We start from the raw sequence: 56466 nt of genomic DNA on the forward strand, positions 1-56466 counted from the left end.
CAGGTGCCCCCGGCATCGGGCAGCAAGCCGATACGTGCAAAAGCCTGCAGGAAATACGCACTCTCCGTTGCAATAACCACGTCCGCACACAGCGCAAGGTTGGCCCCTGCCCCCGCAGCAGGTCCGTTTACAGCCGCGATCGTCGGAACAGGACAGCTGTGGATGGCTTCCAGCATCGGCTCGTACTCGTCGCGCAATGATCGTTCCAGATCGATCTTGCCGGTCGATGATGCATCCCCCAGATCCTGCCCGGAACAAAACGCCGGCCCCGCGCCGGTGATAACGATACAGCGCGCTTTAACCGCGGCGTCTTTCATCGCGTGGGTAATCTCTGCCCGCATCCGAGTGGTCAGCGCGTTCATCTTGTCCGGTCTGTTCAGGGTCAGAACCGCCAGACCATCCGATATGTCCAATAGAACCGTTTCGTAATTCATGAAAACTTTTCCCTCGCGCCACGTGTTTCAGCACACTTACTTGTCTGGGCAGGATGGGAAAAGCAGAACCAAACGTCAGTCTTCAAGAATTTGGCGAAGGCGTTCCTGTTCTTCCGCACTTAGAGCTTCGGTTTCACCCGAAACCTGCGCCCTGGCGCGTGTGCGAAGAAAGTTCAGCCCGACTGCGGCAGCGATCAGCAGCATGATCGGCCCGGCAAGCCACAACAGCAGGTTCGAACCACTGGTGGTGGGCTTGAGCAGGACATATTCGCCGTAGCGGTCAACGATAAACGAGATGGCCTCTTCGTCGCTGTCACCCGCAACCAAACGTTCGCGCAAAAGCAACCGCAGATCGCGCGCCAGATCGGCGTTGCTTTCGTCAATGCTTTCATTGCGACACACCAGGCACCGCAATCCAACACTCAGGTCGCGCGCCCGCTGCTCCAGAACCGGGTCGTCCAGAACTTCATCAGGTTGTACCGCAAACACGGGTGCTGCAAGCAGCAGCAGGATCAGAACAAGGCGCTTCATTCTGCGGGTACTCCGCCAGCGGGGGATTTACGCGCGCCTGCGGCGACGCGAAAACGCCTGTCGCTCAGGCTGAGGACACCGCCGAGCGCCATCAGGATACATCCACCCCAGATCCAGTTCGCCAGAGGCTTGATATAGGTTCTCATGACCCAGCCACCGTCTGCCTGCTGATCCCCGATGACGATGTAAAGGTCACCAAGAAAACGATAGTCAATCGCGGCCTCGGTCGTCGGCATACGTGCGACGGGATAATCCCGTTTCTCGGGATGCAGCGTTCCGATGGCGCGACCGCCCTTTTCCACCAAAACATCAGCCGTGGTTGAAAAATAGTTCGGCCCCTGTACCCGTCGCACGTCCTGCAACGTCAGTGTAAACTGACCCACTTCGAACGGCTGGTTCAGCTGCGCCACACGGATATCTTCTGCCTCCCACGCGGTCAGACCGGCAATCGCAAAGATCGTCACGCCAAGGCCGGTATGGGCAACTGCCTTACCCCAATCGGCGCCCGGAAGTCGGATCAGACGTTTGAAGCTGCCATTGCGGCCTGTCCGGCTCCACAAATCAATGGCGGCACCGAAAGTGATCCATGCCCCCAAAAACAGGCCTACGGGCCCTAACGCGCTGCGACCGGTCTGCATTGCCCAAACCAACAACGCAATCGCCAGCGCCAGACCAAAGGCATAGCGCAGGGACCAGGCCGTTTTGCCCAACCGACCGCGTTTCCACGGCAGCATGGCCCCGACCGGCAGAATCATACCCAGCAAAACCATGAATGGTGAAAAGGCCGCGTTGAAAAACGGCGCCCCGACCGAGAGTTTGCGGTCGAACATCATCTCGGCCACCATCGGCCACATCGTCCCGACAAAGACAACGAAACAACTGACCGCAAGAAGGACATTGTTCACGATCAGCGCGCTTTCGCGGCTGACCATGCCAAAAACGCCCTTGGCCTCCATCGCCTGCGCCCGCGCGGCAAACAAGGTAAGCGCGCCACCGATGAAGAAGACCAGAATGATCAGGATGAACACACCGCGTTCAGGATCATTGGCAAAAGCATGTACCGAGGTCAGCAGACCTGAACGCACGATAAACGTGCCGATCAGGGAAAATCCAAACGCAATAATTGCCAGCAGAATTGTCCAGCTTTTCAATGCTTCGCGCTTTTCCACGACAATTGCCGAGTGCAACAGCGCCGCCGCTAGCAGCCAGGGCATGAAGGATGCGTTTTCCACCGGGTCCCAGAACCAGAAACCGCCCCAGCCCAATTCGTAATAAGCCCACCAGGATCCCAACGCGATTCCGATAGTCAGGAAAACCCATGCCGCCAGCGTCCAGGGGCGCACCCACCGGCCCCATGCTGCATCGATACGCCCTTCGATCAGGGCAGCAATCGCAAAGCTGAATGCCATGCTCAGCCCGACATAGCCGAGGTACAAAAACGGCGGGTGGAAGGCCAGCCCAGGATCTTGCAGCAGTGGGTTCAGGTCACGCCCGTCAAACGGAGCGATGGCAAGCCTGTCAAACGGGTTCGACGTGAACAGGATGAAACCGAAAAACGCCACGGCAATGGCCGACTGAACGGCCAGAACACGGGCCTTGAGTGTCGGTGGCAAGCCGCCACCAAAGAAAGCCGCCATCGCTCCAAACAGGGTGACGATCAGCACCCACAGCAGCATGGATCCTTCGTGGTTGCCCCATGTTCCGCTGATCTTGTACAGCATCGGCTTTGCCGTGTGGCTGTTCTCGACCACAATCCTGAGGGAAAAGTCAGACGTTACAAACGCCCAGATCAAAGCACCAAATGCAAACGCCGTCAGCAGGAACTGGACGATCGCGGCGGGCTCTGCAAAGGCCATCCAGCCGGTCCAGCGTTTTGAGGCGCCGATAAGTGGAACAACGCTTTGCACTATGGCGACAAAGAACGCGAGGATCAGGGTGAAGTGGCCAAGTTCTGTAATCATGCCCCGGAATATACGCAGGTGCGGAACCGGGGGCCATGACCTTTAGCTAGTTCTGCACGCACAAAGTGTCGCGGGTCAGATACCGCGAAGCTTTCGCCAATCGTTCAGAGCCTGGTTTTCTTCGGGAAGTACGACATCGCGGGTCAGTACAGCATCCGGACCGGGATCGGCAGCACCGGGGCTGTCGCTCTGCATGGTGCGCAAGGCCTCGATATTGCTCAAGACCGTTGGCAGTTGCGTCATGGTTGAGCGGATATCCCGCTGAAAATCCTGCATTTTACTTTGGTGACGCGCGCCAAAGTAAAACGACACGATCACGCCCAGCAACCACCAGAGCGGCTCTGGTACCAAGGCTATGCCCTGCATCCGTGCGGCAAACCATATTGGGTCGACCATGGCGGCAACGAACAAGCCAAGCGTTCCCAATGCCAGCGCCGGGCGCGGCAACCTGTTCACGCCGTCCATGACACGGTCAAACAGCCCCTTCTGAGGCGCCTGAAATTCGGAGCCAAACTGTAACATGGCCTGAGTTTGAACCTCATTAGCCCGTACTGCGCTTGCTTCGGTGTTTTCACGATAGAGTTCTGCGGTTTCCTGCAAGACGTTGCGGCCGTTTCCAAACAGCAGCGCCAGCACACCTGAAATTAGCCCCATGCCGCGATCCTTTTGTTAAAGTCGCTGTCCGAAAGGTGATAACGCGGCGAAAGAAACTCTTCGGCCCGCATTATCCAGCCACCTTTGCCGCCTGATCGGCTACGCGCGTATTTTCTGGATGCAGGCCGCCGATCAGCAAGGCGAAAATAGTAATTTCGCCGCGCAATCCCGTAAGCGTCGCGCAAGACGCCGGGCTCTGGCTGCGCCGCGCTTTCGCAGGCCGCCACGGTTTGCGGGCCGATTATGCCATCGGCAGTGACGTTAAACCCCATTTCCTTTAGCAGCCGCTGAAGAATCTTCACCGCCTGCGCACCGGCATTCACATACATGTCGAAAACAGAGGCATACAGGGTTTCGGGCAGCTCACCAATGCGCGGCTTGTCGAAATAATGCTGCACAAAGATGTCGACCGCTTGCCGAGGGGACAAAGCGCGCACATCCGCCTCGTCAATCCGGCCGTCGCCGGTCAGATCCAAGCCCAGCCTGCGCAGGGTGTGAATCGTGACCCCGAACTTGGTTGCTCCGCCCGGATCGTCGGGGTCATAAACAAAGCCCCCTTCACGGGCCACAATCTCTTTGGCAATTTGGCGTACCGTCTGCATACCACCCTCGTAACGTTAGGTGGCCACACCGTTTCCGACAGACATTAACGATTCAAAACGAAACGGAGCGCTGCATGCACCATGCACGCAACGCTCCGAAGCAGGTTCAGAGAGTTTATCAGCTTTCTTCCGCGCCTTTATAGACACCTTGCTCTTTCAGAGCGTCCATGACCTCTTTCGGCATGTAGGTTTCATCATGTTTGGCAAGAATTTCAGTCGCTTCAAAGACCCCGTTCACGTAACTGCCCGTGCCGATCATTCCCTGATTTTCCGAGAATAGATCAGGCAGAACACCTGTGAACGAGACCGGAACGCTTTCGCCACCATCCGTTACAACAAAACGAATGGTTTCGCCCTGTCCGCGAATGATCGAGCCTTCTTCGACCAAGCCGCCAATCCGGAACACTTCGGTTGGTTTCGGCGGCTCAGCAATCACCTCACTGGGTGAGCGGAAAAAGTTGATCCCGTCCTGCAATGCCCAGCCAATCAACGCTGTTGCCGCCACCAAGGCAACAACTGCCACCAGAATGACTTGTACGCGCCGACGTTTCTTGAGCGTTTTCATACCATCCTCACGGGAAAAGCGGGGCCATCATCAGGCCCAGAGTTTCATCTTCACCTAACATCAGGTTCGCGTTCTGCAAGGCTTGCCCACTGCTACCTTTTGTCAGGTTATCCAGCGCCGCAATCACAATTGAGCGCCGCTCAATCCTATCCGCCACAACACCGATATGACAGAAATTCGACCCCCGCACATGGTGGGTTGAAGGAGTCTCACCCATCGGCAGCATCTGGATGAACGGCTCGTCCGCGTAGGCTTTGGCAAGCCTTTCGTAGATGCTGTGCGGGTCGCCCTTCACATAGGTTGTGGCCAGAATACCCCTGTTTGCAGGGATAAGGTGGGGCGTGAACTGCACATGCACAGCCCGACCGGCAAGTTTCGAAAACTCCTGATCAAACTCGCCAAGATGTCTGTGCGTCCCTCCAACGGAATAGGCGTTGCTGCCTTCGCTCAGTTCAGCGTGCAGCAGGTTTTCCTTCAATGACCGCCCTGCCCCTGACACGGCGCATTTCAGGTCCAGAACGATATCGTCCAGATCAATGACCCCTGCAGATATCAGCGGCCGCAGAACATATTGCCCGGTCGCCGCATTGCACCCGGTGCCCGCAACAAGCCGCGCCCCCTTGATGTCTTCGCGGTAGAACTCGGTCAGACCATAGATCGCCTCTTCCTGCTGTTTTAGCGCGGTATGCGGATTGCCGTACCATTTTTCGTACTCGTCAGGGTCGGCCAGCCGGAAGTCGGCAGACAGGTCAATGATTTTCAGATCTTTCGGCAAGTCCCGGATCACTTCCTGACTGGTTTTGTGCGGCAAAGCGCAAAAACACAGGTCAACCTGCGAAAAGTCGATCTCGGAGATTTTGCACAGATCAGGTAGATCCATGTGGCGCAGATGCGGGAAAACCTGCGCCATGGTCATGCCAGCCTTACGTTCGGCGGCCAGCGCGACGATATCCATGTTCGGGTGCTCGGCGATCAGCCGCACCAGTTCAGCGCCGGTATAGCCCGAAGCGCCCAAAATTGCGATTTTATGGGTCATGTCAGACCTCTTTCACTTGAGTGTCACATGTTTCGACCGCCGATGTGACGGCCTTGAAATAAGGGAAGCAGAGCGGCTGCGTCCTTGACCTAAGTCAGGCAGCCTGGAACGTGATTTGTCGTCGGAGGAACTGCGTCGCCCGGTCGCTGACTACATTGGGTTTGCCAGTTGTCAGAAAACCACTCGGGCCCTCGCCCAACATGTTGGGGTGACGTTGCAGGTAATCTGCCAGACTGTCAGCAACAAGCGCACCCTGGCTGTAAACCTGCACATCATCACCCAACGCCGCCTGGAATGCTTCGGCCATCAACGGGTAATGCGTGCAGCCCAGAATAGCAGCCTGAGGTTCTGGCATTTTGCGTTTCAGCGCATCCACATGGCTGCGCACCAAGGCTTCGGCCAGGATCATGTCACCGTCTTCTATGGCATCCACAACGCCGCCACAGGCCTGTGCCTCGACATCTACTCCGATGGCCCGAAATGCCAGTTCCCGCTGAAAGGCCCTGCTGGACACGGTGGCAGGCGTTGCAAACAACGCCACATGTTTGACGGCCACTTCGCGCGGCGGGGAATTGTCGCCCCATTGCCGTTCGGTCAGTGCTTCGATCAACGGGACAAAAACGCCAAGAACGCGTTTGCCGCTGGGCACGCCTTCTTCCTGCATCCGCCGCAACGCTGCGGCGCTGGCGGTGTTGCAGGCCAGAATCACCAGATTGCAGCCACGCGACCACAGATCCTGAACCGCCTTGCGGGTCAGCTGATAGATATCCTCGGCATCACGCACACCGTATGGCGCGTGTGCACTGTCTGCAAAATACAGGAAATCAACGTCCGGCAGACGTTGCTGTGCGGCACTCAGGACGGTCAGACCGCCCAAACCGGAATCAAAGATACCTACTGCCATTAGATCATTCAGGCGCGATGCCGTTCCTCAAACTCATAGCCGTAATCATAGGACTTCAACGGCGTTGGAGACAGCTCATACGTGGCTTTGCGCAGGAAATCCATCATCTTGCGCGTATCCTTGCTGAGCGGGTCCAGAATGTCGCGCCTGATCGGCTCTCCGACTACGACCTTCACCGGTGTATCAACGCGTTTCTTGAACTCTTTGATCAGCAGGCCCATGCGCAAAGTACTGTGCAGATGGCTGGCGATCTGAAACAGACGAGACGTGTGGCCATCAAAGAAAACCGGAACAACCGTGGCATTCGATTTGGCCACCATCCGCGCGGTAAACCCGCGCCAACCCGGATCCATGGGGTGGGAAAACGGCTTAACCCCGGTGCTGACCGTCCCGCCGGGAAAAATACCGATCGCCCCGCCCTCGCCCAGATAGCTGAGCGCGGTTTTGCGGGTCTCAAGGTTCAGTTGCATCGCCTCTTTCGTTTCATCAAACGAAATTGGCAAAATGATGCGATTCAGGTCTTCGGCCTTGCGAAACACCCGATGAGCGAGAATGCGGAAATCTCCCCGCGTCTCGGACAGGATATGTCCCATCATCAGGCCATCCAGAATTCCGTAGGGATGATTGGCAATCAGGATCAGAGGACCGTCTTTCGGGATATTCGAAAGCGATCCCCCCGCCACGTCCAGTGTCAGCCCATAGCGTTCGACCATCACAGCCCAAAAGTCGCGCCCATTGGCAACGTCTTTCTCGTACCCGTCCGCGCGTTTGATCAGGCGCATACGGCCCGTCGTGTTCTCCATCAGCTTGATGACCATCCGCCCACCTTTGGTTTCGGCGGAATGCGCATAGGAAATGTCGCGAACGGCATGACGACGGGAAGGCATATGGGTCTCCGGTTTGCTGCCTGCAAAATAAGTGCAAGTAACAATTTTGCCTAGCTATCGTGACACGCTTGTGACGTTTTATTCCGCCGCAGCCTGCAACCCTGTCCCTCCGCCGCGAATGACGGCCAGCAACTCCTCGCGCCGTTTGGCTGCTTTGGCCTCGTTCTCGCGCAATACGGGGCCAAACCCACGGATATCCAGCGGCAAACGAGCCAGGGCGGCAATCGCATCGCGTGTTGTCTGCGATAAAAGCGGCAGAACCTCGCGCATGTCCTTTTCATATTGACGGATTAACGCACGTTCCATCCTGCGTTCCGACGAATAGCCGAAAATATCCAGCGGAGTACCGCGCATTGCCTTCAACCGGGTCAAAAGTTTCAGTGGGCCAAGGATGGCTTCGCCAAACGCACGTTTGCGGGGTCTGCCGTTGCTGCCCGATCCCCCCAAAAAGGGCGGGGCCAGATGGAACGTCATCTTGAAATCGCCATCGAACTCGGCAGCCGCTTTGTCACGGCTTGACAGAAGAAGGCGCGCGACTTCGTATTCATCCTTGTAGGACAAAATCTTGTGATAGCCTTTTGCCACCGCCTCGCGGATATCCGCATCCTCAACACTGTCGACCAGCTTGCGATACCGTTTGGCCAGCCGCGCACTTTGGTAATCGGTCAGATGGCTTGCGCGGAATTCGATCTTCTGATCCAGCGATCTGGGCATCTCGGTCACGGTCGGGGACAGAATGGACTGCACTTCAGCGGGATGCAGAACCGCCCAACGCCCGATATCGAACGCACGCTTGTTCCGTTCAATCGTAGTTCCGTTCAATTCGATGGCATCAAAGATCGCCTGATGGCGGACGGGCAACAACCCCCGCTGCCACGCCGCGCCAAAGATCATCATGTTGGAATAGATCGAGTCGCCCATCACGGCGCGTGCCAACTCGGTCGCGTCAAACAGCGAGACACCTTCTTTTAACCGTGCCTGGAGGGCCAGTTCCAGCTGATCGGCAGGAATGCGGAACTCGGTATTGCGCGTAAAGTCGCCTGTTACCGTCTCATGGCTGTTCACAACGGCGCCTGTACGGCCTGTGCGCGTCAGGCCCAAAGTTTTGGCTCCAGCGGACACCACCAGATCACCGCCGATCAGCGCATGGGCTTCGCCGGTTGCGACACGGATGGCGCTGATGTCTTCGGGTGCGTTGGCCAGACGGCAATGGATGTGAACCGCGCCGCCCTTCTGCGCCAAGCCCGCCATTTCCATCATGCCCGCGCCTTTGCCGTCAATCTGGGCAGCCTGCGCAAGAATCGCGCCCAGCGTGACAACACCGGTTCCCCCGACACCCGTGATCACCACGTTATGGGTGCCGCTGATCTTGGGCAACACCGGCATCGGCAGGTCCGGCAAGTCGATTTCGGTCGTTGCCTCTTTACGGATCTTCGCCCCCTCAAGCGTGACAAAGGATGGGCAAAAGCCGTTCAGGCAGGAATAGTCCTTGTTGCAGCTTGACTGATCGATGGCGCGCTTACGCCCAAGTTCTGTTTCCTTGGGCACAATCGACACACAGTTCGACTGCACCCCGCAATCGCCGCAGCCTTCGCACACATCGGTATTGATAAACACACGCTTGTCCGGGTCCGGGAACGTGCCGCGTTTGCGGCGACGGCGTTTTTCGGCCGCACAGGTCTGAACATAAACGATGACCGAAACACCCTCGATCTCGCGGAATTTCTCCTGCACCTGCATCAGTTCCGCACGCTCGAACGTCTGAACATTCGACGGCAGAGCCTTGAAGTTCACGTCTTCCTTTTCGTCATAGACCAGAGCAACCTCACGGACACCCATGGCCTTGACCTCGGCAACGATCCGTTCTGCGGTCAGATCGCCTTCATTCTCCTGCCCGCCCGTCATGGCGACGGCATCGTTGAACAGGATCTTGAAGGTGATGTTCGTGCCCGCTGACAGCGCCGCGCGGATCGCCTGAACGCCCGAGTGGTTATAGGTGCCATCGCCAAGGTTCTGGAACACGTGTTTGGTGGTCGAAAACGGTGCCTCACCGATCCAGTTCGCGCCTTCACCGCCCATCTGGGTAAAGCCGGTGGTGTTCCGGTCCATCCACTGAACCATGTAATGACAACCGATCCCTGCATAGGCACGGCTGCCATCGGGGACTTTGGTCGAACTGTTATGCGGGCAGCCCGAGCAGAAATACGGAAGCCGCGTTGCAATTTCCTGTGCGTTGTCAGCCCGGCGTGCTTCGGATAATGAGGCCAGACCCGCACGAATACCATCGGTTTCGCGCCCTTCTTCGATCAGGATCTCACCCAGCTTTTCGGCAATCATGATCGGGTCCAGCGCGCCGCGGGTCGGGAACAGTTCATCGCGATGCAACGTACCGGCGCCGCCCTTGTACCACCCATAAACCCGGCGGCCGCGACGGTCGTCAAAGATAGCTTCTTTGACCTGAACTTCGATCAGCTTGCGCTTTTCCTCGACGATCACGATCAGGTCCAGTCCTTCGGCCCAGTCGTGGAACCCGACCATGTCCAGCGGAAATGTCTGTCCCACCTTGTAGGTCGTGATCCCCAGCCGCTCGGCTTCGGACTCGTCGATGTTCAAAAGCGAGAGCGCATGGGTCAGGTCCAGCCAGTTCTTACCGGCCGCAACAAACCCGATCTTTGCACCCGGTTTGCCCCATATCCGCTTGTCCAGCTTGTTGGCATGTGAAAACGTCTCGGCTGCAAACCTCTTGTAATCGATGACGCGCGTTTCTTGCAGGTGCGGCGTGTCCCCAAGGCGGATATTCAAACCGCCTTCCGGCATATCGAAATCAGGTACGACAACCTGCATTCGGTCGGGGCGACCATCCACAACCGAAGTAACCTCGATTGTGTCCTTCATGGTCTTTAGCCCAACCCAAACCCCGGCAAAACGGCTGAGGGCATAGCCGTAAATTCCGTAGTCGAGGATTTCCTGCACGCCCGCCGGGCTGACGACAGGCATATACATATCCACCAGTGACCATTCGGACTGATGCAACACGGTCGAGCTTTCGCCAGTATGGTCATCACCCATCGCCATAAGCACACCGCCATGCTTGGCGGTACCGGCCATATTCGCGTGGCGCATGACGTCACCGGACCGATCTACGCCCGGCCCCTTGCCGTACCAAAGACCGAAAACCCCATCGAACTTACCGTCGCCGCGCAAGCCGGCCTGTTGGCTGCCCCACAGCGCTGTTGCCGCCAGATCTTCGTTCAATCCAAACTGAAACGTAACATCGCTTTCGGACAACGGCTTTTGCGCCCGCATCATCTGCTGATCAACAGCGCCCAGTGGCGAGCCACGATATCCAGTCACCAGCCCCGCAGTGTTCAGTCCCGCCTGCCGGTCTCTGGCCTTTTGCATCAGCATCAACCGGACAAGCGCCTGTGTTCCGTTCAGAAGAACGGGGCTTTTCTCAAGATCGAACCGGTCGTTTAACGTAATCTGTGGCTGACTCATCAGACGTCTCCCCTCGCCAGATCAGTGTGCATGTACTCAGCGCATTTTAGGTCATAATTTCTGACCTGTATAGGTTTTATGCACTGAACCGTAACGATTTCGGCCTTTGATTGTAGAACTTGTTACCTGTTTCATATAGGCGTTCGAAAAGATAACGAAAGTTGCGGCGATGGATTGGGACAAGCTTAGAATATTTCACGCGGTGGCCGATGCGGGCAGCCTCACACATGCCGGGGACAAGCTCAATTTGTCTCAATCCGCCGTGAGCAGACAGATCCGTGCGCTGGAAGAGTCGTTGGATGCCACCCTTTTTCACCGTCACGCCCGGGGGCTGATTCTCACCGAACAGGGTGAACTGTTGTTCGACGCCACATCCGCCATGTCAAAACGGCTGGACGCAGCTGCCGCACGCATTCGCGACAGTGAAGAAGAGGTCTTTGGCGTTCTTCGGGTCACGACGACCTTTGGGTTCGGCACACTGTGGCTCGCCCCTCGCCTGCCCAAGCTTTATGAACAATATCCTGATCTGAACATCGACCTGATGCTGGAAGAACGAGTTCTGGACCTTCCCATGCGAGAAGCGGATGTCGCCATTCGCATGAAGGAACCCAGCCAGGCAGATCTTGTGCGAAAACGCCTGATGACGGTTCAGATGGCGCTTTACGCGACGCACAACTACATCGAAGCCCATGGTGGAATGCTGAAATCTCTGGAGGAGATCCAAAATCACCGGCTGATCTGTCAGACACCCGCGGCACCCCAGGTGGGCGCCAGCGCGGCCATGGTTCGCCACCTTATGACCTACAATCCCGCATCCCTGTTGACGGTAAACAACTACTTCGGCGTCCTTCAGGGAGTGTTGCACAATCTCGGCATTGGGGTTCTGCCAGATTACGTCACACAGGATTTCCCGCATCTTGTGCCAGTTCTGTCGGATGTCGAAACCGCTGACGTGCCGGTCTATCTGGCTTATCCCGAAGAACTCCGACACTCCAAACGTGTCGGGGCGTTCCGCGACTTTGTGCAGGACGAGATCATCGCACAGCGCAAACAACTGAAAAAGATGGGAAAACTTTAGCTATGCATAAATGGCATAGCGGGCATGAGGACATTTCAGGGTTAAATTCCTTGAACGTTTACAATCTGACCCCTAAATGAGCACTCGAAGGCGGTGATGCTGAAACGCTCATCATCTTCATACCTCCCTGTTGGACTACGGCCGAGCTTATTGCTCGGCCTTTTTTTTGCTCTAGGCGTTGCATCAAGTCAGCGAAAGCTCTGGGAAAAATACACGCATAGGCATATGATCCCAAAAAAACGAGATAATTTCGTGTTCGAGGGAGAATCATGTTCCACCCATTCCGCCTTATGTTGGCGATTGTCTGCACTCTATTTTTGGCGGTTCCGCTTTATGCGCAAGATACCGGCTCAACTTCTTCAGTGACCATTCCGGACGATCTAACACCTGAGCAGGTCGATGGTCTGGTTGCCCGCATGTCAGATGACCAGGTGCGCGCCATTCTATTAGAGCGCCTTGATGCGGTCGCCGAAAAGCAGGCTGCCGAGAAGGCGAACGTGGAAGACCCGCTGACCGAAATCAGTGAGATATGGGCCGAGATGGTCTCGTCCTGGACACATGTTCTGACCACGCTTCCCAATATTGTCACGGCACAGATAACTGCGTTTGGCAATTTCAGCGACACGTTTGGAACGAACGGTGTCTTTACCCTGTTTGGGCTTATTCTTTCTGTGTTGATTGCTGGTTTAATAGCCGAGAAGCTGTTCATTTTCCTGACCCGTCGCTGGCATGAAGCGACCGAAGTTGGGGAGGAGGCTGATCTCAAGGGAGCTGTCAGTTATCTGTTCCGCAGGTTCTGTCGCGAAATTGCCGGGCTGATCGTGTTCTATGTCGTCATTCGCACGATTGGTCGCGGGATTCTGACACCCGAACAGATCACCTATGCCGGTCCGTTTGTGTTCTATCTGATCTGGATCCCGCGCCTGGGGGCTGCGGCCTCACGTTTTGTTCTGGCACCGGAGAAGCCCAAATATCGGTTGGTGAGTATTGACGATCATTGGGCAAAGTATCTGCATCGCAATCTGATCGGGTTGTTGATCCTGATCGGGTTCACGCTGTTTGTTGTGCGCTTCAACGCTCTTAATGGCGTGACAGGCGACGATACACGCATCGGCTTCTGGCTGAACGCGGCGACCCATGTCTACATCGCTATCATCGCATGGACCGCGCGCGAAGGGCTGTCTCAGATGATGCTGGGAACAGATCCGGATCACACGAAATTCGATAAAGAAGTTGCGCATTATTATCCCTACTTCGCCATTGGCGTTTCGGTGACAATCTGGCTGCTGGTCGAATTCCTGGTCGCGCAACGCGATCCATCGACGCTGAGATTGTTGGGTCGTGGTGCGCATTTCACAACCATGTTCTGGTTGCTGATTGCCCCTGCTCTCGACACGTTGATCCGCGGGCTGGTACGCCATTTGCAGCCGCCGATGTCTGGCGAAGGCCCGCTGGCCGAACGCGCTCATCGCGCGGCCAAGCGCAGCTACATCCGGATTGGGCGGGTCATTGCCGGGCTGATCATTGTCTTCATGATCGCCCGCACCTGGCATCTTGACCTACGCAATGTCGCCTCGGCCGGTGTCAGTGCCGAAGTTGGCGGTGCTGTCATTGAATTCCTTCTGATCATCGCAGTCGGCTACATCCTGAACGAGGTCGTCTCACTATGGATCAACCGCAGGCTGGCCAAAGAGCAGACCGCGGCTGAAGCGGTCGACGAGGAAGCAAGCGGTGAAGGCGGCGGTGCCGGGGGCTCTCGTCTGGCGACGGTTCTGCCGCTGATGCGGATTACGGCCCAGATCACCATCTCGGTTATCTTCGGTCTGCTGGCACTGGGTGCGCTGGGTATCAACATCACACCGCTTCTGGCCGGTGCCGGTGTTCTGGGTCTGGCCATCGGCTTTGGTGCTCAGAAACTGGTGGCGGATATCGTCGGTGGTGTTTTCTTCCTGATCGATGATGCCTTCCGCGTCGGCGAATATGTCGATGTGGGCGGAACCACAGGAACGGTCGAAAAAATCTCGATCCGTTCGATGCAACTGCGCCATCACAGGGGGCCTGTGCACACAATCCCTTATGGTGAAATCCAGAAGCTGACGAATTACAGCCGTGACTGGGTGATCATGAAGCTGAAATTCACCGTGCCCTTTGATACCGATCCCAACAAGGTCAAGAAAATCTTCAAAAAGATCGGGGCCGAGATGATGGAGGACGAAACCCACAAAGAAGGCTTTCTGCAACCGTTCAAATCGCAGGGCGTGTTCGACTTCGACGATGTCGGCATGATCATTCGCGGTAAATTCATGGCAAAGCCCGGCAAGCAGTTCACCTTGCGCAAGGAGATCTTCAACAAGGTCAAGGCCGAGTTCAAGGCCAACGGCATTGACTTTGCCCGCCGCGAGGTGCGCGTTGCAATTCCCGGGCTGGAAGAGGTCGAGCATCTGACGCCCGAACAGAAGACTGCTGTCGGCGCCGCAGCTGCTGCCGAGGTCAACAAAGACCAGGGATCGGCGTAATCTTCAGGGTTTACGTCGGCGATTTGCAGCAGGACTGCTGTGCGGTTTTACGGAACCGGCCGTGATGCCGGTTCCGTTTTTCTTTGAAAGACGCGACCTGCGCCGTCTTGACCCTTTCCACACGCGCGCGCTTGCCCTACAAGGCGCGCAATCTCGGCCCACTTGGACACAGGACAGAAGATGCAAGAGCCCGCTATCACACCCGATCTGATTGCAGCACATGGGCTCAAGCCCGAGGAATATGACATGATCCTCGAGATCATCGGGCGTGAACCGACCTTTACCGAGCTTGGTATTTTCTCGGCGATGTGGAACGAACATTGTTCTTACAAGTCGTCGAAGAAATGGTTGCGCACTCTTCCAACCTCGGGGCCTCAAGTCATTTGCGGCCCGGGCGAGAATGCCGGTGTCGTGGATATCGGGGACGGTCAGGCCGTGGTTTTCAAGATGGAAAGCCACAATCACCCGTCCTACATCGAACCCTACCAAGGTGCGGCAACGGGTGTCGGCGGCATCCTTCGGGACGTGTTCACAATGGGCGCGCGCCCGATCGCTTCGATGAATGCGCTGTCCTTCGGTGAACCCGGCCACCACAAAACCCGCCAGCTGGTCAACGGCGTGGTCGAAGGTATTGGCGGCTATGGCAACTGTTTCGGTGTTCCCTGCGTTGGGGGCGAGGTCCGCTTTCACCCGGCTTACAACGGCAACTGCCTTGTGAACGCCTTTGCCGCCGGTTTGGCCGACAGTGACAAGATCTTCTACTCTGCCGCGTCGGGCGTGGGCATGCCGGTGGTCTATCTTGGTGCAAAAACTGGTCGCGACGGTGTTGGTGGCGCAACGATGGCCTCGGCCGAATTTGACGACACCATCGAGGAAAAACGCCCCACTGTTCAGGTGGGTGATCCCTTCACCGAAAAGCGCCTGATGGAAGCAACACTGGAGCTGATGCAGACCGGCGCCGTGATCTCGATTCAAGACATGGGTGCTGCGGGCCTGACCTGTTCCGCCGTTGAGATGGGCGACAAGGGTGGTCTGGGCGTGCGCCTGGATCTGGAAAACGTCCCCCAGCGCGAAGAGAATATGACAGCCTATGAGATGATGCTGTCCGAATCTCAGGAACGCATGCTGATGGTTCTCAAGCCCGAGCTTGAGGCCGAAGCCCGCGCCGTGTTCGAGAAATGGGACCTGGACTTTGCCATCGTCGGTGAAACGATTGCCGAGGATCGCTTCCTGATCATGCATAACGGTGAGGTCAAGGCCGATCTCGTCCTGTCCAAACTGTCTTCGACCGCGCCCGAATATGATCGCCCTTGGGTGCCGACGCCCGAAGCCGAAGACCTTGCCGAAGTGCCTCAGATCGACCCGATTGACGGCCTGCGTGCCCTGCTGTCGTCGCCCAACTACGCGGGCAAGCAGTGGGTTTATGAGCAGTACGACACGATGGTGATGGCGGATACAAACCGGACACCGGGCCTGGGTGCGGGTATGGTGCGTGTTCACGGCACCGACAAGGTGCTGGCGTTCACCTCTGACGTGACCCCGCGCTACGTCCGCGCCAACCCGGTTGAAGGCGGCAAACAGGCGGTGGCCGAAGCCTACCGTAACCTGACGGCTGTTGGGGCCAAACCGCTGGCCACAACAGACAACCTGAACTTCGGCAACCCGGAAAAGCCCGAAATCATGGGTCAGTTTGTCGGCGCCGTTCAGGGCATCGGCGCCGCAGTCGGCGCGCTGGACATGCCGATCGTATCCGGCAACGTGTCGCTGTATAATGAAACCGACGGTCAGGCGATCCTGCCAACGCCCACAATCGGCGCTGTCGGGCTGCTGAATCACAGCGATGAAATCATCGGCAACGAGGTGCGCGAGGGCCACGTGGCTTTGGTGATCGGCGAAACCAAAGGTCATCTGGGCCAGTCCGCCCTTCTGGCCGAGGTCTTCAACCGAGAAGATGGCGACGCGCCGCATGTGAATCTGGACGCTGAAAAACGCAACGGCGATTTCATTCGCGCCAATCGTGGAATGATCAAGGCCTGCACAGACCTGAGTGATGGGGGCCTTGCGCTTGCGGCCTTCGAACTGGCCGAGGCCGCCGGGGTAGGCGTGTGTCTGGATGATGCACCGACGGAATTTCTGTTCGGGGAAGATCAGGCACGGTATTTGGTCGCTTGCAACTTTGATCAGGCCGAAGCGTTGATGATCGCGGCGGGTCAGGCAGGTGTACCGCTGGTCTCGGTAGGTCGGTTTACTGGCGATACCGTCAGGATCGGCGGCTCGGAGGCCTCGTTAGAAGACCTGACGGCCGTTTTCCGCAACAGCTTTGCCGACGCCGTCGCCTGATCAGGCTGTTTAAATATCGCTCGAAACCTGCGCCCTGAATAAGCGCAGGTTTCGTCGTTTTGGCACATTCATGTGCCCTTGCGCGCCAGGTTCAAGCGCTCTACATCTTTGGAAAGACCTTCAGGAGTTACCTACATGCCGATGAGCGCCCATCAAATAGAACACCTGCTGCGAGAAGCCTTTCCTGATGCGGTCATTCAGGTTGGCGGCAACGACGGTATTCATATGTCCGCCATGGTGGTGGACGAAAGCTTTCGCGGCAAAAACCGAGTTCAACAACAGCGCGCCGTCTATGCGGCCCTGAAGGGCAAGATGGATGGCCCGGATGGAGAGCTGCACGCACTGGCATTGACCACGAAAGTGCCTGAATAGTGGACGAACCGATAGGATGGGCTCTACTGAGACTAACCTTTCTGTTCTTAGACGTTATCAGCTCCTTGGCGATCCTGTTTTGTGATCTACCGAAGCTACTGAAATATGGGCCCAGATATTGGCGCGTCACAAGGAATATGAGACGGCGAAAACTCACACAGCGCGAAGGTTGAGAGTGCCCAATTATGAATGGCTTGTTGTTCTGGATAGGTTTATTTGCAGCATTGATAGTTGCCGCCGCGCTGATCGAAGCCTATGTCAAACGCAACCGAAAAAGAAAACTGTCCGATATGCGTCCGGATCCGGGTGAACTCAGCAAAATGGGCGGCCTTGAGAGATATGGGCTTGATCCGGTGAATATGGCGCAGGCTGAACACCGGCAGCTTGAAACGGAAGGATGGGCACCCAGTTTGCCCAGTGATGGAACAATCCCCGCAGATGCGGATGAAAAGGGAAAACAAGATGACCGACGTTAAGACCCGGATCGACGAAACCGTCAAAGCCAACGATGTGGTGCTGTATATGAAAGGCACCAAGGAAATGCCGCAATGCGGGTTCTCCTCGCGCGTGGCTGGCGTGCTGAACTATATGGGCGTCGAATACACGGATGTGAACGTTCTGGCCGACGAAGAAGTGCGTCAGGGGATCAAGGATTATTCCGACTGGCCAACTGTGCCCCAGCTTTATGTCAAAGGCGAGTTTGTTGGCGGTTGCGATATCATCACCGAGATGACCTTGTCGGGTGAACTGGATGCGTTGTTCGACGAAAACAATGTCGGCTACAACAAGGAAGCAGCCGACAAAATCCGCGAAGCAAACGCGTAATCCGGCCTACCGGCTGGAACAACCCCGATAGATCTCCTGCTCATTGGCGGCACCCGCCGCCAAATAGCTAACCGACGCGTCCCACCCTTTCGAGCGCAGGATGTAGGTTCCACTTTCACCAAAGGATTCGTAGCGGATACCTGAACCGCTTTCGACCTGACGCATAACAACCAGAGAATTGTCCACCAAGGTTGCCGCGGCCCCTGTACTATCCGGTGCGTTGAAATAGGTAACAGGCAGCGGTATTCCGTTTTCGCAGGTGAAGGTGACAGACAGAATATCGATTTCGGCCAGTGCCGTTGTTGCGGGCACGACCAGCGCCGCAACACAGATGAATTTGCGCAGGACCTTCATCTTGCCTTTTTCTCCTCAACTACTGCGGCCAGCGCTTCGGCTCGTGCGGCCAGTTCGGCCAGCGTATCTGTAACAGATGGCGGAACCACAGCCACTTCGATGCGCTCAGGTTCGGGCGCCGGGGCGCTTCGCAGCGCCTGAAGCTCGGCTTCGGCTTCGGCCAGTTTCCCTTCGAGCGATTTGACCTTGTCCTCTGTTGCCGCAGTCTTGTCGGCCAGCATCAAGCCGGCCATCAGCAACATGCGGGATTCCGGCATACGACCGATCTGATCGGACAGCACCTGTGCCTCGTCGTCCAACACTTTGGCGGCAGCGTGCAGAAAGGGCTCTTCCCCGTCTCGGCAGGATACCTCAAAACCGCGCCCGCCGATATGAATGGTCACTTCGGGCATCACTCTACCTCACCTTCAACAAGTTTCGCCTGCGACAGCAGAGGTTCCAACCTTGCAAGAACTGCCTGCGCTTCGGCGGCGTCTGACGCCTGTGCTGCGCGCGTTGCTTCCAGTTCCGCGACGGTGGCCCGGTTCAGCAGCTCGGCATCTGCGACACCTTCGGCGGCGGCGGCGCGCAATTCCTCTATCGCAGTGCGCAACTGCTCGTTTGCCTTGCGCATCCGTTGCAGATCGTCGTCCAGTCGCGACATTGCAGCGCCGTGACTGGTCCGTTCAGCGCGCAGCATCTCAAGCTCGGCGCTCAGGTCGTCGACGCGGACTGTATCTGACAGTTCGTCCTTTAGACGGCTGTTTTCCGCTTTCAGCGCCTCCAGCTCGGTGCTGTTGTCCAATGCGGCCTTGGCTTCGGCCAATTCAGCGCGCGCGGCTTCGACCGTCGCGATTTTCGCACGGGCTTCTTCCAGCTCGGATCGCAGAGCGTCTGTTTCGGCTGTATTGGTCGGAGCGCTTCGCAACTCCTCAAGATCGGCTCTCAGCCCGTCCACTTCCTGTTCGTGCTGTTCCTTTAGGGTTCTCAGACGTTCCTGAAGCTGCGCGTTCGCAACTTTTTCATCTTCAAGCGCTGCCTGGAGGCCGTCATCCGGCCGGGCATCTACGGACGCGCCGCCCAATGCGTCGACGCCCGCTCCGATACGGTCCATCGCCGCAATAATGCGGTGCTGTAATTCCTCAAGTTGGCTCATGCCCCTGTCACCTCTTTATCAAGGTTCATTCTGTTGCGAAGCGATCCGAATCAAAATCGAATCCCGCCTGCCGCCAGTCTAACGGAATGCGACAGAAAATACCCACTGTTTGCTTTCAACTACTTGGACCACGCAGTTCACGCAATCCAGGCGGATAAACCCCGGTTCCGCTTGCACTTTGAGTGCTGAGTGGTATTGAGCCCGCAATCTGCTTTTTATCCAAAGGAACAACGCCCGTGGACCTGACTGCGCTGCGCAATGCCAACCCCGAACACTGGGACAAAGCTGCGGCCATCCGCACATTGACCCTTGATGCCGTCGCCGCTGCAAACTCCGGACATTCCGGTATGCCCATGGGCATGGCGGATGTCGCGACTGTCCTGTTCGAAAAGCATCTGAAGTTTGACGCCTCGGCCCCGAACTGGCCGGATCGTGACCGCTTCATCCTGTCCGCAGGCCATGGTTCGATGCTGGTCTATTCGTTGCTGTACCTTACGGGATATGCAGATGTGACGCTGGAGGAGATCAAGAATTTCCGCCAGCTGGGCGCAAAAACCGCAGGCCACCCAGAAAACTTTCTGGTCGCTGGTGTTGAAACCACGACCGGACCGCTGGGTCAGGGTATCTCGAACGCCGTGGGCTTTGCGATGGCCGAGGAAATCCAGCGCGCGCATTATGGCAAGAAGGTTGTCGACCACTATACCTATGTCATCGCGGGCGACGGCTGCCTTATGGAAGGCGTAAGCCAGGAGGCAATCACCCTGGCCGGTCGTCACGAGCTGAGCAAGCTGATCGTCTTCTGGGACAACAACAACATCACCATCGACGGCACCGTCGACATCGCCGACCGCACCGATCAGGTTCGCCGCTTTGCGGCCTCGGGCTGGCATGTGATTGAAATCGACGGTCATGACCCCAAGGCCATCGACGCGGCCATCGTTCAGGCGAAGAAGTCGAACAAGCCGACAATGATCGCGTGTAAAACCCACATTGCTCTGGGCCACGCGGCGCAGGACACGTCAAAAGGGCACGGCGCGCTGACCGATGCGGATCAGCTGAAGGCCGCCAAGAAGGCTTATGGCTGGGCGCATGACGCGTTTGACGTACCTGACAATGTCAAATCCGCATGGGAAGCCATCGGATCACGTGGCGCTGCCGAGCGTGCGGAATGGGAAGAGCGTTTTGCGCAACTGTCCGAGCGCAAGCAGGCTGAGTTCACCCGCGCCTATGCATTCGAGGCCCCCAAGCGTCTGGCCGGAGCCATTCGCGCTTTCAAAAAACAGATGTCCGAAGATCAGCCGAAACTGGCCACCCGTTCGTCGTCGGAGAAGGTCCTGAACGTTGTAAACCCGATCATGACCGAAACCGTTGGCGGTTCGGCGGACCTGACCGGGTCAAATAACACAAAATCGGCCGATATGGGCGTGTTCCTTCCGGAAAACCGCAAGGGTCGCTATATCCATTATGGTATCCGTGAACACGGCATGGCGGCGGCGATGAACGGCATGGCGCTGCATGGTGGTATCCGCCCCTATGGCGGTACATTCATGGCCTTCACCGATTATGCCCGCCCGTCCATGCGTCTGGCGGCGCTGATGAAGATCCCTTCGGTTTTCGTGATGACCCATGACTCGATCGGTCTGGGCGAAGACGGCCCGACCCACCAGCCTGTCGAGCATCTGGCGATCTCGCGTGCAACCCCCAACACTTTTGTCTTCCGCCCGGCTGACACCATTGAAACGGCCGAGGCATGGGAACTGGCGCTGACCTTCAAGGACAGCCCCTCTGTCCTGTCGCTGACCCGTCAGGGTGTTCCAACGGTACGTACCGAGCACAAGACCAAGAACCTGACCGCACAAGGTGCTTACGTTTTGGCCGAAGCAGAAGGTAAGCGTCAGGCAATCCTGATCGCCACAGGTTCCGAAGTGTCGCTGGCCATGGAAGCCAAAGCGATGCTCGAGGCCGAGGGCATCGGCACCCGCGTCGTCTCGATGCCGTGCATGGAGCTGTTCGCACAGCAGGATGAAGCCTACCGCAAGCGCGTCCTTCCGGCGGGTCCGGTCCGCGTTGGTATCGAAGCCGCGGTTCGCGCTGGTGGCTGGGATCGTTGGTTGCTGGGTGAACGTGGCCGCGAAGCCAAAGCCGGGTTCATCGGCATGTCCAGCTTTGGTGCCTCGGCCCCTGCGGGAGGACTGTACAAGCATTTCGGCATCACCGCCGAAGAGACCGTAGCAAAGGTCAAGGAATTGTTGGGACTGTAAATCAGTCCCACCTGATCGAGCAAAGGGCGGCCTTGGCCGCCCTTTTCATTTGGGTTCAGCCTTAACCCGAAGTGCAAGTTCTTCATAGGCTTTCAGAGCGTAATCCAATCGCAACTCATACCGTCCTTGCACCACCACTTTCTCAGGTTCTTGCAGGCCGAGACAATACAACGCTTGGCGAAGATGGGTTCCAGACAGCGGAACATAAGTAGCCGATTGACCCACTAAAGCGTTGTAAAAGCGTCCCCCGAACCAACGGCTACGCTCCTGCGCCCTGAAAGCGGTATCAACACGAAAATGCAAGAAACTGTACAGCTCGGATTCATCGAATGGGACTTCGTCGGCCGCAACACTCAAAGCCGATAGAATTGAGGATCTGCCGTTTAATCCGCGCGTGCCCACTTTTCGAATAAGCGGGCCATCGATCGTCGTGCCTAGACGGTAACGGGTCAATTCAGTGTTTCGCATTCTTACTTAACATTGGTGCTATGATCCGGGTTGCAACAGGGATCAAAACCACCCCCCAAGCTAAACCAAATACGCCATCCATCGTGGCCTTGGACACCCACTCAACCACACCAACCCATTGATCAGAGACAGAATGCCCAATGGTATAGGCCCAATCATGGATATGATGGCCCAACCATCCAAAGCCCAACACCTCCATCCCGTGGATGACGATCGAGCCCCCCACCCACAGCATCGCCGCTGTTCCGACAATGGACAGTGTTTTCATCACCCCGGGCATTGCCTTGACCAACCCTCGGCCCAGACCGCGACCGATAGGTGTCGGCGCGTTCTGCGCCAGATAAAGCCCAACATCATCCATTTTCACGATCAGAGCCACCGACCCATAGACGGCCACCGTCACGCCGATCCCCACAACGGCCAGCGTCGCGGCCTGCATCCATAGGTTCGGGGCTTCGATCGCCGCCAGTGCAATGGTCATAATCTCGGCAGACAGAATAAAATCGGTCTTGATTGCGCCCTTGACCTTCTGCTCTTCCAGATGGCCCGGGTCCCGGTTTTTCATATCCTCTTCAATTACATGGCTACCATGAGGAAACAGGACGTGAAAAATCTTCTCGGCGCCTTCAAAACACAAATATGATCCACCCAGCATCAACAGTGGGGTGATCAGCCACGGGGCGAAATTGGCCAGCAACAAGGCCACCGGCAACAGGAGTATGATTTTGTTGAAAACCGAACCGCGCGCGATACGCCAGATGATCGGCAATTCGCGCGCCGGGGCAAAGCCCTGAACGTATTTTGGTGTTACCGCAGCGTCGTCAATGATTACGCCTGCAGTCTTGGCCCCTGCCTTGCCTGCCGCAGCCACGACATCATCCACCGATGTCGCCGCGACCTTGGCGATCCCGGCCACATCGTCCAACAAGGCCAAAAGACCACTCATCGCGTTTCCTTTCCCGTTCGCTGCCGCATCCGGACCCTACCTGATCCAACGGCTAGCGCAAGCGTTAGCGCAACCGTCGCAGGTTTGCGCTAACACCTTAAAAATATGCCGTTTTTGCCCTTTTGAGATTCCCATTTCGCCGCTATATGGCCCTCAACGCAAGCGCATCAGGAGACGTCACATGACCATCAAGGTCGGTATCAATGGTTTTGGCCGTATTGGCCGCTGCACCCTGTCGCACATCGCCGCGTCGGGGCGTAACGACATCGAAGTGATCAAAGTCAACGCAACCGGCCCATTGGAAACCTCTGCGCATCTGCTGAAATATGACAGCGTTCATGGGCGTTTCCCGCGCGAAGTTTCAATCGAAGGCAACACGATGGATCTGGGTCGTGGCCCAATGCAGATGTTTTCGACCTACGATATGAATGAACTGGACTGGGAAGGCTGTGACGTCGTTCTGGAGTGCACCGGTAAATTCAATGATGGCACCAAGGCCAAAACACATCTGGATCGCGGTGCGGGCAAGGTGCTGCTGTCCGCCCCCGGCAAAAATGTGAACAAGACCATCGTTTTTGGTGTGAACCACAACACCCTGACCGCGAATGACAACATGGTGTCGAACGGCTCCTGCACAACAAACTGCCTGGCCCCGCTGGCCAAGGTTCTGGACGAGGGTGTCGGCATTGAACATGGCATCATGACCACCATTCACGCCTATACCGGAGACCAGCCCACGCTGGACCGTCGCCACAGTGATCTCTATCGCGCCCGCGCTGCCGCAATGTCGATGATCCCGACCTCAACCGGTGCTGCCAAAGCTTTGGGTGAAGTTCTGCCAAACCTGAAAGGCCGTCTGGACGGGTCCGCCATCCGGGTTCCTACCCCGAATGTTTCTGCGGTTGACCTGACGTTCCGTGCGTCGCGTGACACCTCGGTGACCGAAATCAACGCAATCGTCGAAGAAGCAGCCAAAGGCCCGATGCAGCGCGTTTTGGGATTTGAGCCCGCGCCGCTGGTATCAACCGATTTCAACCACACCGAAGAAAGCTCGATCTTCGCACCCGACCAGACCCGCGTCGTCAATGATCGCATGGTGCGCGTGCTGGCCTGGTATGACAACGAGTGGGGCTTTTCGGTTCGCATGGCAGACGTAGCCGTCGCCATGGGCCGCCTTAACTGACCCTTCGGACTTCGCTTGTACGTTGGTGCCCGCTCAGGTTATCTGAGCGGGCATTTTCATTCGGAACCGACATGAACAATCAAATTGCTATGTGGCTTGGCGTCCTATTGCTTGGGGGCATGATGCTGGACGTGGCCTTGTATGGTACCGAGCACATGTTGTTCCTCGGCAAGAAGCTTTACGACTTTCTGGACTGGCTCGCTTTTTGGCGATGACAGAGGTTTTTCTTGACATTTCTCTTGATGTGTAATTGTTAGCGCTAACTCATATAACTGTGATATTTGTACGGAGCGAACCATGACCCTGAAACTAGCGATCAACGGATTTGGACGGATCGGGCGCGGGGTTCTGCGCGCGGTGATGGAAAGCGGACGTACAGACGTTGAGATCGTCGCGATCAACGACTTGGGCAAACCCGACATGAACGCGCATCTATTCGAGTTTGACAGTGTTCATGGCCGTTATCCCAACCCTGTCACGCTTACAGACGCCGGCATGGATGTGGGGCGCGGCCCGATCCGCCTGAGCAGTGAGCGTAATCCCGAAGACCTGCCTTGGTCTGATATCGACGTTGTTCTGGAATGCACCGGGGTTTTCCGCACCCGCGAAGCAGCGGAACGTCACTTTAAGAACGGATCGCGGAAAGTCCTGATCTCAGCCCCTGCACGGGGTGACGGCGGTGTGAAAACCATCGTCTTTGGTGTCAACGATAACGAACTGACCGCCGACGATCTGATCGTATCGAACGCATCCTGCACCACGAATTGTCTTTCTCCGGTTGCCGCAGCTTTGGACGCTGGTCTTGGCATCAAACATGGCAACATGACCACCGTTCACGCCTATACCGCCAGCCAGCCGGTGCATGACACAGTTGGAAAAGACCCCTACCTGTCGCGCGCCGCAGCCCTGTCGATGATCCCCACCACAACCGGTGCAGCCGCCGCTGTGGGGCTGGTACTGCCGCAACTCAAGGGCAAATTGACCGGTCAGGCCATCCGGGTACCCACCCCGAACGTTTCGGTCGTTGATCTGGTTGCCGAGGTTTCGCGCCCAACGACCGAAGATGAGGTCAATCAACTTTTCATTGACGCCGCAGCAAAGATCCCTGGTGTTCTGGCGGCGGAAAGCCGTCCTCTGGTCTCGGTCGATTTCAACCACGACTCGCACAGCTCGACGGTGTCACTGGCAGAAACCAAAGTCACCGACGGCACGCTGGTTCGCGTGCTGGCCTGGTATGACAACGAATGGGGCTTTTCGAACCGGATGCTGGATACGGCCGCCTCGATGGGTGCCCTAGCCTAACCGCTCGCGCAGTGCGGCATTGACACGGGGCGTGACAAACTTTGACACGTCCCCGTTCAAGCGGGCAATTTCTTTCACCAGTTTTGAAGCAATCGCCTGATGGCGTGCTTCGGCCATCAAAAAAACAGTCTCGATCGAGTCGTCCAGTGCGCGGTTCATACCAACCATCTGGAATTCATACTCGAAATCCGCGACAGCGCGCAAACCGCGTACAATGATCTGCGCACCGACATCCCTTGCGCAATCGATCAAGAGATTTTCGAAGGGATGAGCGATGATTTCCGTGCCGGTTTGTTCGGTCAGTTCGGCACATTCGGCCTCGATCATGGCGACGCGCTCTTCCAGCGAGAACAACGGGCCTTTGTCCCGGTTGATGGCGACGCCAATGACCAGTTTATCCACCAATGCAGCCGCCCGGCGAATGATATCGATGTGCCCTATGGTGATAGGGTCAAAGGTTCCCGGATACAAACCAACCCGCATCGCGCCCTCCTGCGCAACAAAATTTCTGCGCAAGCAAACACAACTTTGCTGCAGGTGCAAGTGATTGCTTTGGCACCCATTGCTGTCAGTGCCCCATTATCATGCCTTCCAGGGCGTCTTTTTCCATCGCCAGTTCGGCCAGTTGGGCCTTTACCACGTCACCAAGTGTGACGATGCCGATCAGTTTACCGTCTTCGACAACCGGCATATGGCGAAAGCGCCCTTCTGTCATGCGGGCCATGATATCCTGAACAGAGGCCTGACGCGTCGTCGTGATCAGATCTTGCGTCATGTAGAATTTTACAGGCTGGTCGAGACAGCCACTACCGCTGGCGGCAAGCTCGCGGACGATGTCGCGTTCAGACAGAATTCCAATAGCGGTTTCTCCGCCATCGTCCGAAATAACAACCGTCCCGATCCGCTTTTCCGCAAGAATTTTCGAGGCTTCTGAAACTGTCGCCGTTGGCGCCACCGTTACAACGCCGTTTGTCGCTTTGGACGTCAGGATAGCCTGTACCAACATGAAGAATTCCTCCGGAATAATAACACTTTTTCCAAAGAGTTGCGCGATTGTGGCGACCTGTCAAGCACCGGCATCTGCTTCCAATCGAAGCACTTCCTCGCGAATGCCGCGCGTTAGGGCATCGGCAAAGCGGTTCAGCCGTTCATTGCGCTGATCTCCTTCATGCCGGACCAGATAGAAACTTCGTGTCAGACTCAATTGATCCGTCAGGATTTTCCGTAGCCCCGGATGGAACGGCAACGTAAAGTCATGTGCCACGCAAACGCCTGTTCCCAAACTGACCTGCCGCAATTGCACCGAGACCGAGTTCGATGCAAGCGCGACACGGTCAACCCCAATATCGTTCAGGTAATCCAGTTCGCGGTCAAAGATCATGTCAGGGATGTAACCGATCAACCGGTGCCCCTTGAGGTCAGCGACCGAGTGGATTGGTTCGTGACGTTTCAAATATTCATCGGTCGCGACCATGTGCAGTTTGTAGTCACTGACTTTCTTGACCAAAAGCTGCCCTGCGGTTGGCGCGCTGACGGTCACGGCCATATCGGCCTCGCGACGGGACAGGTTGATCACCCTCGGCAGAGCCAGAATCTGAATATCCAGTTCCGGGTTTGAATCACTGATCCTGGCGCAGACCTGGGGCAACAGGTAATTTGCGCTGCCATCTGGCGCGCCGATCCGGATTTGCCCGCTGAGTGATTTCGTGGATCCTGCCACGGCCCCGGCCGCTGCGCGCATCGCCTCTTCGGCATGCAACCCATGCTCCAACAGGCGCTGCCCTGCCGGTGTCAGGACATAGCCCTGCTGCGACTTGGTGAACAACGCAGAATCCAGCGTCGCCTCCAATCGCGCAACACGTCGCCCCACGGTGGCGGGGTCGATTTTCAGGATACGACCAGCGGAGGAAAGACTTTCCTCGCGCGCCACGGCCAGAAAGATCCGCATATCGTCCCAGTTTGGAGTCACACCGCTTCCTTTTGCATTTTTGCAAAACTCTTTTGAGACATTGCCTCTGTTCGCGGGATTTCTGCAAGCCTATTGTGCGCATAAATCTATCGGAGGAGTTATTGATGCAAGATCTGACCCATTTCCTGAACGGCGAAATGGTCGCCGGTACATCCGGTCGTTTCGACAACGTCTACAACCCGGCAACGGGCGAGGTTCAATACAAGTGCCCGATGGCAAGTGCTGCGGAAACCACGGCGGCGATTGAGGCCGCAGCCGCTGCCCAGCCGGAATGGGGCGCAACCAACCCTCAGAAACGTGCACGTGTCATGATGGCAATGGTCGGCCTGATGAACCGCGACATGGACAAACTGGCCGAGGCACTAAGCCGCGAGCACGGCAAGACCATCCCCGATGCCAAGGGCGACTTGCAGCGTGGTCTGGAAGTGATCGAATACTGCATCGGTGCACCGCAGATGCTGAAGGGTGAGTTTACAGACAGCGCAGGCCCCGGCATCGACATGTATTCCATGCGCCAACCACTAGGTGTCGTGGGGTCGATCATGCCCTTTAACTTCCCTGCGATGATGCCACTGTGGCATGTCGGTCCTGCACTGGCCTGCGGTAACGCCGTTGTTCTGAAACCCTCCGAGCGTGACCCCTCGGTTCCGCTGATGCTGGCCGAACTGTTTGTCGAAGCCGGTCTGCCCAAAGGCGTGTTTCAGGTCGTGAATGGCGACAAAGAGGCCGTTGATACGATCCTCGACAGCGAGATCATTCAGGGCGTCAGCTTTGTGGGGTCTACCCCGATCGCGCAGTATATCTATAGCCGCGCCACAGCAAACGGCAAACGCGCGCAGTGTTTTGGTGGTGCCAAGAACCACATGATCGTCATGCCGGACGCCGATCTGGATCAGGCCGCCGACGCGCTGGTCGGTGCCGGGTTTGGCGCAGCTGGCGAACGCTGCATGGCAATCTCTGTTGCGGTTCCCGTTGGTGAAGAAACCGCGGACAAGCTGATCGAAAAGCTGATCCCACGCGTCGAAAAGCTGAAAGTAGGCCCCTACACCGCTGGTGACGATGTCGACATGGGCCCTGTTGTAACCGCCGCCGCGAAAGAACGTATCCTTGGCCTGATCAATTCGGGTGTCGAGCAAGGCGCAAAGCTGGTTGTCGATAACCGCGACTTCAGCCTGCAAGGTTATGAGGACGGTTTCTTTGTCGGCCCGCACCTGTTTGACCACGTCACTCCGGACATGGACATATACAAACAAGAGATCTTTGGCCCGGTTCTGTCGACTGTCCGAGCAGGTTCCTACGAAGAGGCGATTGGCCTGGCGATGGACCACGAATACGGCAACGGCACAGCGATCTTTACCCGCGACGGTGACACAGCGCGCGACTTTGCGAGCCGGATCAATATCGGCATGGTGGGTATCAACGTTCCGATCCCCGTTCCGCTGGCTTATCACACTTTTGGTGGTTGGAAAAAATCCATGTTTGGTGATCTGAACCAGCATGGCCCGGACAGCTTCAAGTTCTACACTCGCACTAAAACAGTGACCGCACGTTGGCCGTCCGGCATCAAGGAAGGTGGCGAGTTCAACTTCAAAGCCATGGACTGATTTCAGCCTGCACGACCATGGAACCCGGCCCCATTCAGGGCCGGGTTTTTGCATCTTTCCGCCGACCAGCTTTCAAATTCCCCACGCTCACAAGAAATTCAGGTGCGTCGCTCTGGAAAATTGCGTCCAATGGAAATATCTTGCCGCCAAATACACAGCGAGCAGTGAACTTACCGGAGGCAACCTTGTCCCAATCCCGAATAACTCGTCGTTCCGCCCTGCTGGGCGTTGCATCCCTGATGGCGACCCCCGCCCTTGTTCGGGCACAAAGCACTGATGCTTTCCCGCAAACCGAAGACGCGATCAGCACACAGTTGCCGGTACGACGCAATGTGTCGTCCTTCTCGCAGCAAAACTGGCAGGACCATTTTGATGAGCTGGGCGTAGGCTGCCTGTTGGCCGACATTACCAGCCGCGCGGTTCACTATTGGGCACCGGATGGCACCTATAAGCTGTACCCCAGCTCTGTTCCCATGAGCGAAGAGCTTACAAAACGCGGCTACACAAAAGTTGTGCGCAAGACCGAGTTTCCAAGCTGGACACCGACTGCCTCGATGCGCGAGCGTGACCCCAGCCTGCCTATTCGGATCGATGGCGGTGATCCCGGAAACCCGCTGGGCACCCGTGCAATGTACTTGGACTGGCCCGCTTACCTGGTTCATGGCACGCATGACACCCGCAAGATCGGCCGGCAGAGCTCGTCTGGCTGTATCGGCCTTTACAACCAGCATGTCGAAGAACTGTATCCGCTGGTTAAGGTCGGCACACAGGTTCGTTTGATCTAATCTACCAGCTCAGAAAAGCAAAAGCCCCGGTCATACGCCGGGGCTTTGATCTCTTTAGGAACAGAGCGTCATTCCGGCAGGATAACAGCGTCGACCACGTGGATCACGCCATTGCTGGCTTCAATATCTGCCTGTATGACCTTGGCGTCATTCACTTTGACGCCGTTTTTGGCATTCACGCTAAGCCGATCACCCTGAACAGTCAGAACCTTGGCGCGCTTGCCAGCAATGTCGCCGGACATCACTTTGGCTGGTACTACATGGTATGTCAGGATCGATACGAGTTGATCCTTGTTCTCCGGCAACAACAACGTTTCCACCGTGCCTTCGGGTAGTGCGGCAAAGGCTTCGTCTGTCGGGGCAAAGACGGTGAATGGACCTTTTCCTTTCAAGGTATCTACCAAACCTGCGGCTTGAACTGCGGCCACCAACGTGTTGAACGATCCGGCTGCTACAGCGGTATCAACGATATCTGCAGCCTGCGCTTTGAGCGGCATGGCAAATGCAAATGCGGCGGCGGCACCCATAAAAGTACGACGAAACATGGCTGTCTTCTCCTCTCCAGCTTGTTATGGAAAGGGATACGGGGCTTTCGTCACGCCGGATCAGTCTGAGATCATTTTTCTTTTAGCTGCACCCAGATGCTTTGCGCGCGCCCTTCAGCCAAAAAGGGCAAATCGGCGACGGCATCGGGTCGATCCTGTTGCAGGTAATATCCCGGCCAAAGCATTGAATACGCGCCAGATTGCAGCAAAGCGTGCAGCATGTACTGCTCACCCCAACCCGGGCAGTCATAGAAGAACCGCTTGGGGTATTCGTAGGGCAGAAAAACATCGTGCACATGGATCACCACTCCGGGCTTCAGTGTTGGAATGATGCGGCAAAAAAGATGAGCGACGTCGTTGCTCATCCGCACGACGTGGCTGGAATCAATAAACAGGATGTCGCCGGCTTCCAGCTCTGAAAACAGCGCCGGGTCGGCCTCCTCCAGCCGTTTTTGTTCGAACCGATCAACAACATGGGCAATGTCAGCGCGGGGATACGGATCGATTGCCGTAATTGTGGTGTTAAACCCGCTATCGATGACCGCCTGCCGGGTTACTCGGGTCGAGTTACCGCATCCAACCTCGATCACCCGCCGGGGCTGAAAGCGGCGGATCATCAGATACAAGGCATCCGCGTCCGGGCTGTCGTAATAGCCGTTTCCGGTACGATAGCCAGTCTGATTGCGCTCTGGATCCTTCAGCGCCTCTAGCGCATTCTTGTGCATGGCGTATTCACTGGCCAGCTGCGAAATATCAAACCCATCCATCCCCGGGGACAAAGCATAGACGGGGCGCGTCAGACCTCCGGCAGCCTCAAAAGCTTCCAACCGTGTGCGCTCATCCTGTTCGGTGACCTTGTCGACCAGTTTCACACCCAGCTCATCCAGGGCGGCGTTGATCTGCGGGAATTTTCTGGGTTTCAAGTCGCTGGCTCCGTAGTCTTTGCTGCGATGTTCCTTACCTTTGCTAGTCGTTCCTCTGCAAGGACAAGCCGGGCAAACCCTTGGCAAAAAGAAAATTTCCGTATTCACTGATCGAAATAACTACCGCGAGGGCCGCCATGCAGCAGGAATTCACGATCGGGATCGAAGAAGAATACCTTCTTGTAGACCGCGACAGCCTCCAATTGTCCGAAGCCCCCGAAGCGCTGATGGAAGCCTGTCAGAATGATTTCGAAGGTCAGGTCAGCCCCGAATTCCTGCAATGCCAGATTGAAGTCGGCACCCGCCCGCATGCAACCGTTGCTTCGGCGCGCGAGGACCTGAAACGCCTGCGGTCCTGTGTATCAGAACGGGCAGCGGATTATAATCTGTCGCCAATTGCCGTGTCGTGCCACCCTTTCGCAAACTGGAAGGATCAGCATCACACCCGCAAAGAACGCTATGATGCGCTGCAACATGCGCTGGGGGGCGTGGCCCGCCGGATGCTGATCTGCGGAATGCATGTTCATGTCGGGGTTGAAAGCCAAGCATTGCGTTCTGATCTGATGCCGCAATTGTCTTACTTCCTGCCGCATCTTCTGGCGTTGTCCACGTCCTCGCCTTTCTGGAATGGCGAGGATACGGGCCTGTCTTCGTACCGCCTGACTGTCTTTGACAATTTGCCGCGCACTGGTCTGCCGCCGGTCTTTGCAAGCTGGGGCGAATATGAACGCACGACAGGTATTTTGATTGAACTGGGGGTCATTGAAGATACCACTAAGATCTGGTGGGACCTGCGCCCCTCGCATCGCTTTCCAACGCTTGAAACGCGGATTATGGATGTCCAGCCAAGGTTGGAGCACACGCTTTCACTTGCCGCCCTTATTCAGGCGTTGACCAGAATGTTGTGCCGCTTGAAAGATCGCAACTTGCGCTGGCGGCAATATGATCGCTTTCTTATAGGTGAAAACCGCTGGCGCGCACAGCGATATGGTGTGGGCGAAGGATTGATCGACTTCGGCGATCGCTCGATCAAACCCATGTCTGATTTGATCGGTGATCTGATGGGATTGCTGGCCGAAGATGCCGAGGCACTGGGCACAATGTCGGAACTGGCCCGCCTGCGGCAGATTGCCGAAAACGGCACCTCGGCCACACGCCAGCGCCGCGTTCACGCCGAGGCTGCCGCACGAGGAGAAGATCCCGGCAAGGCCGTCGTACGCCACCTGATCGAAGAGTTCCATGCGGATCTTTAGGCACTAACGACAACAGCCCCGTGCCCAGAGCCATTGTTGAACCTGCAAAATTTCTGTAAGAATTCAGAAATAAACAACTGTTCAATTCATTGCCGATGGGAGGGAGCGCCATGGATTTCGCACTCAGCGAGGAACAAACAGCCATTTTCGATATGGCACATGCCTTTGGGCAGGAACATATCGCCCCTTTTGCCCGGCAATGGGAGGCTGATGGAACGATCCCCAAAACCTTGTGGCCCCAAATCGGAGAGCTTGGCTTCGGTGCCCTTTACGTGTCAGAGGCTAGCGGTGGGTCAAACCTGACCCGTCTGGATGCAACCCTGGTTTTTGAGGCCTTATCGATGGCCTGCCCGTCGGTCGCAGCCTTCCTGTCGATCCATAACATGTGCGCCAAGATGCTCGACAATTTTGCCGACGATGACCTCAAGGCGCGCATTATGCCCGATGTTCTGAGCTTGAAAACTGTGCTGAGTTATTGCTTGACCGAGCCCGGCTCTGGATCGGATGCGGCGGCGCTGAAAACACGTGCCGAACGAACCAATGAAGGCTATACGCTGAACGGAACAAAAGCCTTCATTTCAGGCGGCGGATATTCCGACGCTTACGTCTGCATGGTGCGTACCGGTCAGGATGGACCCAAAGGGATATCGACCGTTTACGTTGAAGACGGCACGCCCGGACTCAGCTTCGGCGCGCTCGAGCAGAAGATGGGCTGGAAAAGCCAACCCACCGCGCAAGTTCAGTTCGACGATTGCAAGATACCGGCCGGAAACCTTGTGGGCACGGAAGGAGACGGGTTCAAATATGCGATGATGGGGCTGGATGGCGGGCGGCTTAACATTTCGGCCTGTTCCCTTGGGGCCGCTCAGGCGGGGCTGGACATGACGCTGCAATACATGTCTGAACGTAAGGCTTTTGGCCAATCCATCGACCAGTTTCAGGCCCTTCAGTTCCGTCTGGCGGATATGGAGATCGAATTGCAGGCCGCGCGTACGTTCCTTCGGCAGGCAGCCTGGAAGCTGGATCAGGGCGCATCCGATGCCACGAAGTTCTGCGCTATGGCCAAGAAATTCGTCACTGAGACCGGATCGAAAGTGGTGGATCAGTGCCTGCAATTGCATGGTGGTTATGGCTACCTTGCTGATTACGGCATCGAAAAGCTTGTGCGTGATCTTCGTGTGCACCAGATATTGGAAGGCACGAATGAGATCATGCGTGTGATCGTATCGCGCCAGTTGCTTGCCAATCGCTGAGGCATCCATGTCAGATATCGATATCCGCACCACAGGCCGTGCCGGGCGTATCACCCTGACCCGTCCTCATGCGCTGAACGCGATGACCTATGACATGTGCATGGCCATCGACACAGCGCTGCGCAACTGGCGCGAGGACGATGAGATTGACCTGATCATCCTGGACGCCGAAGGGGAAAAAGCCTTCTGCTCGGGCGGTGATATTGCTGAACTTTATGAAACCGGCACCAAGGGCGATTTCTCTTACGGTCAGAAATTCTGGCGTGACGAATACCGTCTGAATGCCCTGATCTTCGAATATCCAAAGCCGGTCATCAGCTTTCTTCAGGGGTTCGCGATGGGCGGCGGTGTTGGCATCGGATGCCATGGCAGCCATCGCGTTGTAGGTGAAAGTGCAAAGATAGCCATGCCAGAATGCTCCATCGGACTGGTGCCGGATGTCGGCGGCTCTTTGATGCTGGCCCTTGCACCCGGACGCACGGGTGAGTTTCTGGGGACAACGGGCTATCGGATGGGGCCTGCGGATGCGATCTATGCAGGGTTTGCCGATCTTTTCATCCCACAATCACAATGGTCCGATCTGATCGAGCTGCTCGAAGCCTCTGGAAACGCTGAACTATTGGCTGACCATGCTGATACACCGCCTGTTGGTGAATTGGCGAACTTGCAGGCCCAGATCGATCAGCATTTTTCCGGTGAAACCCTTGGCGACGTTCTGAACAGTCTGCACAGCGACGACAGTGAGTTTTCGGAAAAAACTCTGGGCATACTGAGGAAGAACGCGCCGCTTTCCGTGGCCTGCACGATCGAGATTCTTCACCGCCTGCGCACCCCTTCTCTGACCATACGCCGAGCTCTGGAGATGGAGTATCGTTTCACCTACCGCGCGATGGAGCATGGAGATTTTCTGGAAGGTATCCGCGCGCAGATCATCGACAAGGATCGCAATCCGAACTGGCAGTTTCCTGACATGAACGTCCCTCTGGTTGCCGTGTCGAAAATGCTTCAGCCCCTGGGTGCGGACGCCCTGACTTTCGAAGAGGATTAAGAGATGCAAATCGGTTTCATCGGACTGGGAAACATGGGCGCGCCAATGGCGGCCAATCTGGCAAAAGCCGGTCATAAGGTACTTGGCTTTGACACAGCGGGCGTGACGGTTGACGGGGTTACTCCGGCCGAAACCGCTTCGGAAGCCGTCGCAGCGGCCGATGCTGTCATCACGATGCTGCCAAACGGTGCGATTCTGAGGGCCGTTGCCGATCAAATCATTCCCGCAATGGCGCAAGGTGCCGTGTTAATCGATTGCTCGACGGTTGATGTGGAAAGCGCGCGGGCAGTTGCGGATCAGGCCATCAACGCCGGACTGTTGTCCGTAGACGCGCCGGTTTCAGGCGGCATCGGTGGTGCTGCGGCTGGCACGCTGACCTTCATGGCTGGCGGATCAGAGGCCGCGTTTGCCAAGGCATCCCCCCTGTTCGACATCATGGGGCAGAAAGCTGTTCACTGTGGTAAGGCCGGTGCCGGCCAGGCCGCCAAAATCTGCAATAACATGATCCTTGGTGTCACCATGATCGCAACCTGTGAAGCCTTCGCCCTAGCCGACAAGCTTGGTCTGGACCGGCAGAAGATGTTTGACGTGGTAAGTACGTCGTCCGGATACAGTTGGACGATGAACGCCTATTGCCCTGCCCCCGGTGTCGGTCCGCAAAGCCCGGCGGACAATGGGTACGCCCCCGGTTTCGCGGCCGAGCTTATGTTGAAGGACCTGCGCCTGAGCCAGCAGGCGGCAGAGAGTGCAGATGCAGATACACCGATGGGTCAGGTTGCCACCGCGCTTTATGAGCAATTTGTCGAGAATGAAGATGGCAAGGGACGCGATTTCAGTGCCATGCTGCCACGGTTCGAAAAGCGCGGGCGTGAATAAGACAACTGGCGGCATCTTGCCCAACGATTTGACAGATGTTGGGCAAGCGACCATCTAGGCAGTCATGAACAAAAGGCCCGGCTGGCCAAATCGCAAAGGACGGCGACATGACGAGATTTTTGGTGACGACGGCAACTCTGGCGGCTTTGGCCCTTTCCCCGGTTGCCGCGGTTGCAAAGAATAAGGCCGGGCATTGCCCTCCGGGTCTGGCCAAGAAATCCGTTCCCTGCGTGCCGCCTGGTCAGGCAAAGAAAATCTATCGCGATGGTGACTTCATTACCAACGACTACCGTTGGATCAATGACCCCTATCGCTATGGGTTGAACCGAAACTACTCATATGTCCGTGCGGGTGATTACGTGTACCGGGTCGACCCCGAGACACGCAAAGTCCTGAACCTGATCGGCGCGATCGCAGATATCCTGAACTGAGGCCGCGTCTAGGCACTTATTCTGCCGCGACGCGCGCCCCTTTCAGCATCGGCTTCAGGTATCGCCCGGTGTGGCTGCGTTCAACATCGGCTATGTCTTCTGGTGTTCCGGTGGCGACGATTTCGCCACCGCCATCACCACCTTCAGGTCCAATGTCGATGATATGATCCGCAGTTTTGACCACATCCAGATTATGTTCAATCACCACCACAGTATTGCCCTGATCGACAAGTTCGTGCAGCACTTCCAACAGCTTGCGCACATCTTCGAAATGCAGACCTGTTGTCGGTTCGTCGAGAATATAGAGCGTTCGCCCGGTTGAACGCTTCGACAGTTCCTTAGACAGCTTTACCCGCTGCGCCTCGCCACCTGACAACGTTGTGGCTTGTTGACCCACCTTGATATAGCCAAGACCCACACGAGCAAGGGCGTCCATCTTGTCCCGGATTGACGGCACGGCCTTGAAGAACTCCTGCGCATCTTCCACTGTCATATCAAGCACATCCGCGATGGATTTGCCCTTGAACTTGATCTCAAGCGTCTCGCGGTTATACCGCGCGCCTTTGCAGGTTTCGCAAGTCACGTAGACATCCGGCAGAAAGTGCATCTCGATCTTGATGACACCGTCACCCTGACATGCCTCGCACCGCCCGCCTTTGACGTTAAAGCTGAAGCGACCCGGTTTGTATCCGCGTGCCTTAGCCTCGGGCAGACCGGCAAACCAATCTCGGATCGGGGTAAAGGCGCCAGTATAAGTCGCCGGGTTTGAACGCGGCGTTCGCCCAATGGGTCGCTGGTCGATGTCGATGACCTTATCGAGGTGTTCCAGCCCCTTGATGGTTTCACAGGGTGCTGGTGTCTGACGTGCTCCGTTCAGCCGCATTGACGCGGTTTTGAACAATGTCTCGATGGTGAGGGTGGATTTACCCCCGCCAGACACTCCGGTGACACAAACGAATTTGCCCAAGGGGAATTCGGCTGTGACATTCTTCAGGTTGTTGCCTGTGGCCTTGACCACCGTGACTTTCTGCTTCTTGCCTTTACGGCGCTGTACCGGAACTGCGATTTCACGCGTTCCTGCAAGGTACTGCCCGGTAATGGAGGCCGCATCCGCCGCGATTTGCGCAGGCGTTCCATGACTGACCACCTGCCCGCCATGTACACCTGCTCCCGGACCGATGTCGAAAACATAGTCAGCTTCGCGGATGGCTTCCTCGTCATGTTCTACAACGATCACCGTATTGCCCTGATCCCTCAGGTTCTTGAGCGTGCCCAGAAGCCGGTCATTGTCTCGCTGATGCAGCCCGATCGAAGGCTCATCCAGCACATAGAGAACCCCGGTCAGCCCCGAGCCGATCTGACTGGCCAGACGAATACGCTGGCTCTCGCCACCTGACAGTGTTCCGCTTGAACGGGACAGCGTAAGATATTCCAAACCAACGTTATTCAGGAAACCAAGTCGCTCGCGAATTTCCTTGAGAATGGCGCGGGCAATTTCGTTTTTCTGGGCGCTCAGGTGGTTGGGCGCGTCTTCGATCCACGCCAAAGCCTCACGGATCGACATCTGCACCACCTGCCCCACATGCAGCCCGGCGATCTTTACCGCCAGCGCTTCGGCCCGAAGCCTGTAACCTTCGCAGGCGCCGCAGGGACGATTGTTTTGATATCGTTCAAATTCCTCACGAATCCATGCGCTGTCGGTTTCGCGGTACCGGCGTTCCATATTCGGGATCACGCCTTCAAAACTGCGGGTCACCTGATAGACGCGCCCACCTTCGTCGTACCGGAACTGAATTTCATCATCCCCGGACCCACGCAGAAAGACCTCCTGCACATTTTTAGGCAGGTTTTTCCAGGGCGTGTTCTTGTCAAACTCGTAATGGCGCGCAATGGCCTCGATGGTTTGTAGGAAATACGGGGATTTACCCTTGCGCCATGGGGCCAAAGCGCCATCGTAGAGTTTCAGCGTCTGGTCCGGCACCACCAGGCGCTCATCGAAAAACAACTCGACCCCAAGACCGTCGCAATCCGGGCAGGCACCGAACGGCGCGTTGAATGAAAACAGGCGTGGTTCGATTTCGGGAATGGTGAAACCGCTGACCGGGCAGGCAAAATTCTCGCTGAATGTGATGCGTTCCGGATCATCCACACGCGGGGCAGTTTCCAATATGGCAATCCCGTCCGCCAGATCCAGAGCGGTGCGCAGGCTGTCGGCCAGGCGCGTTTCCATACCTTCCCGCACGACCAGTCGATCAACAACCACATCGATATCGTGACGGAATTTCTTATCCAATACAGGCGGTTGATCCAGTTCGTAGAACTCTCCGTCCACCTTGACGCGCTGGAAACCCTGTTTGCGCAGCTCCAGGAATTCTTTTTTGTACTCACCCTTCCGATCTCGCACGATGGGGGCCAGAAGATAACCGCGCGTACCGACTTCCATTGTCATGATCCGGTCGACCATGTCCTGCACCTGCTGCGCTTCAATCGGTTGCCCGGTGGCTGGGCTGTAGGGCGTTCCGGCGCGGGCAAACAGCAGACGCAGATAGTCATAGATCTCGGTTACCGTGCCCACAGTTGAACGCGGGTTCTTGGACGTCGTCTTTTGTTCAATCGAAATTGCCGGAGACAGGCCGCTGATGTGATCGACATCCGGTTTTTCCATCATATCCAGGAACTGCCGGGCATAGGCCGAAAGGCTTTCGACATACCGGCGCTGGCCTTCTGCATAGATGGTGTCAAACGCCAATGAGGACTTCCCCGAACCCGACAGTCCAGTTATGACCACCAACTGATCCCGAGGGATATCAACGTCTATACCTTTGAGGTTATGTTCGCGCGCGCCGCGCACCTCGATATTCTTCAGCTCAGCCATATGCGGCCCCCAACAAACAAGTGGTTAAGAGATAGGCGAGCCAGACCAAGACTCCAACAGAAAAGTTAGAACATTTAGTGAACAGTCGAATTTTCGCCGATCAAAACCTGCAATGAACACAGGATTGACTAAAGGTGCCTAAAAAGGCGCAACCCTTGATCTGTTAGAGGAGGAAAATGGCGCGGTTGACGGGGCTCGAACCCGCGACCCCCGGCGTGACAGGCCGGTACTCTAACCAACTGAGCTACAACCGCGCATCTATTTTCGTGGCCTTTAACCTGGACCAAGGATGGCAGCGATGGCGCGGTTGACGGGGCTCGAACCCGCGACCCCCGGCGTGACAGGCCGGTACTCTAACCAACTGAGCTACAACCGCCCGCTGCAAGTTCATTGCTGAACGTTTGGGTGTATTATGGCTACGCTCGGGCAGCGTCAAGCGGCGTTTTCAAGTTTTTTGTCAAATTCCAGGTTTTTGTATACGGCGCGATTTTTTGCGGATGCCGCGGGTTCTATTTCCCTTGCAGCCAACCTTCGGGAAAGATATCACCCCGTCCCATGGGTGATTAGCTCAGTGGTAGAGCGCTTCGTTCACATCGAAGATGTCAGCGGTTCAAATCCGTTATCACCCACCATTTTCAAAGCTCGCCGATGCCCAAAATGATACACTGGTTTCATCCAGCGTTGTGGCGCTGCATGTTGCAGTTTTCACTACATCCCTCGACAAATAAAGGCGAAGCTATTGCTTCGCCTTTATTTGATTTTCCAAAGACTTAATGCGCCGTTGCGGAAGGTCCGGTATTACCGGTCGACGCGGCGGCCGCTGCTGCGGCTTCTTCCGCGGCTTCATCCCACTCGATCGGTTCAGGTTTGCGCACCAATGCGTGTTCCAGAACTTCCGAGACATGTTTGACCGGGATGATCTTCAGCCCTTCTTTGACGTTGTCCGGGATATCCGCGAGATCCTTTTCATTCTCTTCCGGGATCAGAACGGTCTTTATCCCACCACGCAGCGCGGCCAGTAGCTTTTCTTTCAATCCACCAATCGGCATCGCATTCCCGCGCAGTGAGACTTCGCCGGTCATCGCGATGTCTTTCCGAACCGGAATACCGGTCAGAACCGAGACAATCGACGTGACCATGGCCAGACCTGCCGATGGGCCATCCTTGGGTGTCGCCCCATCCGGCACGTGAACGTGAATGTCGATCTTGTCAAACTGCGGCGGCTTCACCCCGATCTGAGGCGAAATCGAACGCACATAGGACGAAGCGGCGTCGATGGATTCCTTCATCACATCGCCCAGCTTACCGGTCGTCTTCATCCGCCCTTTGCCGGGCAGTTTTAACGCTTCGATATGCAGCAGGTCGCCACCTACTGACGTCCAGGCAAGACCGGTGACAACACCAACCTGATCGTCCTGCTCGGCCAGGCCGTAACGGAATTTCGGCACGCCCAGGAAATCTTGCAGGTTTTCGGGTGTAACCTTAACGGTTTCCGCATCCTTCTTGATGATCTTGGTCAACGATTTGCGCGCGACCTTGGCGATTTCACGTTCAAGGTTCCGTACGCCCGCCTCGCGGGTATAGGTGCGGATGATCTTTTGCAGCGCCTCATCGGTCAGTTCGAATTCCTTGGCTTTCAAACCATGGTTCTTGACCTGTTTGCTGATCAGGTGCTGCTTGGCGATCTCACGCTTTTCGTCCTCTGTGTAACCGGCCAACGGGATGATCTCCATCCGGTCAAGCAAAGGCCCGGGCATGTTGTAGCTGTTCGACGTGGTCAGGAACATCACGTTGGACAGGTCATATTCAACCTCAAGATAATGGTCCATGAACGTGTTGTTCTGTTCCGGGTCCAGCACCTCAAGCATCGCGGATGCTGGGTCGCCCCGGAAATCCTGTCCCATCTTGTCGATTTCATCCAACAAAATCAGCGGGTTCGTGGTCTTCGCCTTTTTCAACGCCTGAATGATTTTGCCGGGCATGGAGCCGATATAGGTCCGACGATGGCCCCGGATCTCGGATTCGTCTCGAACACCACCCAGTGAGATGCGAATGAACTCACGCCCGGTAGCTTTGGCAACCGACTTACCCAGAGAGGTCTTGCCCACGCCCGGAGGGCCGACAAGGCAAAGAATCGGCCCTTTCAGCTTTTTCGAGCGCTGCTGAACCGCGAGGTATTCAACGATCCGTTCCTTGACCTTCTCAAGCCCATAATGGTCCGCGTCCAGAATCTCCTGCGCGCGGCCCAGATCCTTTTTGACACGGGATTTAGTGCCCCAAGGCAGAGCAAGAATCCAATCCAGATAGTTGCGCACAACTGTGGCTTCGGCCGACATAGGTGACATGTTCTTGAGCTTCTTAAGCTCACCCTCGGCCTTTTCCCGCGCTTCTTTCGACAGCTTGGTTTCGGCGATTTTGGCTTCCAGTTCAGCAACTTCGTTGCTGCCGTCCTCGCCATCGCCAAGTTCCCTCTGAATGGCCTTCATCTGCTCATTCAGATAATACTCACGCTGCGTCTTCTCCATCTGGGATTTGACACGGGTCTTGATCTTCTTCTCGACCTGCAGAACAGACATCTCGCCCTGCATCAGGCCATAGACCTTCTCAAGCCGCTCGCTGACGCTGAGGGTTTCCAGAAGCTCCTGCTTTTGTTCGACTTCTATGCCCAGATGCCCGGACACAAGGTCGGCCAGCTTCGCAGGCTCGGTGGTATCGCCTACTGCGGTCAGTGCCTCTTCGGGGATGTTCTTGCGCACTTTGGCGTAACGCTCGAACTCATCCGCGACAGTGCGCAACAGCGCTTCGGTCGTGGTGACGTCGCCGGGAATTTCGGTCAGGTATTCCGCGCGGGCTTCGAAAAACTCTTCGTTTTCCAGAAACTCGGTGATCTGAACGCGCGCCTGCCCCTCGACCAGCACTTTCACCGTGCCATCGGGCAGCTTCAGAAGTTGCAGCACATTGGCCAAAACGCCGGTGCGGTAGATGCCTTCTTCATCCGGATCGTCAACGCCGGGATCGATCTGGCTGGACAACAGAATTTGCTTGTCATCCTGCATCACCTCTTCCAGCGCGCGGACCGATTTGTCACGGCCTACGAAAAGCGGCACGATCATATGTGGGAACACCACAATATCGCGCAGCGGCAGGACGGGGTAGGAGGAATTCAGAGGCTCTTGCATGCTCTATCCTTATCGTTGGCAAGACGGAACTTGTCCCTCATCGAGGCAACATTTGTCCGTCTCCTGTCTTGGACGATAAAGGTGGGGCCTCATCGCCCATTTTCAACCTTACCGCCATGTATCACCAATCAGAATGAACCGAGGTTTGGCGGACTGCAAGGCGTGCCGGGAACATATCCACCAAAATAGTAGGATACGCCCCGGTCTTGCGCGATCAGTCGCCAGAAAACAGCCCGGCTGCGCAGAACTGGCAGATTTCTTCCTGGAGAGGGCAAAATATCACAGCGGTTCGATATCCCCCTGCGCGCGTTGCGCGTGGAAATCGGCCTGCCAGGCTTCGAACGCACCATCCGCAATCGCGTCGCGCATGCCGGCCATGATCTCCTGAAAATAATGCAGGTTATGCCATGTCAGCAACATGCCAGAGATCATCTCATTCGCGCGGAACACGTGGTGCAGGTAAGCGCGGGAATAATTCGAACAAGCCGGGCAAGTGCAGCGTTCGTCCAGCGGCCGCGGATCGTCTGCGTGACGGGCATTCTTGATGTTCACCACACCGTAACGGGTGAAAACCTGCCCTGTTCGCCCAGACCGCGAGGGCAACACACAGTCCATCATGTCGATCCCGCGGGCAACAGCACCGACGATGTCGTCGGGCTTGCCAACGCCCATCAGATAGCGCGGCTTGTCCGATGGCAGGAAATCGGGGGCATAATCGAGACAAGAGAACATGGCCTCCTGCCCTTCGCCGACCGCCAGGCCACCAACTGCGTAGCCTTCGAAACCGATAGATTTCAACGCCTCGGCGCTTTCTTCGCGCAGGTCTTTTTCCAGCCCACCTTGCATGATGCCAAAAAGCGCATGCCCCGGACGATCGCCAAACGCATCGCGCGACCGTTCGGCCCAACGCATCGACAGGCGCATTGACTCGGCAATGCGGTCACGATCCGCTGGCAGCGCAGGGCATTCATCGAAACACATGACAATGTCCGAGCCCAACAGGCGCTGGATCTCCATCGACCGTTCCGGCGTCAATTCGTGCTTTGATCCGTCGATATGAGATTTGAAGGTCACGCCCTTTTCAGTCAGCTTGCGCAAACCGGCCAGCGACATGACCTGAAATCCGCCGGAATCTGTCAGAATGGGCCGATCCCAGTTCATGAATTTGTGCAGTCCACCCAGTCGATCAATACGCTCAGCGGTCGGACGCAGCATCAGGTGATAAGTGTTCCCCAGCAGGATGTCTGCCCCGGTCGCCCGAACGCTTTCCGGCATCATCGCTTTGACCGTTGCCGCAGTGCCAACCGGCATAAAGGCAGGCGTTCTCACGTCGCCGCGCGGTGTGCTGATCACTCCGGTCCTGGCCTTGCCGTCTGTTGCCTTCAGATCAAAAGAAAACTGTTGGGTCATGTCATCCCTCGGGTCGCCGAACCGGGCAGGCTTTGCCCGATCCGTTTGGTCTTTGCAACCCGTCAGGGTAGCGAGGCAACACGGTCTGTAAACAGTTGAACAACCCCTGCCCCGTCGACGTCGCGGCAGACCCGAACTACGGGAAGTTCCGGATCAGGTCGCGTTGCCCCCTTCTGGTCGCCTTCGGTGACAACCCGCAGACCCGTTTCGACCATGTCAAACATGGCACCATGAGAACAAGCGATCACAGCCGTCGAATCGTGCAGGCCGCAGCCTTCCAGACCACCGACGTCCTTGTAGAACTTCAGGTAAAAGCGAGAGATATCGCGCAGAAAGGACCCCATATCAGGTGATCGCATTGCCAGGCTTTCGAAATCCGCAGTCTCGTAGAGCGTTTTCAGCGTGACATCCAAACCGACAAGAACGGTTTCCGGCGGCGTGGCAAAGACCTCTTCAGCGGCAATCGCATCATGATAGATGTTGGCCTCAGCATGTACTGTAATATTACCCGGGCAGTACACCGCCCCGCCCATTATAACCAAACGCCCCAGATTGTCGGCGAATTCCGGATCCAGACGAATGGCGTTGGCGATGTTGGTCAGAGGGCCCACGGCGCAAACCACCAGTTCTTTCTTATGGGTTCGTGCCATGTCGACCAGAAATTCAGCAGCCGGCAGGGCGTGGTTACTTCCAATCTCGGGAATGTCAGTCAGGTCACCGAATCCTTCGGGACCATGCACATGTTCGGATGGCGAATGCGCATCGGCACCCAATGCAACGGCAGCCCCTTCCGCGACAGGCAAATCCAGACCCAGTTTATCTAGCAGGAACCGGGCATTGCGGCTGGATTGATGTACATGCGTGTTTCCAAACACCGTGGTCAGGCCGATCAGCTCGATCTCGGGTGCTGCAGCGGCATAGGCGATAGCCATGGCATCATCGATGCCAGGATCTGTATCGATTATCAGTTTCATCCCCGCCCGATACCGCAAACAATTAGGGATGCAAAGCGGTCACAGCACGATTTTTCGATACAGCGTTTCATTATCGAGGCATTTGCATGGGACTGCTTTCCCCTCATACCAGAGTTGAAATTGAGCGACTCAATCGCCACATGTATACTATAGTACACAAAAACAAGAGGACAGTATGACCGAAGACCAAATCATCGGATTGCTTTCGTCAAACATCATTTACCTGCTGGCCGCGGTGCTGGTAATTGTTATCATTTTCAAGGGCATCAAGATTGTGCCTCAGTCCGAAAAATATGTGGTTGAACGGTTTGGGCGCCTGCATTCCGTGCTTGGCCCCGGCATCAACTTTATCGTTCCGCTGCTGGACATTGCGCGCCACAAGATCTCGATCCTGGAACGCCAACTGCCAAACGCGACGCAGGACGCAATCACCAAGGACAACGTTTTGGTGCAGATCGATACATCGGTCTTCTACCGTATTCTCGAACCTGAAAAGACGGTCTACCGAATCCGCGACGTTGATGGCGCGATTGCTACCACTGTCGCCGGGATCGTTCGCGCCGAGATTGGTAAAATGGATTTGGATGAGGTCCAGTCGAACCGGTCCCAACTGATCACGCGTATTCAGGAAAGCGTTGAAACCGCTGTCGATGACTGGGGCATCGAAGTCACCCGCGCCGAGATTCTGGACGTAAATCTGGATCAGGCCACCCGTGACGCCATGCTGCAACAGCTGAACGCCGAACGCGCCCGTCGTGCGCAGGTGACAGAAGCCGAGGGCAAGAAGCGCGCAGTCGAGCTGCATGCCGACGCCGAGCTTTATGCGGCGGAACAAACCGCCAAGGCGCGGCGCATTCAGGCCGAAGCCGAAGCTTATGCCACAGGTGTGGTCGCCAAGGCCATTCAGGATAACGGCATTGAAGCGGCCCAGTATCAGGTTGCCTTGAAGCAGGTTGAAGCCCTGAATGCGCTTGGAAACGGTACTGGCAAGCAAACTATTGTTGTGCCTGCCAACGCACTGGAAGCCTTTGGTGATGCATTCAAAATGCTAAAAGGAGGAAATTGATGGCAGACCCCTTCTGGTTGACCTGGTGGATATGGCTCGCCGCCGCATTGGCGCTGGGTATCCTTGAGATTGTCTTGCCAGGGTTCATTTTTCTGGGCTTTGCAATCGGAGCCGCAGTCACGGGCCTTATCCTTGCCGTATCCGGAATGGCTCTGTCTTTGAACGTGTTGGTGTTGATCTTCGCAGTGATGTCACTGATTGCGTGGCTTGTTTTGCGGAAACTGTTTGCATTGCCGCAAGGTCAGGTCAAAACCTTCAACCACGACATCAACGACTAAATTGCCGCGGCGCCCCTATCGGCGCCGCCGCCCTACTGGACGCTGTTGCGGCTATTCCCTATATAATCACTCAGGCAACAGACCCGAGGCAAAGATGACCCACCCGAGCGAACAGTTTGAAGGCACACCGCTGATTGCGCCGTCAACCATTGAGCACCCCCTGTACGAGCCCGTGGTCGAGGCGTGCCGCACGGTCTATGACCCGGAAATCCCCGTGAATATCTATGACCTCGGCCTGATCTACACGATCGACATTTCCACGGACAACGCGGTGAAGGTGATCATGACGCTGACAGCCCCCGGATGCCCGGTTGCCGGCGACATGCCCGGATGGATCATGGAAGCGATCGAGCCTGTTGCAGGCGTCAAAGAGGTCGACGTGGAACTGACCTGGGAGCCACCCTGGGGTATGGAGATGATGTCAGACGAAGCACGTCTGGAACTGGGATTTATGTAGGCACCGGCCACAGTTTCCCGGCTATTTGTCACAAAACATTGGTGTTTTTGTTACCTGTTCGTGCTGCCCCTGTCACAATGATACGGGAAAAGACCTGCGGACGGCACCAATCGGTATCGTACCTCGGGCCAGACATGATTTGACCGCCCCCCCGAATTCCGGCCCAGAAACACGGACCGTTCTTGCCCGAGAACGGTCCTTTTCATATCCAGATCACCTAACGACGGGTGATCAGTTCAAATTGCAGGTCTTTTTGATTTCCGCAGATCTGGCATCCAGTTGATTGATGTAGTCCCCCGATAGCATTTGCAGCCTTTTGTGTTCCGTTCCTGTGACCAGCCCCAAAAGTGCCCCGGCAGGAGTAATGGCGGCAACACTTTCCAACTGTTGGTCCTGCGCGTGCTTTTTCTCAGTCGCGATGGCGCGCAGATCGCCCTCGGCGGTCGCGCAGTTTACCGGATGCCTCTCTCCATCATTGGCGGCCACCGCATCATCCGGAACAAACAAAAGAACTGCAATGGTAAGTACCGCTCCCAACAAGACTGGATTAAAAATTGCATTTAATCTCTTCACAATATTATCCTTTCCGATGATTTCACAATGCGAACCGTTTTGGCGATCAACCAGCTTAAACCTATTCAGCTCCACGGTTTAACGGTCGGGTGTTTTCAGCGAACCCATACTGTATGCCGGGTTGTTTCATCCTGATAAAACTCTTTATAACACACCGTCTTGAGCCTTGGCCCCCTGAGCCCTAGATTAAATGCAACGCGCGACAACGGAGACTTACATGTTCGGCATTCCCGGCAAACAGGCTGTGACCATGACGCCCAAAGCCGCAGAGCAAATTACCCGCCTGATGAACTCGGGTGGCCACGTCGGCTTGCGCATTGGCGTAAAGAAAGGCGGCTGTGCGGGCATGGAATATACCATGGAATATGTCGATCAGGCCGATCCACACGACGAAGTCGTTGAACAGGATGGTGCACGCGTCATGATCGCACCAATGGCGCAGATGTTTCTGTTCGGGACTGAAATCGATTACGAGGTGTCGTTGCTGGAATCAGGTTTCAAGTTCAGGAACCCGAATGTCGTCGACGCTTGCGGTTGCGGTGAATCCATCAAATTCGATGAGAGCATCGTGCAGAAATCCTAGTTTGCGCCGGGTAATCCTGTGACACGGTCCCGACCGAACGCCGTGTGTCGATCAAAGCGCACGAACCCACCCAATCCGTGGAATTGTAAGATCGTGCCGACAATGCTATCCGCATCCTAAATCATCGAATGATCAGGGAGATACGGGTATGCGACGCAAGCTTGCGGCAGGAAACTGGAAAATGAACGGAACCGGTGCTGCGCTGAGCGAGCTTGAAGCACTGTGCAAGTCCCACCCAGACGCTTCTGTCGATATCCTGATCTGCCCTCCGGCAACATTGCTCAGCCGCGCAGCAGACACCGTACGCGGGTCAGCAGTCACAGTTGGCGGGCAGGATTGCCACGCGGCAACCGCAGGCGCGTATACAGGCGACATCAGCGCTGAGATGCTGCTGGACGCGGGCGCGACATCAGTCATCCTGGGTCATTCCGAACGGCGCGTGGACCATGAAGAACATGACGAGGATATACGCGCCAAGGCCCGTGCTGCGATGGATGCGGGGTTAAAAGCGATCATTTGCGTTGGCGAAAGCCTGGAACAGCGCGAGGCGGCCAATACGCTCGACATAATCGGCGGTCAGATGTCGGGGTCGATCCCGGATCAGGCAACCGGCGAGAACCTGATTATTGCCTATGAACCGATCTGGGCCATAGGAACTGGCAAGGTTCCAACGCTGGATGAGATCGGAGAGGTTCACGACTTCATCCGCGTCCGGCTAGAGCGTCGCTTTGGCGAAGGAGTGGGTCGCTCTGTCCGTTTGCTTTATGGCGGGTCGGTCAAACCCTCCAACGCGGCGGAGATCTTTGCGGTTTCAAATGTCGATGGTGCGCTTGTGGGCGGCGCCAGCCTGAAGGCCGGGGATTTCACGGGCATTATTCAGGCGCTGGAGAGCGTTTAGGTTTCGCCTTTACTCGGCAATATCTTCCGCCCAAAGCTCTGGCTTTTCTTCGATGAACCGCTGCATCAGTGCGATGCAGTCGGGATCGTTGGCTATCACCACGTCGACGCCGCGGTCGCGCAGGAAGTCTTCGTTGCCACCAAAATTCTGGGTATCGCCGATCACCACTCGCGGGATACCAAACTGAACGATAGTGCCGGAACACATCATGCAAGGTGACAAAGACGTGTAAAGAACCGTGTCGCGATAGGTTTTCTGACGCCCGGCTTTGCGCAAAGCATCCATTTCCCCATGTGCGATCGGATCGCCGCCCTGCACACGTTGATTGCGCCCTTGTGAAACAATTTCGCCACCCCGCGCCAGAACTGATCCGATAGGGCATCCACCTTCATCAAACCCGGCTTTTGCCTCGTCATAAGCCACGCGCAGCAGGCGCTTGTCGGTCTCGGTCAGCATTCCGGTCTCCATTTCCCGTGTTTTCCGAACCCTGCCCAAGCAAAATGGCTTGGTCAATAAAACGCTCACGCTAGCTTCATCAGGATAAGACCTGACACGATCAGAAGAGCCGCCAGAATCCGCGCAGGGCTAAGGGCTTCGCCCAGAAACAGGATACCTACACAGAACGCCCCCACAGCCCCGATACCGGTCCAGATGGTATAAGCCGTGCCCAACGGCAGGTCGCGCATCGCCAGCGCCAACAGGCCGAAAGAGCCGATCATCGAAAGACCCATCAAGGCAGTAGGCCACAATCGGGTGAAACCAGCCGATTGCTTCATGGCTACAGCCCAGACGATTTCCAACAAGCCAGCAAAAAGAAGAAAGATCCAGGGCATATTACGACCTCGTATTCGTTCGGGTCGTCCCGAAAGATGTCCCATTGTGGGGAGGTCGTCCTCTGAACCCTAGTTAAGCACTTGATGCCGGGGTTCAAGATACGAAAAGCCGGGCGGTCGAAACCGCCCGGCTGCGTACATTGTCAAACCACCTAATTGGTTATGATTTCCGGCCCCATGAAGGTGTTGGGCAGGAAGGTCGATATCCACGGAATATACGTCACCATAATCAGGAAGACGAAGAGAACGGCAAGGAACGGCAGCGCTGCCCTCACAACGCTCATCATCGGCATTCCCGCAACGCCCGAAGTTACGAACAGGTTCAGACCGACCGGAGGCGTGATCATCCCGATCTCCATGTTCACCACCATGATGATGCCCAGATGGATCGGATCGATGCCCAACTCGATGGCAATCGGGAACACCAGCGGTGCAACGATCACCAGCAGGCCCGACGGCTCCATAAACTGACCACCGATCAGCAGGATCACGTTCACAACGATCAGGAACGCCACCGGCCCTAGCCCTGCGGTCAGCATCGCCTCGGCGATGTGCTGCGGAACCTGTTCGTCTGTCAGAACATGCTTAAGGATCAGCGCGTTGGCGATCACGAACAACAGCGTCACCGTCAGCTTGCCCGCCTCGAACAGAGTATGCTTGGTATCCGGGTGAAAGAACGCCGTGACCAATGCGTAAGGTTTTTTCAGAAGCGGCAGGTTCGGTGCGTCCCCTTCCGTACTCAGCGGCCCCATGTCCTTGTAAACGAAACTGGCGATGAAGAAGGCATAGACGGCAGCAACAGCGGCGGCCTCGGTCGGGGTAAAGATACCCCCATAAATGCCACCCAGAATGATAACGATCAGGAACAGGCCCCAACCGGCCTCGCGGGCGGACGTAAAGACCTCGCCCCAACCCTTCCATTCACCCTTGGGCAGGTTCTTGACCTTTGCCATGACATAGATGGTGATCATCAGCATGAAGCCAGCCATCAGACCGGGAATAACGCCAGCCAGGAACATGCGCCCAACCGAAACTTCGACGGCGGCGGCATACACAACCATCACGATGGACGGAGGGATCAGGATGCCTAGCGTACCCGCGTTACAGATCACACCGGCAGCGAACTCTTTGGAATAACCAACCTGGCGCATGCCAGCGATAACGATCGACCCGATAGCCACAACCGTGGCCGGGGATGATCCTGACAGCGCGGCAAACAGCATACAGGCAAACACGCCCGCAATCGCCAGACCGCCGGGCAGATGCCCCACGCAAGCAATCGAGAAACGGATGATCCGGCGCGCTACGCCGCCTGTCGTCATGAAGGACGAGGCCAGTATGAAGAACGGGATTGCCAAAAGGGTGAAATGCCCCTCGAACGCCTCGAAAAGCGTGCCTGCGACTGAAGCCAGCGAGCTGTCGGAGTAGATCAGCAGGAACAGGGTCGAGCTGAGGCCAAGTGCAACTGCAATCGGAACGCCGATCAGCAGCAGGCCGATGACCATCGAGAAAAGAAGGATAACGTCCATCAGTCATGCACCCCTTGTTGTGCGCGGACTTCCTCAATCTCGTCCTCGACTTCGTGGCTGGCGACAAGGCGATCGGTCTCACCACGCCAGATTTGAACGGCGATCTGCGTAAACCGGATCACCAGCAGCAGCATGGATACCGGCAGAACCAGGTAAGGTACGACCTTGGGCAGTTTTTCATACCCTTCGCCATAGTTGATCAGGTCTTCCAGAAAGCGCAGCGGAGCGACCATGGGGATGTCGTCCACCTCGTAGAAACTCTGGCTACGCGCGCCGAAATCAAACCCTGTCGGGAACCAGCGGCCCGATGTTGGCGGCAGATCTGCAAAGACGGCCCAATAGTCATATGCCCCTTTGAGCATCAGCAGCGAGAACATCAGACAGAACCCGACCGAGACCAGCGCCATAATGCGCCTCGGTGCTGGCGCCAGCATGTTCAGGATTGCATCCACGCCCAGATGGGCATGTTTCTTGACCGCATACGACGCGCCCAGCAGCACCAGCCAGCCAAACGTGAACACTGTCAACTCAAGCGCCCATAGGATATTGGAATTAAAGACAAACCGCGCGATCACGTTGGCAAATGTAACGACCGTCATAAGGCCCAAAAGCAACGCGATCAGGGTTTCTTCGATATGGTCGATCAGCCCGCCCTGGCCGGAGTTCGCACCAGACATCTTTTAGTCCCCGCATTTTATTGAAGAGAGAGTTGAGAATGGGGCGGGCCATTTCAGCCCGCCCGGCCTGCGCGTCGAATACTCCCCAGTCCCCGGACGCGCGGTCTTTGACCGGATCAGAACCCGGCGTTGATGGCCTGTGCCGCGTCGATCTTGTCCTGACCCACGTCACCGGCGAATTTGTCCCAAACCGGTTTCATCGCGTCGACCCAGGCCTGACGCTGTTCAGGGGTCAGTTCACGGATGACGCCGCCTGCATCAATGATCGACGCTTTGGCCGCTTCGTTCACCGCAAAGGCTTCTTTGTTCCGGGTCTCGGTAACTTCGGACAGAATAGTCAGGAACTGATCCCGCACCGCCGGATCAAGACTGTCCAGCCAATCCACCGATGTCACGACCAGATAGTCGATGATGCCGTGGTTGGTTTCGGTGATACCGTCCTGCACCTCAAAGAACTTCTTGCCGTAGATGTTCGACCAGGTGTTCTCCTGCCCGTCCACAACGCCCTGTTGCAGCGCGCCATACACTTCCGAGAACGCCATTTTTTGCGGGCTGCCACCAATGGCCTCCATCTGAGCCACCAGCACATCTGACGACTGCACGCGGAATTTCAAACCGTTTGCATCCGACGGATCAACCAAAGCCTTGTTGGCCGACATCTGCTTCATGCCGTTGTGCCAGAACGCCAGCCCTTGCAGGCCGCGGCGCTGCATGCTGTCTTTCATCGCCTGCCCCTCGGCCGAGGCCTGGAACGCGTCTACAGCGTCGACGTTCTTGAACATGAACGGCAGGTCAAACAGGCGGAACTGTTTGGTGAACTTCTCGAACTTCGACAGCGAGGGCGCTGCCAGTTGCACGTCGCCCTGCAACATCGCTTCGAGAACTTTGTCGTCGTTGTAGAGCGTCGAGTTCGGGTAGACCTCGACACACATCGTGCCGTTCATTTCGTCGTTGACCCGCTGCTCCAGCAGCGATGCCGCGATGCCCTTGGGGTGTTTGTCGGTGTTCGTCACATGCGCGAACTTAACGACGATTTCACCTTCGTCGCATGCAGCCATACCAGCCGTTGCGGTTACAGTCAGAGCAAGCGCAGTTGCTGCCGTTGTCAGAAGCTTCATCTGATATCCTCCCAGAGTTCCTTGAAACTTGCAGTCGACGCCGGGTAAGCGCCGTATGGCGTGCAGTGAAGCGACTCAGGGTAAAGCACACAACTTTTGACTGCGATTGCGGATAGTGCCTGATTACCTGTTTAATACCAAAGTGTTACGTCGTTACTGGTTCGGGTTCTGCGCTTCACAGTCCCGAGCCGTGCGAAAACTCGCACATCCTCAGTGCGGCTTGTGCGGAATTCCGCACATATTCCGAATCACTTCATTCGAATCAGAAGTGCCAATCCAGTTCCCGCTCATCTGCGGTAATCCTCGGGACGAATCTGATAGCGCGCCAGCTTGTCGTAAAAGGTCTTGCGCGGCAGCTTCAGCGCCTTGGCCGCATCTGACGCTTTTCCATTGTGGCGGCCCAAAGCTGCAATCAATAGTGACCGCTCGACCCGCGCCATCTGTTCGCTCAACCCCAGATCCGTTGCTTGTGTAACCTCCTCGGGCATTCCAAGAACAAACCGCATCGCTGCTGACATCAGCGAACGGGCGTTGCCCGGCCAGTCGCTGGCCATCAAGGCCGCGAGATGTTCGGACGAAATCTCGGGAATTGCGATGCCAGCCTGTTCGGCCGCTTGCGCCACATAGTGGCGAAAAATCACCGGAATGTCGTCGGGGCGTTCCGCCAATGATGGAACACGCACCCGCATCACATCCAAACGATAGAACAGATCTGCGTTAAACCGCCCTTCCGAACATAAAGCGGACAGATCAGCGGTTGTCCCTGCAATAATACGCCCCCCCGGACCGCGCTCGATGATCTCCAACGCCGCAAACTGCGTGGCTTGGGGCATGGCGGACACTTCGTCCAGAAACAGGGATCCACCCACTGCATCGCCGCAGCTTTGGGCAAGATCATCGGGGCTTAGGCTTGAAGCCGGACGTTTGACAAAAGGCCCCTGACCAGCGGGCGACATCAGGTGAACCACTTCGGCAACTTTGGATATGCCGCTGCCCGGCGGGCCGGTAACAAGAACTTCGGCCCCAGTCGGTGCAACAGTTCTCACACGATCCCGCAGTGCCTCGGCTTGCGGCGACAGACCAAACAGCAAACGTGCGGCCGGATCCCCCCTTTCAAGTTCAGATTTCAGGGCGCGCTGTTCCAAAACCTGAGTGCGGGCCGCGAATGCGCGTTCAAGAACGTCCATCAGGTCAGACGCAGCGCATGGTTTCTCCAGAAAATCGAACGCGCCTTTTCCCATGGCTTCCACGGCCATTGGGATATCGCCTTCTCCGGTCAAAAGGATCACCGGAAGCTCGGGGTCGATATCCCGAGCATAGGTCAGCAGATGGAAACCATCCCGCCCGGGCATTCGGATGTCCGAAATAATCACACCGGGGAAATCCCGCCGAATATGATCCTTGGCCGCCACAAAAGATCCGGCTGTTGTCGGTGCATAGTCCGCCAGTTCAATGGTTTGCGCCAGTGCCTCGCGAACAGCTGCGTCATCATCGACCAACAGAACCCTGCGCATCATGCTGCCTCTTCTTTTCCATAGGGTTCCAGTTCGACGGTAAACACTGCGCCATCAGCTGTGTTTGCCCCGCGAATTTCACCCCCAAAGCTTTGAACCAGACCATATGATATTGAAAGGCCGAGCCCCAGACCTTCAGAGGATCCTACGCTTTTTGTCGAATAAAACGGCTCGAACACACGGTCGGGGTCTTCAATCCCCGGGCCGGTATCCCGCACAGAAACGCGCAACCGGTCTTCTTCGTGCATCACAATCGAAATGTGCCGTTTGGGTCGCCCCAGCATCGCATCCGCCGCGTTATTGATCAGATTAACAAAGACCTGCACCAAGCGGACTTCACCCCCCCAAACATAAACCGCAGACTGTCCCGGTTCCCATTCCAGCGTCACATCATCGTCACGCAAACGGGTTTCGGTCAACTCGACGGCGGTTTTCAGAACCTGCACCAGATCGACCCGGCCCATTGGTTCGCTTTCGTTGCGGGCAAACGCGCGCAGATTCTTGATGATCCGGGCCATGCGGGCGGCCATTTCCGAAATACGCCCAAGGTTTTCGCTGGCCCTGTCGCCTTTGCCGCGTTCAAGAAAGGCCGTGCCATTGTCCGCGAATTGCTGGATTGCCATCAAGGGTTGGTTGAGTTCGTGGCTGATCCCCGCCGACATTTGCCCCAATGCGCTGAGTTTACCTGCCTGCACCAGTTCGGCCTGCGCTTTTTTCAGGGCTGCTTCGGCCTCCTGACGTTCTGCAACTTCGCGGCGTAACGCAGTGTTCGCTTGGGTCAATGCACGGGTACGCTGCGCCACCCGGCTTTCCAGAACCATGTTGGCATTAGCCAGCGTCCGTCGCCGCTCCATGGCAAGATACAGCATGGCACCAAACGCCAAACAGATCGCTGCGACCGCCGCCGCCTGCAACCCCGCAAGTCGCCGGGCCGGAGCCACGTCCACCAAAACCTCGGCGGTCATATCGATCACAGGCAGTTCAAGCGTTAGGTGCAACGCATCGCGTGGCAAATACCGCCCCCAGTTCAGCCGCCACAATTCATGCTGGCCGACCCGCGTCGCTGCAAAATCCACCGACGCACCTTCTGGCGGTGTCAGCCCGGACTGGCCAGCCTCGCGGCTCCAGAACAGCAAGTCTGATCGGTTCGAGATGAAGACGACACCGTCAGAATCAACAAAGAACACGGCTTCGGTACTGCCCCGCCAGGTTTGTTCAATGTCCTGGACGTCGGCAACCACCATCACCGCACCTTCGACTTGCCCGGACGGGGCAAAGGCCGGAGCGGCATAGGAGTATATCCGGTCGCCACTCTCTGGAACCACCTCATGCGCGGTACCCACCGCACCCTGCATGGCGCGCCTGAACGCTGGATGTGCGGACATATCTCGCTGTGCCACTGGCTGTGCGGTGACCAGAACCCGACCGCTGCGATCCAGATACATCATGTTGACGGCCGCTGTCTTGTCGGCGACGTCCAGCAACATCGCTTGCGCGTCATGTATTTGTGTCGGTGTATCCAACGCGTGCAAGGCGGGATGTGTCGCCATCAGAACCGCCAGTTCCTGATAGACCTGCATCTGGGTACTGAGCCGATCCGCCGCCAGTTCAAGGTCAGCTTCGGCCTTGTCACTTAGCTGAGACAGCGCCTGACGATAACCATAAGACCAAACAAAACTCGATAGCAGCCCGACAGCGGACAAAAAACCGACAATGATCCAAACTCTCTGCATAGACAGGGTCTTGCATTCAACGCGGCTCGTGGCAAGTGTGCGTCGCATGAAGTCATTCTCGCAATCCCCGACAGATCCGGGTTTCGTTCAGAACCCCTACCCTTTCTATGATCATGCCCGCACTGCTGGTGATCTGTTCTATTGGCGCGACTACAATATGGTTGCTGCAACGTCCTGTCAGGCGGTGCGGACACTTCTTCGCGACCGCCGGTTTGGGCGGGAAGTTCCGC

The 56466-nt window shown here is 56.5% G+C and carries 55 protein-coding genes and 3 tRNA genes (2 of these 58 running past the window's edge); 24 read left to right on the forward strand and 34 right to left on the reverse strand.

Going from position 1 to position 56466, the window contains the following annotated elements:
• The 10 genes from ACR0ID_RS03380 to ACR0ID_RS03425 form a co-directional block, all read right to left on the reverse strand.
• Positions 1–434, reverse strand: the 5' portion of a protein-coding gene (locus tag ACR0ID_RS03380; protein ID WP_480472605.1) for an enoyl-CoA hydratase-related protein. Its footprint begins 343 nt before the window's first position; the window shows 434 of its 777 coding nt (coding positions 1–434); it begins with the start codon at positions 432–434; its stop codon lies beyond the left edge, outside the window.
• A gap of 75 nt (positions 435–509) precedes the next feature.
• Positions 510–965, reverse strand: coding sequence for a cytochrome c-type biogenesis protein (locus tag ACR0ID_RS03385; protein ID WP_480472603.1), 456 nt, complete (start codon positions 963–965; stop codon positions 510–512).
• Positions 962–2926 carry a heme lyase CcmF/NrfE family subunit gene (locus ACR0ID_RS03390; protein ID WP_480603721.1) on the reverse strand — a complete coding sequence of 655 codons (1965 nt, stop codon included), beginning with the start codon at positions 2924–2926 and terminating at the stop codon, positions 962–964. Before ACR0ID_RS03390 ends, ACR0ID_RS03385 begins: the two co-directional genes overlap by 4 nt.
• A gap of 75 nt (positions 2927–3001) precedes the next feature.
• Positions 3002–3580: a holin family protein gene (locus ACR0ID_RS03395; protein WP_480603723.1), complete on the reverse strand. Its 579-nt coding sequence runs from the start codon at positions 3578–3580 to the stop codon at positions 3002–3004.
• Entirely contained in the window at positions 3571–4182 is a 612-nt protein-coding gene (locus ACR0ID_RS03400) for a holin-associated N-acetylmuramidase (protein WP_480603725.1), read from the reverse strand. Before ACR0ID_RS03400 ends, ACR0ID_RS03395 begins: the two co-directional genes overlap by 10 nt.
• A gap of 118 nt (positions 4183–4300) precedes the next feature.
• On the reverse strand, positions 4301–4747 hold the full coding sequence (ccmE, locus tag ACR0ID_RS03405; RefSeq protein ID WP_209504023.1) for a cytochrome c maturation protein CcmE: 447 nt from the start codon (positions 4745–4747) through the stop codon (positions 4301–4303).
• Positions 4748–4754: 7 nt separating this feature from the next.
• Entirely contained in the window at positions 4755–5783 is a 1029-nt protein-coding gene (gene argC / locus ACR0ID_RS03410; protein ID WP_480603728.1) for an N-acetyl-gamma-glutamyl-phosphate reductase, read from the reverse strand.
• A gap of 94 nt (positions 5784–5877) precedes the next feature.
• On the reverse strand, positions 5878–6687 hold the full coding sequence (locus ACR0ID_RS03415; protein ID WP_480472593.1) for a glutamate racemase: 810 nt from the start codon (positions 6685–6687) through the stop codon (positions 5878–5880).
• An 8-nt stretch (positions 6688–6695) separates the two neighbouring features.
• Positions 6696–7574 carry a lysophospholipid acyltransferase family protein gene (locus ACR0ID_RS03420; RefSeq protein ID WP_480558479.1) on the reverse strand — a complete coding sequence of 293 codons (879 nt, stop codon included), beginning with the start codon at positions 7572–7574 and terminating at the stop codon, positions 6696–6698.
• A 78-nt stretch (positions 7575–7652) separates the two neighbouring features.
• Complete coding sequence (locus tag ACR0ID_RS03425; protein WP_480603732.1) at positions 7653–11072, reverse strand: indolepyruvate ferredoxin oxidoreductase family protein; 3420 nt, start codon at positions 11070–11072, stop codon at positions 7653–7655.
• A gap of 169 nt (positions 11073–11241) precedes the next feature.
• Between ACR0ID_RS03425 and ACR0ID_RS03430 the strand changes: the two genes are divergently transcribed.
• The 6 genes from ACR0ID_RS03430 to grxD all read left to right on the forward strand — a co-directional run bounded on the left by ACR0ID_RS03430 (position 11242) and on the right by grxD (position 18203).
• Entirely contained in the window at positions 11242–12150 is a 909-nt protein-coding gene (locus ACR0ID_RS03430; protein WP_480603733.1) for a LysR family transcriptional regulator, read from the forward strand.
• A 269-nt stretch (positions 12151–12419) separates the two neighbouring features.
• The gene (locus tag ACR0ID_RS03435) at positions 12420–14666 is read left to right on the forward strand and encodes a mechanosensitive ion channel family protein (protein WP_480603736.1); all 2247 of its coding nucleotides are present in this window, start codon (positions 12420–12422) and stop codon (positions 14664–14666) included.
• A gap of 180 nt (positions 14667–14846) precedes the next feature.
• The gene (gene purL, locus ACR0ID_RS03440; protein WP_480493260.1) at positions 14847–17006 is read left to right on the forward strand and encodes a phosphoribosylformylglycinamidine synthase subunit PurL; all 2160 of its coding nucleotides are present in this window, start codon (positions 14847–14849) and stop codon (positions 17004–17006) included.
• Between the two features lie 135 nt (positions 17007–17141).
• Positions 17142–17378 (forward strand): BolA/IbaG family iron-sulfur metabolism protein, encoded by a 237-nt coding sequence (locus tag ACR0ID_RS03445; RefSeq protein WP_480603738.1) that lies wholly within the window; start codon positions 17142–17144, stop codon positions 17376–17378.
• Between the two features lie 185 nt (positions 17379–17563).
• Positions 17564–17854: a hypothetical protein gene (locus ACR0ID_RS03450; protein ID WP_480603741.1), complete on the forward strand. Its 291-nt coding sequence runs from the start codon at positions 17564–17566 to the stop codon at positions 17852–17854.
• Positions 17841–18203, forward strand: coding sequence for a Grx4 family monothiol glutaredoxin (grxD, locus tag ACR0ID_RS03455; RefSeq protein ID WP_480472577.1), 363 nt, complete (start codon positions 17841–17843; stop codon positions 18201–18203). Before ACR0ID_RS03450 ends, grxD begins: the two co-directional genes overlap by 14 nt.
• Positions 18204–18209: 6 nt before the next feature.
• Here the strand turns inward: grxD and ACR0ID_RS03460 are convergent, their stop codons facing one another.
• The 3 genes from ACR0ID_RS03460 to ACR0ID_RS03470 are packed head-to-tail and all read right to left on the reverse strand — an operon-like array spanning position 18210 to position 19692.
• Entirely contained in the window at positions 18210–18557 is a 348-nt protein-coding gene (locus ACR0ID_RS03460; RefSeq protein ID WP_480603744.1) for an MliC family protein, read from the reverse strand.
• A complete protein-coding gene (locus ACR0ID_RS03465; RefSeq protein WP_480472573.1) occupies positions 18554–18949 on the reverse strand; it encodes a cell division protein ZapA in 396 nt (131 codons plus the stop codon). Before ACR0ID_RS03465 ends, ACR0ID_RS03460 begins: the two co-directional genes overlap by 4 nt.
• Positions 18949–19692 carry a hypothetical protein gene (locus tag ACR0ID_RS03470; protein WP_480553407.1) on the reverse strand — a complete coding sequence of 248 codons (744 nt, stop codon included), beginning with the start codon at positions 19690–19692 and terminating at the stop codon, positions 18949–18951. Before ACR0ID_RS03470 ends, ACR0ID_RS03465 begins: the two co-directional genes overlap by 1 nt.
• A gap of 236 nt (positions 19693–19928) precedes the next feature.
• Here ACR0ID_RS03470 and tkt point away from each other — a divergent pair, with 236 nt between their 5' ends.
• Positions 19929–21953 carry a transketolase gene (gene tkt, locus ACR0ID_RS03475; RefSeq protein ID WP_480603747.1) on the forward strand — a complete coding sequence of 675 codons (2025 nt, stop codon included), beginning with the start codon at positions 19929–19931 and terminating at the stop codon, positions 21951–21953.
• Positions 21954–21998: 45 nt separating this feature from the next.
• Here the strand turns inward: tkt and ACR0ID_RS03480 are convergent, their stop codons facing one another.
• The gene (locus ACR0ID_RS03480; RefSeq protein ID WP_480516907.1) at positions 21999–22421 is read right to left on the reverse strand and encodes a hypothetical protein; all 423 of its coding nucleotides are present in this window, start codon (positions 22419–22421) and stop codon (positions 21999–22001) included.
• A complete protein-coding gene (locus ACR0ID_RS03485) occupies positions 22408–23367 on the reverse strand; it encodes a DUF808 domain-containing protein (protein WP_480603750.1) in 960 nt (319 codons plus the stop codon). The genes ACR0ID_RS03480 and ACR0ID_RS03485 overlap by 14 nt, the downstream gene beginning before the upstream one ends.
• Before the next feature lie 181 nt (positions 23368–23548).
• Between ACR0ID_RS03485 and gap (ACR0ID_RS03490) the strand changes: the two genes are divergently transcribed.
• The 3 genes from gap (ACR0ID_RS03490) (at position 23549) to gap (ACR0ID_RS03500) (ending at position 25852) form a co-directional block, all read left to right on the forward strand.
• On the forward strand, positions 23549–24550 hold the full coding sequence (gene gap / locus ACR0ID_RS03490; RefSeq protein ID WP_480516903.1) for a type I glyceraldehyde-3-phosphate dehydrogenase: 1002 nt from the start codon (positions 23549–23551) through the stop codon (positions 24548–24550).
• A 71-nt stretch (positions 24551–24621) separates the two neighbouring features.
• Positions 24622–24765 carry a hypothetical protein gene (locus ACR0ID_RS03495; RefSeq protein WP_480493268.1) on the forward strand — a complete coding sequence of 48 codons (144 nt, stop codon included), beginning with the start codon at positions 24622–24624 and terminating at the stop codon, positions 24763–24765.
• An 82-nt stretch (positions 24766–24847) separates the two neighbouring features.
• A complete protein-coding gene (gap, locus tag ACR0ID_RS03500; protein WP_480603753.1) occupies positions 24848–25852 on the forward strand; it encodes a type I glyceraldehyde-3-phosphate dehydrogenase in 1005 nt (334 codons plus the stop codon).
• On the opposite strand, the gene coaD is transcribed toward gap (ACR0ID_RS03500), so the two are convergent.
• The 3 genes from coaD to ACR0ID_RS03515 all read right to left on the reverse strand — a co-directional run bounded on the left by coaD (position 25844) and on the right by ACR0ID_RS03515 (position 27800).
• Positions 25844–26335, reverse strand: coding sequence for a pantetheine-phosphate adenylyltransferase (gene coaD, locus ACR0ID_RS03505; RefSeq protein ID WP_209596116.1), 492 nt, complete (start codon positions 26333–26335; stop codon positions 25844–25846). The two genes, gap (ACR0ID_RS03500) and coaD, sit on opposite strands and share 9 nt — an antisense overlap.
• An 85-nt stretch (positions 26336–26420) precedes the next feature.
• Positions 26421–26858: a CBS domain-containing protein gene (locus ACR0ID_RS03510; protein ID WP_480603755.1), complete on the reverse strand. Its 438-nt coding sequence runs from the start codon at positions 26856–26858 to the stop codon at positions 26421–26423.
• Between the two features lie 60 nt (positions 26859–26918).
• Positions 26919–27800 carry a LysR family transcriptional regulator gene (locus ACR0ID_RS03515; protein WP_480603885.1) on the reverse strand — a complete coding sequence of 294 codons (882 nt, stop codon included), beginning with the start codon at positions 27798–27800 and terminating at the stop codon, positions 26919–26921.
• A gap of 125 nt (positions 27801–27925) precedes the next feature.
• Here ACR0ID_RS03515 and ACR0ID_RS03520 point away from each other — a divergent pair, with 125 nt between their 5' ends.
• Both ACR0ID_RS03520 and ACR0ID_RS03525 read left to right on the forward strand, forming a co-directional pair.
• Positions 27926–29425, forward strand: coding sequence for a CoA-acylating methylmalonate-semialdehyde dehydrogenase (locus ACR0ID_RS03520; protein ID WP_209596112.1), 1500 nt, complete (start codon positions 27926–27928; stop codon positions 29423–29425).
• Positions 29426–29664: 239 nt separating this feature from the next.
• Positions 29665–30210, forward strand: coding sequence for a L,D-transpeptidase (locus ACR0ID_RS03525; protein ID WP_480517736.1), 546 nt, complete (start codon positions 29665–29667; stop codon positions 30208–30210).
• Between the two features lie 68 nt (positions 30211–30278).
• Here the strand turns inward: ACR0ID_RS03525 and ACR0ID_RS03530 are convergent, their stop codons facing one another.
• Both ACR0ID_RS03530 and ACR0ID_RS03535 read right to left on the reverse strand, forming a co-directional pair.
• Positions 30279–30755, reverse strand: a complete 477-nt coding sequence (locus tag ACR0ID_RS03530; protein WP_480516897.1) for a fasciclin domain-containing protein — start codon at positions 30753–30755, stop codon at positions 30279–30281.
• A gap of 71 nt (positions 30756–30826) precedes the next feature.
• Positions 30827–31678, reverse strand: coding sequence for a class I SAM-dependent methyltransferase (locus tag ACR0ID_RS03535; protein ID WP_480603758.1), 852 nt, complete (start codon positions 31676–31678; stop codon positions 30827–30829).
• Between the two features lie 137 nt (positions 31679–31815).
• On the opposite strand from ACR0ID_RS03535, the gene ACR0ID_RS03540 reads away from it, so the two are divergent.
• From ACR0ID_RS03540 to ACR0ID_RS03560, 5 genes are all read left to right on the forward strand, one after another.
• Positions 31816–32931 (forward strand): carboxylate-amine ligase, encoded by a 1116-nt coding sequence (locus ACR0ID_RS03540; protein ID WP_480472551.1) that lies wholly within the window; start codon positions 31816–31818, stop codon positions 32929–32931.
• Positions 32932–33041: 110 nt separating this feature from the next.
• A complete protein-coding gene (locus ACR0ID_RS03545; protein ID WP_480493274.1) occupies positions 33042–34184 on the forward strand; it encodes an acyl-CoA dehydrogenase family protein in 1143 nt (380 codons plus the stop codon).
• A 7-nt stretch (positions 34185–34191) separates the two neighbouring features.
• Positions 34192–35232, forward strand: a complete 1041-nt coding sequence (locus ACR0ID_RS03550; protein ID WP_480553388.1) for an enoyl-CoA hydratase/isomerase family protein — start codon at positions 34192–34194, stop codon at positions 35230–35232.
• 3 nt (positions 35233–35235) lie between these two features.
• Positions 35236–36108 carry a 3-hydroxyisobutyrate dehydrogenase gene (gene mmsB, locus ACR0ID_RS03555; protein WP_480603762.1) on the forward strand — a complete coding sequence of 291 codons (873 nt, stop codon included), beginning with the start codon at positions 35236–35238 and terminating at the stop codon, positions 36106–36108.
• Positions 36109–36215: 107 nt separating this feature from the next.
• Entirely contained in the window at positions 36216–36539 is a 324-nt protein-coding gene (locus ACR0ID_RS03560) for a hypothetical protein (RefSeq protein ID WP_209504052.1), read from the forward strand.
• A 16-nt stretch (positions 36540–36555) separates the two neighbouring features.
• On the opposite strand, the gene uvrA is transcribed toward ACR0ID_RS03560, so the two are convergent.
• The 3 genes from uvrA to ACR0ID_RS03575 all read right to left on the reverse strand — a co-directional run bounded on the left by uvrA (position 36556) and on the right by ACR0ID_RS03575 (position 39790).
• Complete coding sequence (gene uvrA / locus ACR0ID_RS03565; RefSeq protein WP_480603765.1) at positions 36556–39414, reverse strand: excinuclease ABC subunit UvrA; 2859 nt, start codon at positions 39412–39414, stop codon at positions 36556–36558.
• Positions 39415–39591: 177 nt separating this feature from the next.
• Positions 39592–39668, reverse strand: a tRNA-Asp gene (locus tag ACR0ID_RS03570).
• A gap of 45 nt (positions 39669–39713) precedes the next feature.
• Positions 39714–39790, reverse strand: a tRNA-Asp gene (locus tag ACR0ID_RS03575).
• Between the two features lie 181 nt (positions 39791–39971).
• Here ACR0ID_RS03575 and ACR0ID_RS03580 point away from each other — a divergent pair.
• Positions 39972–40046, forward strand: a tRNA-Val gene (locus tag ACR0ID_RS03580).
• Between the two features lie 138 nt (positions 40047–40184).
• Here ACR0ID_RS03580 and lon read toward each other — a convergent pair.
• The 3 genes from lon to ACR0ID_RS03595 form a co-directional block, all read right to left on the reverse strand.
• Positions 40185–42593: an endopeptidase La gene (gene lon, locus ACR0ID_RS03585; protein WP_480472539.1), complete on the reverse strand. Its 2409-nt coding sequence runs from the start codon at positions 42591–42593 to the stop codon at positions 40185–40187.
• Positions 42594–42872: 279 nt separating this feature from the next.
• On the reverse strand, positions 42873–44003 hold the full coding sequence (gene tgt, locus ACR0ID_RS03590; protein ID WP_480603768.1) for a tRNA guanosine(34) transglycosylase Tgt: 1131 nt from the start codon (positions 44001–44003) through the stop codon (positions 42873–42875).
• A gap of 62 nt (positions 44004–44065) precedes the next feature.
• Positions 44066–44977, reverse strand: a complete 912-nt coding sequence (locus ACR0ID_RS03595; RefSeq protein ID WP_480603771.1) for a nucleoside hydrolase — start codon at positions 44975–44977, stop codon at positions 44066–44068.
• A gap of 175 nt (positions 44978–45152) precedes the next feature.
• On the opposite strand from ACR0ID_RS03595, the gene ACR0ID_RS03600 reads away from it, so the two are divergent.
• From ACR0ID_RS03600 to ACR0ID_RS03610, 3 genes are all read left to right on the forward strand, one after another.
• The gene (locus tag ACR0ID_RS03600; protein ID WP_480603773.1) at positions 45153–46043 is read left to right on the forward strand and encodes an SPFH domain-containing protein; all 891 of its coding nucleotides are present in this window, start codon (positions 45153–45155) and stop codon (positions 46041–46043) included.
• Entirely contained in the window at positions 46043–46321 is a 279-nt protein-coding gene (locus tag ACR0ID_RS03605; RefSeq protein WP_480603776.1) for an NfeD family protein, read from the forward strand. The genes ACR0ID_RS03600 and ACR0ID_RS03605 overlap by 1 nt, the downstream gene beginning before the upstream one ends.
• Before the next feature lie 94 nt (positions 46322–46415).
• Positions 46416–46778, forward strand: coding sequence for an SUF system Fe-S cluster assembly protein (locus tag ACR0ID_RS03610; RefSeq protein WP_209504059.1), 363 nt, complete (start codon positions 46416–46418; stop codon positions 46776–46778).
• Between the two features lie 231 nt (positions 46779–47009).
• On the opposite strand, the gene ACR0ID_RS03615 is transcribed toward ACR0ID_RS03610, so the two are convergent.
• Entirely contained in the window at positions 47010–47426 is a 417-nt protein-coding gene (locus tag ACR0ID_RS03615) for a hypothetical protein (protein ID WP_480516876.1), read from the reverse strand.
• A 142-nt stretch (positions 47427–47568) separates the two neighbouring features.
• On the opposite strand from ACR0ID_RS03615, the gene ACR0ID_RS03620 reads away from it, so the two are divergent.
• Both ACR0ID_RS03620 and tpiA read left to right on the forward strand, forming a co-directional pair.
• Positions 47569–47934 carry a HesB/IscA family protein gene (locus ACR0ID_RS03620; protein WP_480476725.1) on the forward strand — a complete coding sequence of 122 codons (366 nt, stop codon included), beginning with the start codon at positions 47569–47571 and terminating at the stop codon, positions 47932–47934.
• 148 nt (positions 47935–48082) lie between these two features.
• Positions 48083–48832: a triose-phosphate isomerase gene (tpiA, locus tag ACR0ID_RS03625; RefSeq protein ID WP_480603779.1), complete on the forward strand. Its 750-nt coding sequence runs from the start codon at positions 48083–48085 to the stop codon at positions 48830–48832.
• A 9-nt stretch (positions 48833–48841) separates the two neighbouring features.
• On the opposite strand, the gene ACR0ID_RS03630 is transcribed toward tpiA, so the two are convergent.
• The 7 genes from ACR0ID_RS03630 to ACR0ID_RS03660 form a co-directional block, all read right to left on the reverse strand.
• Entirely contained in the window at positions 48842–49288 is a 447-nt protein-coding gene (locus ACR0ID_RS03630) for a nucleoside deaminase (protein ID WP_480493286.1), read from the reverse strand.
• 65 nt (positions 49289–49353) lie between these two features.
• A complete protein-coding gene (locus ACR0ID_RS03635) occupies positions 49354–49665 on the reverse strand; it encodes a DMT family transporter (RefSeq protein ID WP_480472525.1) in 312 nt (103 codons plus the stop codon).
• 152 nt (positions 49666–49817) lie between these two features.
• Positions 49818–51194: a TRAP transporter large permease gene (locus ACR0ID_RS03640; RefSeq protein ID WP_480493290.1), complete on the reverse strand. Its 1377-nt coding sequence runs from the start codon at positions 51192–51194 to the stop codon at positions 49818–49820.
• Positions 51194–51871, reverse strand: coding sequence for a TRAP transporter small permease (locus ACR0ID_RS03645; protein WP_480603782.1), 678 nt, complete (start codon positions 51869–51871; stop codon positions 51194–51196). Before ACR0ID_RS03645 ends, ACR0ID_RS03640 begins: the two co-directional genes overlap by 1 nt.
• Before the next feature lie 116 nt (positions 51872–51987).
• Complete coding sequence (locus ACR0ID_RS03650; RefSeq protein WP_480603785.1) at positions 51988–52989, reverse strand: DctP family TRAP transporter solute-binding subunit; 1002 nt, start codon at positions 52987–52989, stop codon at positions 51988–51990.
• 287 nt (positions 52990–53276) lie between these two features.
• Positions 53277–54506 (reverse strand): sigma-54-dependent transcriptional regulator, encoded by a 1230-nt coding sequence (locus ACR0ID_RS03655; protein ID WP_480553379.1) that lies wholly within the window; start codon positions 54504–54506, stop codon positions 53277–53279.
• Positions 54503–56236 carry a sensor histidine kinase gene (locus ACR0ID_RS03660; RefSeq protein ID WP_480603787.1) on the reverse strand — a complete coding sequence of 578 codons (1734 nt, stop codon included), beginning with the start codon at positions 56234–56236 and terminating at the stop codon, positions 54503–54505. The genes ACR0ID_RS03655 and ACR0ID_RS03660 overlap by 4 nt, the downstream gene beginning before the upstream one ends.
• A gap of 46 nt (positions 56237–56282) precedes the next feature.
• Here ACR0ID_RS03660 and ACR0ID_RS03665 point away from each other — a divergent pair, with 46 nt between their 5' ends.
• A protein-coding gene (locus tag ACR0ID_RS03665) for a cytochrome P450 (RefSeq protein WP_480472513.1) crosses the window boundary here: on the forward strand, positions 56283–56466 show its start. 998 nt of this gene lie beyond the right edge of the window; only the first 184 of its 1182 coding nucleotides appear in the window; it begins with the start codon at positions 56283–56285; its stop codon lies off the right edge, out of view.

This window comes from Ruegeria sp. AL2 (assembly GCF_056540845.1).

What these genes read in the sequence shown, in the direction of transcription:
- ACR0ID_RS03385 (WP_480472603.1), bottom strand. Translation starts at nt 965, where the DNA reads ATGAAGCGCCTTGTTCTGATCCTGCTGCTGCTTGCAGCACCCGTGTTT.
- ACR0ID_RS03390 (WP_480603721.1), bottom strand. Translation starts at nt 2,926, where the DNA reads ATGATTACAGAACTTGGCCACTTCACCCTGATCCTCGCGTTCTTTGTC.
- ACR0ID_RS03395 (WP_480603723.1), bottom strand. Translation starts at nt 3,580, where the DNA reads ATGGGGCTAATTTCAGGTGTGCTGGCGCTGCTGTTTGGAAACGGCCGC.
- ACR0ID_RS03400 (WP_480603725.1), bottom strand. Translation starts at nt 4,182, where the DNA reads ATGCAGACGGTACGCCAAATTGCCAAAGAGATTGTGGCCCGTGAAGGG.
- ccmE (WP_209504023.1), bottom strand. Translation starts at nt 4,747, where the DNA reads ATGAAAACGCTCAAGAAACGTCGGCGCGTACAAGTCATTCTGGTGGCA.
- argC (WP_480603728.1), bottom strand. Translation starts at nt 5,783, where the DNA reads ATGACCCATAAAATCGCAATTTTGGGCGCTTCGGGCTATACCGGCGCT.
- ACR0ID_RS03415 (WP_480472593.1), bottom strand. Translation starts at nt 6,687, where the DNA reads ATGGCAGTAGGTATCTTTGATTCCGGTTTGGGCGGTCTGACCGTCCTG.
- ACR0ID_RS03420 (WP_480558479.1), bottom strand. Translation starts at nt 7,574, where the DNA reads ATGCCTTCCCGTCGTCATGCCGTTCGCGACATTTCCTATGCGCATTCC.
- ACR0ID_RS03425 (WP_480603732.1), bottom strand. Translation starts at nt 11,072, where the DNA reads ATGAGTCAGCCACAGATTACGTTAAACGACCGGTTCGATCTTGAGAAA.
- ACR0ID_RS03430 (WP_480603733.1), top strand. Translation starts at nt 11,242, where the DNA reads ATGGATTGGGACAAGCTTAGAATATTTCACGCGGTGGCCGATGCGGGC.
- ACR0ID_RS03435 (WP_480603736.1), top strand. Translation starts at nt 12,420, where the DNA reads ATGTTCCACCCATTCCGCCTTATGTTGGCGATTGTCTGCACTCTATTT.
- purL (WP_480493260.1), top strand. Translation starts at nt 14,847, where the DNA reads ATGCAAGAGCCCGCTATCACACCCGATCTGATTGCAGCACATGGGCTC.
- ACR0ID_RS03445 (WP_480603738.1), top strand. Translation starts at nt 17,142, where the DNA reads ATGCCGATGAGCGCCCATCAAATAGAACACCTGCTGCGAGAAGCCTTT.
- ACR0ID_RS03450 (WP_480603741.1), top strand. Translation starts at nt 17,564, where the DNA reads ATGAATGGCTTGTTGTTCTGGATAGGTTTATTTGCAGCATTGATAGTT.
- grxD (WP_480472577.1), top strand. Translation starts at nt 17,841, where the DNA reads ATGACCGACGTTAAGACCCGGATCGACGAAACCGTCAAAGCCAACGAT.
- ACR0ID_RS03460 (WP_480603744.1), bottom strand. Translation starts at nt 18,557, where the DNA reads ATGAAGGTCCTGCGCAAATTCATCTGTGTTGCGGCGCTGGTCGTGCCC.
- ACR0ID_RS03465 (WP_480472573.1), bottom strand. Translation starts at nt 18,949, where the DNA reads ATGCCCGAAGTGACCATTCATATCGGCGGGCGCGGTTTTGAGGTATCC.
- ACR0ID_RS03470 (WP_480553407.1), bottom strand. Translation starts at nt 19,692, where the DNA reads ATGAGCCAACTTGAGGAATTACAGCACCGCATTATTGCGGCGATGGAC.
- ACR0ID_RS03480 (WP_480516907.1), bottom strand. Translation starts at nt 22,421, where the DNA reads ATGCGAAACACTGAATTGACCCGTTACCGTCTAGGCACGACGATCGAT.
- ACR0ID_RS03485 (WP_480603750.1), bottom strand. Translation starts at nt 23,367, where the DNA reads ATGAGTGGTCTTTTGGCCTTGTTGGACGATGTGGCCGGGATCGCCAAG.
- gap (WP_480516903.1), top strand. Translation starts at nt 23,549, where the DNA reads ATGACCATCAAGGTCGGTATCAATGGTTTTGGCCGTATTGGCCGCTGC.
- ACR0ID_RS03495 (WP_480493268.1), top strand. Translation starts at nt 24,622, where the DNA reads ATGAACAATCAAATTGCTATGTGGCTTGGCGTCCTATTGCTTGGGGGC.
- gap (WP_480603753.1), top strand. Translation starts at nt 24,848, where the DNA reads ATGACCCTGAAACTAGCGATCAACGGATTTGGACGGATCGGGCGCGGG.
- coaD (WP_209596116.1), bottom strand. Translation starts at nt 26,335, where the DNA reads ATGCGGGTTGGTTTGTATCCGGGAACCTTTGACCCTATCACCATAGGG.
- ACR0ID_RS03510 (WP_480603755.1), bottom strand. Translation starts at nt 26,858, where the DNA reads ATGTTGGTACAGGCTATCCTGACGTCCAAAGCGACAAACGGCGTTGTA.
- ACR0ID_RS03515 (WP_480603885.1), bottom strand. Translation starts at nt 27,800, where the DNA reads ATGCGGATCTTTCTGGCCGTGGCGCGCGAGGAAAGTCTTTCCTCCGCT.
- ACR0ID_RS03520 (WP_209596112.1), top strand. Translation starts at nt 27,926, where the DNA reads ATGCAAGATCTGACCCATTTCCTGAACGGCGAAATGGTCGCCGGTACA.
- ACR0ID_RS03525 (WP_480517736.1), top strand. Translation starts at nt 29,665, where the DNA reads ATGGCGACCCCCGCCCTTGTTCGGGCACAAAGCACTGATGCTTTCCCG.
- ACR0ID_RS03530 (WP_480516897.1), bottom strand. Translation starts at nt 30,755, where the DNA reads ATGTTTCGTCGTACTTTTATGGGTGCCGCCGCCGCATTTGCATTTGCC.
- ACR0ID_RS03540 (WP_480472551.1), top strand. Translation starts at nt 31,816, where the DNA reads ATGCAGCAGGAATTCACGATCGGGATCGAAGAAGAATACCTTCTTGTA.
- ACR0ID_RS03545 (WP_480493274.1), top strand. Translation starts at nt 33,042, where the DNA reads ATGGATTTCGCACTCAGCGAGGAACAAACAGCCATTTTCGATATGGCA.
- ACR0ID_RS03550 (WP_480553388.1), top strand. Translation starts at nt 34,192, where the DNA reads ATGTCAGATATCGATATCCGCACCACAGGCCGTGCCGGGCGTATCACC.
- mmsB (WP_480603762.1), top strand. Translation starts at nt 35,236, where the DNA reads ATGCAAATCGGTTTCATCGGACTGGGAAACATGGGCGCGCCAATGGCG.
- ACR0ID_RS03560 (WP_209504052.1), top strand. Translation starts at nt 36,216, where the DNA reads ATGACGAGATTTTTGGTGACGACGGCAACTCTGGCGGCTTTGGCCCTT.
- uvrA (WP_480603765.1), bottom strand. Translation starts at nt 39,414, where the DNA reads ATGGCTGAGCTGAAGAATATCGAGGTGCGCGGCGCGCGCGAACATAAC.
- lon (WP_480472539.1), bottom strand. Translation starts at nt 42,593, where the DNA reads ATGCAAGAGCCTCTGAATTCCTCCTACCCCGTCCTGCCGCTGCGCGAT.
- tgt (WP_480603768.1), bottom strand. Translation starts at nt 44,003, where the DNA reads ATGACCCAACAGTTTTCTTTTGATCTGAAGGCAACAGACGGCAAGGCC.
- ACR0ID_RS03595 (WP_480603771.1), bottom strand. Translation starts at nt 44,977, where the DNA reads ATGAAACTGATAATCGATACAGATCCTGGCATCGATGATGCCATGGCT.
- ACR0ID_RS03600 (WP_480603773.1), top strand. Translation starts at nt 45,153, where the DNA reads ATGACCGAAGACCAAATCATCGGATTGCTTTCGTCAAACATCATTTAC.
- ACR0ID_RS03605 (WP_480603776.1), top strand. Translation starts at nt 46,043, where the DNA reads ATGGCAGACCCCTTCTGGTTGACCTGGTGGATATGGCTCGCCGCCGCA.
- ACR0ID_RS03610 (WP_209504059.1), top strand. Translation starts at nt 46,416, where the DNA reads ATGACCCACCCGAGCGAACAGTTTGAAGGCACACCGCTGATTGCGCCG.
- ACR0ID_RS03620 (WP_480476725.1), top strand. Translation starts at nt 47,569, where the DNA reads ATGTTCGGCATTCCCGGCAAACAGGCTGTGACCATGACGCCCAAAGCC.
- tpiA (WP_480603779.1), top strand. Translation starts at nt 48,083, where the DNA reads ATGCGACGCAAGCTTGCGGCAGGAAACTGGAAAATGAACGGAACCGGT.
- ACR0ID_RS03630 (WP_480493286.1), bottom strand. Translation starts at nt 49,288, where the DNA reads ATGCTGACCGAGACCGACAAGCGCCTGCTGCGCGTGGCTTATGACGAG.
- ACR0ID_RS03635 (WP_480472525.1), bottom strand. Translation starts at nt 49,665, where the DNA reads ATGCCCTGGATCTTTCTTCTTTTTGCTGGCTTGTTGGAAATCGTCTGG.
- ACR0ID_RS03640 (WP_480493290.1), bottom strand. Translation starts at nt 51,194, where the DNA reads ATGGACGTTATCCTTCTTTTCTCGATGGTCATCGGCCTGCTGCTGATC.
- ACR0ID_RS03645 (WP_480603782.1), bottom strand. Translation starts at nt 51,871, where the DNA reads ATGTCTGGTGCGAACTCCGGCCAGGGCGGGCTGATCGACCATATCGAA.
- ACR0ID_RS03650 (WP_480603785.1), bottom strand. Translation starts at nt 52,989, where the DNA reads ATGAAGCTTCTGACAACGGCAGCAACTGCGCTTGCTCTGACTGTAACC.
- ACR0ID_RS03655 (WP_480553379.1), bottom strand. Translation starts at nt 54,506, where the DNA reads ATGATGCGCAGGGTTCTGTTGGTCGATGATGACGCAGCTGTTCGCGAG.
- ACR0ID_RS03660 (WP_480603787.1), bottom strand. Translation starts at nt 56,236, where the DNA reads ATGCAGAGAGTTTGGATCATTGTCGGTTTTTTGTCCGCTGTCGGGCTG.